This is a genomic window from Simplicispira piscis, assembly GCF_054783455.1.
In genome coordinates this window covers 55,900-111,466 of record NZ_BAAGQN010000015.1, presented here as the reverse complement: position 1 = coordinate 111,466, position 55,567 = coordinate 55,900, and the positions used below count along the sequence as shown (strand labels likewise).

Annotated in this window: 55 protein-coding genes and 1 tRNA gene (1 of these 56 cut by a window edge); 35 read left to right on the top strand and 21 right to left on the bottom strand. The window is 62.9% G+C overall.

Going from position 1 to position 55,567, the window contains the following annotated elements:
• Positions 1-24 precede the first annotated feature (24 nt).
• Entirely contained in the window at positions 25-2,610 is a 2,586-nt protein-coding gene (locus ACYVOC_RS10130; RefSeq protein ID WP_461161744.1) for a [protein-PII] uridylyltransferase, read from the bottom strand.
• A gap of 173 nt (positions 2,611-2,783) precedes the next feature.
• Positions 2,784-3,599, bottom strand: a complete 816-nt coding sequence (gene map / locus ACYVOC_RS10125; protein ID WP_461161743.1) for a type I methionyl aminopeptidase — start codon at positions 3,597-3,599, stop codon at positions 2,784-2,786.
• A 158-nt stretch (positions 3,600-3,757) separates the two neighbouring features.
• On the opposite strand from map, the gene purL reads away from it, so the two are divergent.
• Positions 3,758-7,798: a phosphoribosylformylglycinamidine synthase gene (gene purL / locus ACYVOC_RS10120; RefSeq protein ID WP_461161742.1), complete on the top strand. Its 4,041-nt coding sequence runs from the start codon at positions 3,758-3,760 to the stop codon at positions 7,796-7,798.
• A 51-nt stretch (positions 7,799-7,849) separates the two neighbouring features.
• Here purL and ACYVOC_RS10115 read toward each other — a convergent pair whose 3' ends face one another.
• Positions 7,850-8,362 (bottom strand): hypothetical protein, encoded by a 513-nt coding sequence (locus ACYVOC_RS10115; RefSeq protein ID WP_116004283.1) that lies wholly within the window; start codon positions 8,360-8,362, stop codon positions 7,850-7,852.
• Complete coding sequence (locus ACYVOC_RS10110) at positions 8,359-9,024, bottom strand: adenylate/guanylate cyclase domain-containing protein (RefSeq protein ID WP_461161741.1); 666 nt, start codon at positions 9,022-9,024, stop codon at positions 8,359-8,361. Before ACYVOC_RS10110 ends, ACYVOC_RS10115 begins: the two co-directional genes overlap by 4 nt.
• Positions 9,025-9,175: 151 nt before the next feature.
• Between ACYVOC_RS10110 and ACYVOC_RS10105 the strand changes: the two genes are divergently transcribed.
• Positions 9,176-9,547: a hypothetical protein gene (locus ACYVOC_RS10105; protein ID WP_461161740.1), complete on the top strand. Its 372-nt coding sequence runs from the start codon at positions 9,176-9,178 to the stop codon at positions 9,545-9,547.
• Positions 9,548-9,567: 20 nt separating this feature from the next.
• Here ACYVOC_RS10105 and ACYVOC_RS10100 read toward each other — a convergent pair whose 3' ends face one another.
• Positions 9,568-10,152, bottom strand: coding sequence for a C40 family peptidase (locus ACYVOC_RS10100; RefSeq protein WP_116004280.1), 585 nt, complete (start codon positions 10,150-10,152; stop codon positions 9,568-9,570).
• Between the two features lie 125 nt (positions 10,153-10,277).
• Between ACYVOC_RS10100 and ACYVOC_RS10095 the strand changes: the two genes are divergently transcribed.
• From ACYVOC_RS10095 to ACYVOC_RS10075, 5 genes are all read left to right on the top strand, one after another.
• The gene (locus ACYVOC_RS10095; protein ID WP_461161739.1) at positions 10,278-11,876 is read left to right on the top strand and encodes a thymidine phosphorylase family protein; all 1,599 of its coding nucleotides are present in this window, start codon (positions 10,278-10,280) and stop codon (positions 11,874-11,876) included.
• A gap of 2 nt (positions 11,877-11,878) precedes the next feature.
• A complete protein-coding gene (locus ACYVOC_RS10090; RefSeq protein ID WP_116004278.1) occupies positions 11,879-12,793 on the top strand; it encodes a ribose-phosphate diphosphokinase in 915 nt (304 codons plus the stop codon).
• Positions 12,794-12,858: 65 nt separating this feature from the next.
• Positions 12,859-13,461 (top strand): isochorismatase family protein, encoded by a 603-nt coding sequence (locus ACYVOC_RS10085; RefSeq protein WP_461161738.1) that lies wholly within the window; start codon positions 12,859-12,861, stop codon positions 13,459-13,461.
• Between the two features lie 384 nt (positions 13,462-13,845).
• Positions 13,846-14,652 (top strand): TatD family hydrolase, encoded by an 807-nt coding sequence (locus ACYVOC_RS10080; RefSeq protein ID WP_461161737.1) that lies wholly within the window; start codon positions 13,846-13,848, stop codon positions 14,650-14,652.
• The gene (locus ACYVOC_RS10075) at positions 14,649-15,317 is read left to right on the top strand and encodes an ankyrin repeat domain-containing protein (protein WP_461161736.1); all 669 of its coding nucleotides are present in this window, start codon (positions 14,649-14,651) and stop codon (positions 15,315-15,317) included. The genes ACYVOC_RS10080 and ACYVOC_RS10075 overlap by 4 nt, the downstream gene beginning before the upstream one ends.
• Here ACYVOC_RS10075 and msbA read toward each other — a convergent pair whose 3' ends face one another.
• Positions 15,318-17,111, bottom strand: coding sequence for a lipid A export permease/ATP-binding protein MsbA (gene msbA, locus ACYVOC_RS10070; RefSeq protein WP_461161735.1), 1,794 nt, complete (start codon positions 17,109-17,111; stop codon positions 15,318-15,320).
• A gap of 195 nt (positions 17,112-17,306) precedes the next feature.
• On the opposite strand from msbA, the gene tolB reads away from it, so the two are divergent.
• From tolB to ACYVOC_RS10045, 5 genes are all read left to right on the top strand, one after another.
• Complete coding sequence (gene tolB, locus ACYVOC_RS10065) at positions 17,307-18,548, top strand: Tol-Pal system beta propeller repeat protein TolB (RefSeq protein ID WP_461161734.1); 1,242 nt, start codon at positions 17,307-17,309, stop codon at positions 18,546-18,548.
• Between the two features lie 42 nt (positions 18,549-18,590).
• Positions 18,591-19,130 (top strand): peptidoglycan-associated lipoprotein Pal, encoded by a 540-nt coding sequence (gene pal, locus ACYVOC_RS10060; protein WP_116004272.1) that lies wholly within the window; start codon positions 18,591-18,593, stop codon positions 19,128-19,130.
• Positions 19,130-19,921 carry a tol-pal system protein YbgF gene (ybgF, locus tag ACYVOC_RS10055; protein ID WP_116004271.1) on the top strand — a complete coding sequence of 264 codons (792 nt, stop codon included), beginning with the start codon at positions 19,130-19,132 and terminating at the stop codon, positions 19,919-19,921. Before pal ends, ybgF begins: the two co-directional genes overlap by 1 nt.
• Positions 19,922-19,968: 47 nt before the next feature.
• Positions 19,969-20,739, top strand: a complete 771-nt coding sequence (locus ACYVOC_RS10050; protein WP_116006075.1) for a tRNA threonylcarbamoyladenosine dehydratase — start codon at positions 19,969-19,971, stop codon at positions 20,737-20,739.
• A gap of 42 nt (positions 20,740-20,781) precedes the next feature.
• Positions 20,782-20,857: transfer RNA gene (locus ACYVOC_RS10045), tRNA-Lys, on the top strand.
• Between the two features lie 68 nt (positions 20,858-20,925).
• Here ACYVOC_RS10045 and ACYVOC_RS10040 read toward each other — a convergent pair.
• From ACYVOC_RS10040 to ACYVOC_RS09995, 10 genes are all read right to left on the bottom strand, one after another.
• The gene (locus tag ACYVOC_RS10040; protein WP_461161733.1) at positions 20,926-21,969 is read right to left on the bottom strand and encodes a tyrosine-type recombinase/integrase; all 1,044 of its coding nucleotides are present in this window, start codon (positions 21,967-21,969) and stop codon (positions 20,926-20,928) included.
• Positions 21,970-22,195: 226 nt separating this feature from the next.
• Positions 22,196-22,480, bottom strand: coding sequence for a hypothetical protein (locus ACYVOC_RS10035; RefSeq protein WP_461161732.1), 285 nt, complete (start codon positions 22,478-22,480; stop codon positions 22,196-22,198).
• Positions 22,477-23,097 carry a hypothetical protein gene (locus ACYVOC_RS10030; RefSeq protein WP_461161731.1) on the bottom strand — a complete coding sequence of 207 codons (621 nt, stop codon included), beginning with the start codon at positions 23,095-23,097 and terminating at the stop codon, positions 22,477-22,479. Before ACYVOC_RS10030 ends, ACYVOC_RS10035 begins: the two co-directional genes overlap by 4 nt.
• The gene (locus ACYVOC_RS10025) at positions 23,090-23,551 is read right to left on the bottom strand and encodes a hypothetical protein (protein WP_461161730.1); all 462 of its coding nucleotides are present in this window, start codon (positions 23,549-23,551) and stop codon (positions 23,090-23,092) included. The genes ACYVOC_RS10030 and ACYVOC_RS10025 overlap by 8 nt, the downstream gene beginning before the upstream one ends.
• Positions 23,548-23,994 carry a hypothetical protein gene (locus ACYVOC_RS10020; RefSeq protein ID WP_461161729.1) on the bottom strand — a complete coding sequence of 149 codons (447 nt, stop codon included), beginning with the start codon at positions 23,992-23,994 and terminating at the stop codon, positions 23,548-23,550. The genes ACYVOC_RS10025 and ACYVOC_RS10020 overlap by 4 nt, the downstream gene beginning before the upstream one ends.
• Positions 23,991-24,767 (bottom strand): hypothetical protein, encoded by a 777-nt coding sequence (locus ACYVOC_RS10015; protein ID WP_461161728.1) that lies wholly within the window; start codon positions 24,765-24,767, stop codon positions 23,991-23,993. The genes ACYVOC_RS10020 and ACYVOC_RS10015 overlap by 4 nt, the downstream gene beginning before the upstream one ends.
• A gap of 481 nt (positions 24,768-25,248) precedes the next feature.
• A complete protein-coding gene (locus tag ACYVOC_RS10010; RefSeq protein ID WP_461161727.1) occupies positions 25,249-26,037 on the bottom strand; it encodes a hypothetical protein in 789 nt (262 codons plus the stop codon).
• A 64-nt stretch (positions 26,038-26,101) separates the two neighbouring features.
• A complete protein-coding gene (locus ACYVOC_RS10005; RefSeq protein WP_461161726.1) occupies positions 26,102-26,281 on the bottom strand; it encodes a hypothetical protein in 180 nt (59 codons plus the stop codon).
• On the bottom strand, positions 26,278-26,700 hold the full coding sequence (locus ACYVOC_RS10000) for a hypothetical protein (RefSeq protein ID WP_461161725.1): 423 nt from the start codon (positions 26,698-26,700) through the stop codon (positions 26,278-26,280). Before ACYVOC_RS10000 ends, ACYVOC_RS10005 begins: the two co-directional genes overlap by 4 nt.
• Before the next feature lie 125 nt (positions 26,701-26,825).
• Positions 26,826-27,572 carry a LexA family protein gene (locus tag ACYVOC_RS09995; protein ID WP_461161724.1) on the bottom strand — a complete coding sequence of 249 codons (747 nt, stop codon included), beginning with the start codon at positions 27,570-27,572 and terminating at the stop codon, positions 26,826-26,828.
• Positions 27,573-27,629: 57 nt separating this feature from the next.
• Between ACYVOC_RS09995 and ACYVOC_RS09990 the strand changes: the two genes are divergently transcribed.
• Positions 27,630-27,860 carry a hypothetical protein gene (locus ACYVOC_RS09990; protein ID WP_461161723.1) on the top strand — a complete coding sequence of 77 codons (231 nt, stop codon included), beginning with the start codon at positions 27,630-27,632 and terminating at the stop codon, positions 27,858-27,860.
• Between the two features lie 205 nt (positions 27,861-28,065).
• Here ACYVOC_RS09990 and ACYVOC_RS09985 read toward each other — a convergent pair whose 3' ends face one another.
• Together ACYVOC_RS09985 and ACYVOC_RS09980 are read right to left on the bottom strand one after the other, a co-directional pair.
• Positions 28,066-28,551 (bottom strand): hypothetical protein, encoded by a 486-nt coding sequence (locus tag ACYVOC_RS09985; protein WP_461161722.1) that lies wholly within the window; start codon positions 28,549-28,551, stop codon positions 28,066-28,068.
• A gap of 66 nt (positions 28,552-28,617) precedes the next feature.
• The gene (locus ACYVOC_RS09980) at positions 28,618-28,857 is read right to left on the bottom strand and encodes a hypothetical protein (RefSeq protein WP_461161721.1); all 240 of its coding nucleotides are present in this window, start codon (positions 28,855-28,857) and stop codon (positions 28,618-28,620) included.
• A 101-nt stretch (positions 28,858-28,958) separates the two neighbouring features.
• Between ACYVOC_RS09980 and ACYVOC_RS09975 the strand changes: the two genes are divergently transcribed.
• The 17 genes from ACYVOC_RS09975 to ACYVOC_RS09895 all read left to right on the top strand — a co-directional run bounded on the left by ACYVOC_RS09975 (position 28,959) and on the right by ACYVOC_RS09895 (position 44,650).
• A complete protein-coding gene (locus tag ACYVOC_RS09975; protein ID WP_461161720.1) occupies positions 28,959-29,345 on the top strand; it encodes a hypothetical protein in 387 nt (128 codons plus the stop codon).
• The gene (locus ACYVOC_RS09970; RefSeq protein WP_461161719.1) at positions 29,342-29,473 is read left to right on the top strand and encodes a hypothetical protein; all 132 of its coding nucleotides are present in this window, start codon (positions 29,342-29,344) and stop codon (positions 29,471-29,473) included. The genes ACYVOC_RS09975 and ACYVOC_RS09970 overlap by 4 nt, the downstream gene beginning before the upstream one ends.
• Positions 29,470-29,763 (top strand): hypothetical protein, encoded by a 294-nt coding sequence (locus ACYVOC_RS09965; protein WP_461161718.1) that lies wholly within the window; start codon positions 29,470-29,472, stop codon positions 29,761-29,763. Before ACYVOC_RS09970 ends, ACYVOC_RS09965 begins: the two co-directional genes overlap by 4 nt.
• The gene (locus tag ACYVOC_RS09960; protein WP_461161717.1) at positions 29,763-30,410 is read left to right on the top strand and encodes a helix-turn-helix domain-containing protein; all 648 of its coding nucleotides are present in this window, start codon (positions 29,763-29,765) and stop codon (positions 30,408-30,410) included. Before ACYVOC_RS09965 ends, ACYVOC_RS09960 begins: the two co-directional genes overlap by 1 nt.
• Positions 30,407-31,339, top strand: coding sequence for a helix-turn-helix domain-containing protein (locus ACYVOC_RS09955; protein ID WP_461161716.1), 933 nt, complete (start codon positions 30,407-30,409; stop codon positions 31,337-31,339). The genes ACYVOC_RS09960 and ACYVOC_RS09955 overlap by 4 nt, the downstream gene beginning before the upstream one ends.
• Positions 31,336-33,150 carry a toprim domain-containing protein gene (locus tag ACYVOC_RS09950; protein ID WP_461161715.1) on the top strand — a complete coding sequence of 605 codons (1,815 nt, stop codon included), beginning with the start codon at positions 31,336-31,338 and terminating at the stop codon, positions 33,148-33,150. The genes ACYVOC_RS09955 and ACYVOC_RS09950 overlap by 4 nt, the downstream gene beginning before the upstream one ends.
• Complete coding sequence (locus ACYVOC_RS09945) at positions 33,131-33,316, top strand: hypothetical protein (RefSeq protein ID WP_461161714.1); 186 nt, start codon at positions 33,131-33,133, stop codon at positions 33,314-33,316. The genes ACYVOC_RS09950 and ACYVOC_RS09945 overlap by 20 nt, the downstream gene beginning before the upstream one ends.
• On the top strand, positions 33,313-33,759 hold the full coding sequence (locus tag ACYVOC_RS09940) for a helix-turn-helix domain-containing protein (protein WP_461161713.1): 447 nt from the start codon (positions 33,313-33,315) through the stop codon (positions 33,757-33,759). Before ACYVOC_RS09945 ends, ACYVOC_RS09940 begins: the two co-directional genes overlap by 4 nt.
• Positions 33,760-33,924: 165 nt before the next feature.
• Positions 33,925-34,974 carry a terminase small subunit gene (locus ACYVOC_RS09935; protein WP_461161712.1) on the top strand — a complete coding sequence of 350 codons (1,050 nt, stop codon included), beginning with the start codon at positions 33,925-33,927 and terminating at the stop codon, positions 34,972-34,974.
• Positions 34,971-36,542, top strand: coding sequence for a terminase (locus tag ACYVOC_RS09930; protein WP_461161711.1), 1,572 nt, complete (start codon positions 34,971-34,973; stop codon positions 36,540-36,542). The genes ACYVOC_RS09935 and ACYVOC_RS09930 overlap by 4 nt, the downstream gene beginning before the upstream one ends.
• Complete coding sequence (locus ACYVOC_RS09925) at positions 36,539-38,638, top strand: portal protein (protein ID WP_461161710.1); 2,100 nt, start codon at positions 36,539-36,541, stop codon at positions 38,636-38,638. Before ACYVOC_RS09930 ends, ACYVOC_RS09925 begins: the two co-directional genes overlap by 4 nt.
• Positions 38,639-38,652: 14 nt before the next feature.
• Entirely contained in the window at positions 38,653-39,567 is a 915-nt protein-coding gene (locus tag ACYVOC_RS09920) for a hypothetical protein (RefSeq protein ID WP_461161709.1), read from the top strand.
• Between the two features lie 164 nt (positions 39,568-39,731).
• On the top strand, positions 39,732-40,835 hold the full coding sequence (locus tag ACYVOC_RS09915; RefSeq protein ID WP_461161708.1) for a N4-gp56 family major capsid protein: 1,104 nt from the start codon (positions 39,732-39,734) through the stop codon (positions 40,833-40,835).
• 70 nt (positions 40,836-40,905) lie between these two features.
• Positions 40,906-41,319, top strand: a complete 414-nt coding sequence (locus ACYVOC_RS09910; RefSeq protein WP_461161707.1) for a hypothetical protein — start codon at positions 40,906-40,908, stop codon at positions 41,317-41,319.
• A gap of 81 nt (positions 41,320-41,400) precedes the next feature.
• Positions 41,401-41,760, top strand: coding sequence for a hypothetical protein (locus ACYVOC_RS09905; RefSeq protein WP_461161706.1), 360 nt, complete (start codon positions 41,401-41,403; stop codon positions 41,758-41,760).
• A gap of 3 nt (positions 41,761-41,763) precedes the next feature.
• On the top strand, positions 41,764-42,435 hold the full coding sequence (locus ACYVOC_RS09900; RefSeq protein ID WP_461161705.1) for a phage adaptor protein: 672 nt from the start codon (positions 41,764-41,766) through the stop codon (positions 42,433-42,435).
• A 76-nt stretch (positions 42,436-42,511) separates the two neighbouring features.
• Positions 42,512-44,650, top strand: coding sequence for a DNA polymerase III subunit gamma/tau domain-containing protein (locus ACYVOC_RS09895; RefSeq protein ID WP_461161704.1), 2,139 nt, complete (start codon positions 42,512-42,514; stop codon positions 44,648-44,650).
• A 6-nt stretch (positions 44,651-44,656) separates the two neighbouring features.
• On the opposite strand, the gene ACYVOC_RS09890 is transcribed toward ACYVOC_RS09895, so the two are convergent.
• The 3 genes from ACYVOC_RS09890 to ACYVOC_RS09880 all read right to left on the bottom strand — a co-directional run bounded on the left by ACYVOC_RS09890 (position 44,657) and on the right by ACYVOC_RS09880 (position 46,063).
• Positions 44,657-44,992, bottom strand: a complete 336-nt coding sequence (locus ACYVOC_RS09890) for a hypothetical protein (protein WP_461161703.1) — start codon at positions 44,990-44,992, stop codon at positions 44,657-44,659.
• A 483-nt stretch (positions 44,993-45,475) separates the two neighbouring features.
• A complete protein-coding gene (locus ACYVOC_RS09885) occupies positions 45,476-45,772 on the bottom strand; it encodes a hypothetical protein (RefSeq protein ID WP_461161702.1) in 297 nt (98 codons plus the stop codon).
• Between the two features lie 141 nt (positions 45,773-45,913).
• Positions 45,914-46,063, bottom strand: coding sequence for a hypothetical protein (locus tag ACYVOC_RS09880; RefSeq protein ID WP_461161701.1), 150 nt, complete (start codon positions 46,061-46,063; stop codon positions 45,914-45,916).
• Positions 46,064-46,240: 177 nt separating this feature from the next.
• Here ACYVOC_RS09880 and ACYVOC_RS09875 point away from each other — a divergent pair, with 177 nt between their 5' ends.
• The 5 genes from ACYVOC_RS09875 to ACYVOC_RS09855 all read left to right on the top strand — a co-directional run.
• Complete coding sequence (locus ACYVOC_RS09875) at positions 46,241-46,684, top strand: hypothetical protein (protein ID WP_461161700.1); 444 nt, start codon at positions 46,241-46,243, stop codon at positions 46,682-46,684.
• Positions 46,599-47,132: a helix-turn-helix domain-containing protein gene (locus ACYVOC_RS09870; RefSeq protein WP_461161699.1), complete on the top strand. Its 534-nt coding sequence runs from the start codon at positions 46,599-46,601 to the stop codon at positions 47,130-47,132. The genes ACYVOC_RS09875 and ACYVOC_RS09870 overlap by 86 nt, the downstream gene beginning before the upstream one ends.
• Positions 47,129-47,593: a hypothetical protein gene (locus ACYVOC_RS09865; protein ID WP_461161698.1), complete on the top strand. Its 465-nt coding sequence runs from the start codon at positions 47,129-47,131 to the stop codon at positions 47,591-47,593. Before ACYVOC_RS09870 ends, ACYVOC_RS09865 begins: the two co-directional genes overlap by 4 nt.
• 138 nt (positions 47,594-47,731) lie before the next feature.
• Positions 47,732-48,091: a hypothetical protein gene (locus ACYVOC_RS09860; RefSeq protein ID WP_461161697.1), complete on the top strand. Its 360-nt coding sequence runs from the start codon at positions 47,732-47,734 to the stop codon at positions 48,089-48,091.
• A 38-nt stretch (positions 48,092-48,129) separates the two neighbouring features.
• On the top strand, positions 48,130-55,567 hold the 5' portion of the coding sequence (locus tag ACYVOC_RS09855; protein WP_461161696.1) for a PLxRFG domain-containing protein. 914 nt of this gene lie beyond the right edge of the window; only the first 7,438 of its 8,352 coding nucleotides appear in the window; its start codon is at positions 48,130-48,132; its stop codon lies beyond the right edge, outside the window.

The window sequence follows — 55,567 nt, the reverse complement described above, 5'->3', positions numbered from 1 at the left end:
CGGGCCCCGCGCAGCCCAAAAGAATCACTCCGACAGCGCGTGCAGCAGCTCCGTCTCGATCTCGATCTGCCGAAAATTGTTTTGCAACTCGCTGCCCTGCACCAGAAAGGTGTCTTCCACGCGCTCGCCCAGCGTGCTGACCTTGGCCAGTTGCACGCTCAGCCCGTGGCGGGCCAGCACCCGTGCCACCAGGTAGAGCAGACCGGCGCGGTCGCTGGCGGAGATGCCCAGTAGCCAGCGCTGCGCTTTTTCGTCGGGTCGCAGGGTGACACGGGGTGTGACTGGAAAGCTTTTTACCCGGCGCGAAACCCGCCTGCGTGCGGGTTCGGGCAGCGGGCCACCTTGTACGATGGCCTGCGCCAGGTCGTTCTCGACCATGTGGGTGAGTTCGCGGTAGTGTCCCTGCAGCTCTGCGCTGACCACCTGGAAGGTGTCGAGTGCGTAGCCATTGCTGGCGGTGTGCACGCGGGCATCCAGAATCGAGAATCCCGCCCGGTCGAAATACCCGCAAATGCGCGCGAACAGGTCGCTCTGGTCGGCGGCGTACACCAGCACCTGCAGGCCTTCACCCGCCAGCGACTGGCGCGCGCGCACCACGGGCTGCTGCGTGCCTACGTGGCGCGAGAGGTGGCGCGTGTGCCAGGCAATGTCGGCGGCCTCGTGGCGCATGAAGTAGCCCACGTCCAGCGTTTCCCAGAGCTTTTTGTGGGCCTCAAACGGCAGGGCGCTCAGGGCCAGCAGCACCAGGGCTTCGCGTTTGCGGGCCTCGATCAAGGCGGCGGCATCGGGGGCGCGCCCACCCAGCACGCGCAGCGTGGCGCGGTACAGGTCTTCGAGCAGCTTGCCCTTCCACGCATTCCACACCTTGGGGCTGGTGCCCCGGATGTCGGCCACGGTGAGCAGGTACAGCGCCGTGAGGTTGCGCTCGTTGCCCACGCGCTGGGCAAACGCGGTGATGACGTCGGGGTCAGAGAGGTCTTGCTTTTGCGCCACGTTGCTCATGGTCAGGTGCTCGCGCACCAGGAATTCGATGAGCTGCGTGTCGTCCCGCGCCACGCCATGCTGGCGGCAAAACCGCCGCGCCTCGATGGCGCCAATCTGCGAATGGTCGCCGCCGCGCCCCTTGCCGATGTCGTGGAACAACGCGGCCACAAACAGCACCCAGGGCTTGTCCCAGCCACCGGCCAGTTGCGAGCAGAAAGGGTATTCGTGCGCGTGCTCAGCAATGAAGAAGCGCCGCACGTTGCGCAGCACCATCAGGATGTGCTGGTCCACGGTATAGACGTGGAACAGGTCGTGCTGCATCTGCCCGACGATGCGGCGAAACGGCCACAGGTAGCGTCCGAGCACCGAGGTTTGGTTCATCAGCCGCAGGGCATGGGTGATGCCTGCGGGCTGCTGCAGGATGCGCACAAAGGCGGCGCGGTTGACCGGGTCGCGCCGGAAAGCGCTGTCCATCACGCCACGGGCGTTGTAGAGCGCGCGCAGCGTGCGCGCCGACAGGTTTTGCAGCCCGGTCGAGCTTTGGTAGAGCAAAAAGGTTTCGAGGATGGCGTGCGGGTCACGCTGGTACAGGTCGTCGCTGACCACGTCGATCATGCCGCCTTTGTCGAAAAACCGGTCGTTGATGGGCCGGGGTTGCTGTGTGGGCGGGTCCAGGCGCTCTTCGATGTTGAGCAGCAAAATCTGGCACAGCTGCGATACGGCCTTGGCGGCCCAGTAGTAGCGGCGCATCAGGGCTTCGCTGGCGCGCATGGGCAGGTGGGAGCCGTCCGGCGCCTGTGAGCGGTAGCCCAGCGATTCGGCCACTGCGGTCTGAAGGTCGAATACCAGCCGGTCTTCACGCCGCCCAGCCAGTGCGTGCAGGCGTGCGCGCACTAAAAACAGCACAGCTTCGTTGCGTTTGATCTGGCGCACCTCGAAAGGCGTGGCCAGGCCGCTGTCGGCCAGTTCTTCCCAGCTGCGGCCCAGACCGGCGGCGCGTGCCACCCACAGGATGAGGTGCAGGTCACGCAGGCCGCCGGGGGATTCCTTGCAGTTGGGCTCCAGTGCGTAGGGGGTGTTTTCGTAGCGGGTGTGGCGCTGGCGCATCTCCAGCGTCTTGGCGACCAGAAAGGCGTGGGGATTGAGTTGTGCACCAAACTGGTGCTGAAAATGCGTGAACAGGTCTGCATCGCCGCACACCCGGCGGGCTTCGAGCAGCGATGTCTGTACTGTGACGTCGCCTGCAGCCTCGCTCAGGCATTCCTGCACCGTGCGCACGCTGGAGCCAATCTCCAGCCCCGCGTCCCAGCAACTGCGGATGAATTCTTCCACCTGGCCGCGCAAGGTGTCTGCGCCTGCAAGCGCATTGGGCAGCAGCACCAGCACATCGACGTCGGAGTGCGGAAACAGCTGTTCACGGCCAAAACCGCCCACGGCCACCAAGGTCAGCGCGGGGGGCAGGGCGGCGCGTTGCCAGAGTGTGCACAGCAGTCCGTCGGCCAGGCGCGAGAACTTGCGCAGCAGCGCGTGAATGCCGCGTGTGGACGAGCCCGAGGCCTGCAGCGAGGCCAGGAGGGCGCTTTTTTGGAGCCGGTAAGCGTCGCGCAGTTTCTGGAGTTCGGTCATGGCTTTGCTAAGCAATAACCGTGCTCGTGCTTTGCTCCGACTGCGCTACCGCGCTGCATGCAGCCCCCGAAGTTTGACACTGGCGTGGTCCAGTGCCCCGTGCAAGGGCTGCCCCGCCGCACTGGGGGTGTCCCCCTGGGGATGACGCAAAGCGGCTCAGGGGGGGCATAATTTCAGGTGGCCGTGGCCTGCACGAAGGAAGGCAGGGGGGGGGAGCCGGCCGAGAGCGTCATCACCTCGTAACCCGTGGGCGTGACCAGCACGGTGTGCTCCCACTGTGCCGAGAGGCTGCGGTCCTTGGTGACGATGGTCCAGCCGTCGTTGCCAAACTCCTTGATCTCGCGCCGTCCGGCGTTGATCATGGGTTCGATGGTGAACACCATGCCGGGCTTGAGTTCTTCCAGCGTGCCGGGGCGGCCATAGTGCAGCACCTGGGGCTCTTCATGGAACACCTTGCCAATGCCGTGGCCGCAAAATTCGCGCACCACGGTAAAGCCATGTCCTTCGGCAAACTTCTGAATGGCGTGGCCGATGTCGCCCAGGTGCGCGCCGGGCTTGACCTGCAAAATGCCGTGCCACATCGCCTCAAACGTGATGGCCGACAGCCGTTTGGCGGCAATCGAGCACTCGCCAATCAGGTACATGCGGCTGTTGTCGCCATACCAGCCATCTTTGGTGATGACGGTGACGTCCACGTTCACGATGTCGCCTTTTTTGAGCGGCTTGTCGTTCGGGATGCCGTGGCACACCACATGGTTGACCGAGGTGCACAGCGAGGCCGGGTAGGCCGGGTAGCCCGGCGGCTGGTAGCCGACGGTGGCCGAGATGGTGCCCTGCTGGGCCATGCATTCGGCGCCGAGGCGGTCGATTTCTGCCGTGGTGATGCCCGGCCGGATATGGGGGGCGATGTAGTCCAGTACTTCCGAAGCAAGGCGGCATGCGACGCGCATGCCTTCAATGTCCGCAGCGTCTTTGATAGTGATGCTCATAGGGGCGGAATTATCCCATCGCCCTTCGGTTCGTGCAGGGCAAGGGCCTGGTGATGCCGGTGCCCGGTAAAATGGCGGGCTTCGGTCGTGCGGGCCAAGGCCATCTCGGGGCCGCCGCCCGGCACGTTCCTCCCTCACTACTCACCCAGGCCGCCAACGTGACCTTGCACCTGACCACGATCGCGGGCGGCAACGCCCTCAGCCCCTTTCGCGCGCAGCAACTCCAGCCCGCACTCCAAGCCATCCACCCAAAGATTGCCGGCATTGCGGCCCGCTTTGTGCACCTGGTGGCCACCGATGCACCCCCGACGCACGAGCAACAGCAGCGCCTGGCAGCGCTGCTGACCTACGGCGACCCCTACCAGGGCCCGATCGATGGTGTGGCCATCGTCGTCACGCCGCGCCTAGGCACGGTGTCGCCCTGGGCGTCCAAGGCCACCGACATTGCGCACAACTGTGGCCTGGCGCTGCGCCGCATCGAGCGCGCCACTGAATTCCGCATCCAGATGCAGTCAGGCCTGCTGGGCAAGCCCACGCTGAGCGCGGAGCAGCAGGCCCAGGTGGCCGCGCTGCTGCACGACCGTATGACCGAGTCGGTGCTGTTTGACCTGGCCGATGTGCAGTCGCTGTTCAGCGAACTGCCGCCCCAGCCCATGGCGCATGTGGATGTGCTGGCCGGTGGCCCTGAGCAGGGAAGGAAGGCGCTGGAGGCCGCCAACACCCAGTGGGGCCTGGCGCTGGCCGACGATGAAATCGACTACCTCGTCACCGCTTTTACGGACCTGGCGCGCAACCCCACCGACGTGGAGCTGATGATGTTCGCGCAGGCCAACAGCGAGCACTGCCGCCACAAGATCTTCAACGCGCAGTTCACCATCGACGGCGTGGCGCAGGACAAGAGCCTATTCGGCATGATCCGCCACACGCACCAGACCAGCCCGCAGCACACCGTGGTGGCCTATTCCGACAACGCCTCGGTGATGGAAGGCCACCAGGTCGAGCGTTTTGTGGCAAAAATGGCCTATAGCGCCCAAAAAACAAGCGCGAGCAGCTATGAAAAAGAGAGCGTTCTCCAGCATGTGCTGATGAAGGTGGAGACGCACAACCACCCCACGGCCATCTCGCCCTTCCCGGGCTCCTCCACCGGCGCGGGCGGCGAGATCCGCGACGAGGGCGCCACCGGGCGCGGCTCCGAGCCCAAGGCGGGCCTGACGGGCTTCACCGTCTCCAAGCTGTGGGGCGGCGCGTCGGACCAGGAAGGCGGCAAGCCGTCGCACATCGCCAGCCCGCTGCAGATCATGACCGAGGGGCCGCTGGGCGGCGCCGCGTTCAACAACGAGTTCGGCCGGCCCAACCTGGCAGGCTATTTCCGCGAGTACGAGCAGACCGTGGCGGGTGTGGCGCGCGGCTACCACAAGCCCATCATGATCGCGGGCGGCCTGGGCAGCATCGACGCCCGGCTCACGCAAAAGATCGAATTCCCCGCCGGCTCGCTGCTGGTGCAGTTGGGCGGCCCGGGCATGCGCATCGGCATGGGCGGCAGCGCGGCCAGCTCCATGGCCACGGGGCAGAACGCGGCCGAGCTGGACTTCGACTCTGTGCAACGCGGCAACCCCGAGATCGAGCGCCGTGCGCAGGAGGTCATCAACCACTGCTGGGCGCAGGGCGAGGCCAACCCCATCCTGGCCATCCACGACGTGGGCGCGGGCGGCCTGTCCAACGCCTTCCCCGAGCTGACGAACGACGCCGGCCGGGGCGCGCGCTTCGACCTGCGCGCCGTGCAGCTCGAAGAATCGGGCATGGCGCCCAAGGAAATCTGGTCCAACGAGAGCCAGGAGCGCTACGTGCTGGCCATCGCGCCCGAGTCGCTCGCGCAGTTCCGCGCGTTCTGCGAGCGCGAGCGTTGCCCGTTTGCCGTGATCGGCACCGCCACCGAGGCGCGCCAGCTCGTGCTGGAAGACACCGCCGCGCAGGCCGCCGATCAGAAGCTGCCCGTGGACATGCCCATGTCCGTGCTGCTGGGCAAGCCGCCCAAGATGCACCGCGACGTGACCACCGTGCAGCGCCAGTTCACGCCCATTCAGCTTACCGGCGTGCCGCTGCAGAAGGCCGTGATCGACGTGCTGAGCCACCCCACCGTGGCGTCCAAGCGCTTCCTTATCACCATTGGCGACCGCACCGTGGGCGGCCTCACGCACCGCGACCAGATGGTCGGCCCCTGGCAGGTGCCCGTGGCCGACTGCGCCGTCACGCTGGCCGATTACAAGGGCTTCGCCGGCGAGGCCATGGCCATGGGCGAGCGCACGCCGCTGGCCGCCATCAACGCCCCGGCCTCGGGCCGCATGGCGGTGGCCGAAGCCATCACCAACCTGCTGGCCGCGCCCATCGAACTGCCGCGCGTCAAACTCAGCGCCAACTGGATGGCGGCCTGCGGCGAGCCCGGCGAAGATGCCGCGCTGTATGCCACCGTCAAGGCCGTGGGCATGGAGCTGTGCCCGCAGCTGGGCGTGTCCATCCCCGTGGGCAAGGACAGCTTGTCGATGCGCACGCAGTGGAAGGATGGCGACGCGCAGAAAAAGGTCGTTTCGCCCGTGAGCCTGATCGTCACCAGCTTCGCCACGCTGCAGGACGTGCGCGGCACGCTCACGCCGCAGCTGGACGCCACCGAGGAAGACACCACGCTGGTGCTGGTGGACCTGGGCAAGGGCCAGTGCCGCATGGGCGGCAGCATCCTGGGCCAGGTGCTGGACCAGGCCGGTGACGAAGTGCCCGACCTGGACGACGCCCAGGACCTGGTCAACCTCGTCAACGCCGTGAACGCGCTGCGCGCGCAGGGCCGCATTCTGGCCTACCACGACCGCAGCGACGGCGGCCTGCTCGCCGCCGTGGCCGAAATGGCCTTTGCCGGCCACGTGGGTGTGGCGCTGAACGTGGACATGCTGGTCACCGAGGGTGACGGCATCCACGACAGCCGCATGGACGCTGGCGACGCCAAGAACTGGGCCGGCCAGGTCAGCGCACGCCGCGAGGAGCTCACGCTCAAGGCGCTGTTCAACGAAGAGCTGGGCGTGGTGCTGCAGGTGCGCACCGCCGAGCGCAACGACGTCATGCAGACGCTGCGCGCGCACGGCCTCTCCGCCTGCAGCCATTTCGTCGGCAAGACGCGCCCGCTGTCCAGCCCCATCGACGCGGGCAAGGGCGAGCTGCAGGTCTGGCGCGACGCCAAGAGCGTGTTCAGTGCCAAGCTCGAAGATCTGCACCAGGTCTGGGACAGCGTGAGCTGGCAGATCTGCCAGCGCCGCGACAACCCCGCCTGCGCCGACGCCGAGCACGCGGCAGCCGGTGCACCGGCCGACCCGGGCCTGCATGTGCACCTGACGTTCGACCCCGCGCAGAACGTGGCCGCGCCGTACCTCAATCTTTCCAAGCCCAAGGTGGCCGTGCTGCGCGAGCAGGGCGTGAACTCGCATGTGGAAATGGCCTACGCCTTCACCGAGGCGGGCTTCGAGGCCCACGACGTGCACATGACCGACCTGCAGAGCGGCCGCGCGCGCCTGGAGGACTTCCAGGGCATCGTGGCCTGCGGGGGCTTCAGCTACGGCGACACGCTGGGTGCGGGCATTGGCTGGGCGCGTTCCATCACCTTCAACCCGGTGCTGGCCGCGCAGTTCCAGGGCTTCTTCGCGCGCCAGGACACCTTTGGCCTGGGCGTGTGCAACGGCTGCCAGATGTTTGCCGAGCTGGCCGACATCATCCCCGGCGCGCAGGACTGGCCGCGCTTCACCACCAACCAGAGCGAGCGTTTCGAGGCCCGCCTGTCGCTGGTGGAGGTGCTCGAATCCCCCAGTCTGTTCTTGCAAGGCATGGCCGGCAGCCGCCTGCCGATCGCCGTGGCGCACGGCGAGGGCTACGCCAACTTCAAATACCGTGGCAACGCCGACAAGGCCATCGCGGCCATGCGCTTCGTGGACAACGCGGGTGCGGCCACCGAGCAATACCCGTTCAACCCCAACGGCAGCCCTGGCGGCTTGACGGCGGTGACCACGGCCGACGGGCGCTTTACAGCCATGATGCCGCACCCCGAGCGTGTGTTCCGCAACATCCAGATGAGCTGGATGGACCATGTCGCCGCGGGCGGCCAGGAGGCCTTCAGCCCCTGGATGCGCTTGTGGCGCAATGCCCGCCGCTGGGTGGGTTGATTTTGTAATTAAATGGGCTCTAGCGCTTTGTGTGTAAGCGCTAGCAGCTATTTATTTAATAGCATCCGGAGCAGGTAACTGCAATTGCGTTGCCTGTACCACCTGCAAGCAGTCGCGGATGTGCTGCTCGCCCAGGTAGCGCAGCGTGGCATAGCCCAGCGTGGCTGCCAGGGCCTGGCCTGCCAGCGGTACGTATTTACTGGCCTGGCGGGTGGTCATGCGCATGCCCATGGTTTTGGTGAGTTTGAGCACCAGGTCGCGGGTGATGAACTTGCCGATCAACACTGAGCCCACCATGGCTGCAGCCTTCTGCACCTGTTCGCGTTTGGCGGGGTTCAGCCGGTCCAGCTGTTCGGGTGTGAGCCCAAATTCTGCGTTGATGCGCGGCAGCAGCCGCGAAAGCAGGGCGGCATCCATGGCCCAGTCCAGGCCGGGCACGGGTATCACACCCGCCGCTGCTGCCACCAGGGCGCGCTTGTGCAGCAGGCGGCGCGCACGGTGCGCTGCGGCTTCCAGGGCCGTATCGTGGGGTGTCTGGGTCTCAGGGGGTGTTTTTTTCTTCATCGTGCAAGCGGACGTTCATACAGGCAGCCTTCCAGCCGAAAAGAGGGCAGGACGACGCCACCAACGGTGTACGGTACTTCGCTGAACACGTAGCGGCCCTCAGGCAGCGCGCGGCAGGCGTTTTCCGTGAGATAGATTTCACCTGGATCTGCAATGTCCTCGCCCAGTTTGCAGGCATGGTTCATCTCATGGCCGAACAGGTCCTTGTCGGCAATCACCAGGGTCGGGCCGTAGCCGATGCCTATGCTGACATGCAGGGCGGCCTCAGGGGTTTGTACGGCGTTCATGGCGTTCAGGGCGCGGCCAATGTCCAGTGCGGCTTCGAGCGCCTGTTCCGGGTGGCTGAAGACGGCAAACAGGTTGTCGGCTTCCTGCTTGACCACTTCGCCACCATTGCCAGCAATGGCGGGGCGGGCGGCTTGCTCCATCTGGTGCACCATGGCCAGGAAATGAATGATGCCGTGGCAGGCCGTGATGCGCGAGAAACCGCACATGTCCAGCACCAGCATGGAAACCGTGCGCACAAAGGCCTGCTCAATCGCCGCGTCGATCTCGGCGACGCGCCCCTCGGACTGGTTGCGCTGCGAAAGCAGCTGTCGCAGGTAGGCCCGGTCATGCGCAAAGGCGGCGCCGGGTTGGGCGGAAAGCGGCGTGTTGGGCATAGGCGGGGTGGTTGTCAGCGTGGGCCTTGTCCGACATCGTAGCGCGCAGCTGCCTGACTCTCTGTGCCCGGTGCCGCATTTATGCTGCAGTGGTAAGGCGCCTGGAACGTTTGTCGTTGTGGGATCGCCTCGCTTCTGAAAAGGAATCACCATGAAGAAACTATCGATGGCGCGATACGCGCTTTGTGCAGCGCTGTTGCCCGCCGTGGCCTTGGGTAGTATTGCCGTAGCCCAAACACAGCCCTACGCTGCGGCGCTGGAGCGCACGGAGGTGCCTGACGCCACACCGCAGCAACGCTACCAAAGCGCCATCCGCGAGGCCGGTGGCGGGCTGAAGGTGGGACTGGAGGAGTGTCGTGCGCAGGCGCAGGCACGCAAGTCGTGCGAAGCGCAGGCCCGTGCGCGCTACCAGGCTGACATGGCACAGGCGAAAGCCATGCTGCACGATCCGCAGGCGCGCCCTGTCAATGAAACGGGTGGTCCGATCCGCAGCACCGAAACAGTGACCGTGATCCGGCCCTGAGTGGATGTGCGGTAAGAGTTTTACTGTGGCGCCGCCTGGGCGGTCGTGGCGGTCGCTACCAGCGGCATCACACGGCGGGCGCCATCAAATCGGCGCTGCCAGTAGGACTGGTGCATGTCTTCCACCCGCACTTCGGAGCCGCTGCGTGGTGAGTGGATGAACTTGCCGTCACCCACATAAATGCCAACATGGCTGAACGCGCGGCGCATGGTGTTGAAAAACACCAGATCGCCCGGTTGCAGTTCTTTTTTGTCGATTTTTTCGGTCGAGGCGGCCTGCTGGTCGGCGCGGCGCGGCAGCAGCATGCCTGCCGTCTGCTGGTAAATGGCACGAACAAAGCCGCTGCAGTCAAAGCCCGTCTCGGCGCTGTTGCCCCCGCGGCGGTAGGGGACGCCCAGAAAACCCATGGCCGTGACCACGAGGTCGGACGTCCGGTCAACGACTTGATGGGCTTGCCCAGCGACGCTTTGGCGCATTTCAGCCAATTGGGCGAGGAGACCCTTGTCGTGCAGGAAGCTGTCGATGTCGTCGGTGGGTGCTGCGCCTGGTGCTGCCTGGGCGCTGGAGCAAGCCAGCAACGTGAGTATGTAAAACCAACGAAACATGGGGCGCAAGGGTACCACGATCGGAAAACGACTTGCCCGGTATGTCGGTGCGGGCTCAAACGGGTGCCTGTCGCGTGGGGGATTCCCGGGCAGGGGAGGCCCTGATTCCGGTGTAGCCTTGCAGTATGCAAGCACAGAATGCCCCCGAAGTACCCGCTGCCCAGAACGGCAACCATGGCGCTCTCATCTCTCAATTGGCTCTGCGCCGTGTCGCCATCGACACCTGGCGTGAAAACGTTGCCTACCTGCACCGCGACTGCGCCGTGTACCGCGCTGAGGGTTTTCAGGCGCTGTCCAAGATCGAGGTGCGCGCCAATGGGCGCCGAATTCTGGCCACGCTGAACGTGGTGGACGATCTGTCCATCGTCGGCTGCCGCGAGCTCGGGCTGTCGGAAGACGCCTTTGCCCAGCTGGGGGTGGAAAACGGCCATATGGTGGCGGTGGCCCAGGCGGAGCCACCCGAGTCCATGGGTGCGCTTTTTCGCAAAATCTCAGGCGAGCGTCTGGAGCGCGGGGATTTCCTGGCCATCGTTCGGGACATTGCCGACCACCGCTATTCCAAGATCGAACTCACCGCCTTTGTGGTGGCCTGCAACCGCGACGAGCTGGACCGTGAAGAAGTCTTTTTCCTGTCCGACGCCATGGTCGCCACGGGCCATAGGCTGGACTGGCATGAGCCTTTGGTGGTGGACAAGCATTGCATTGGCGGCATACCGGGCAACCGCACTTCGATGCTGATCGTTCCTATCGTGGCGGCCCATGGGATGCTGTGCCCCAAAACCTCCTCCCGCGCTATCACGTCTCCCGCTGGCACGGCCGACACCATGGAGGTGCTGGCCACTGTAGAGCTGCCCCTGGAACAACTGCGCGACATCGTGCGCGACCAACGGGGTTGTCTGGCCTGGGGTGGCACCGCCCATCTCTCGCCGGCTGACGATGTGCTGATTTCGGTCGAGCGCCCGCTGTCCATTGACTCTCCGGGGCAGATGGTGGCATCCATCCTGTCCAAAAAAATTGCTGCTGGCTCGACCCACCTGGTGCTCGATATTCCCATTGGTCCCACGGCCAAGGTGCGGTCCATGCCCGAAGCGCAGCGTTTACGACGTTTGTTTGAATATGTGGCGCAGCGTATGCGGCTGTCGCTGGATGTGGTCATCACCGATGGGCGCCAGCCCATTGGCAACGGTATCGGCCCCGTGCTGGAAGCCCGTGATGTGATGCGCGTGCTGGAAAACGACCCCCGGGCGCCCAACGATCTGCGCCAAAAGGCCCTGCGCCTGGCAGGCCGCTTGATCGAATGTGACCCTGATGTGCGCGGCGGCGACGGCTACGCAATCGCGCGCGATATTCTTGACTCGGGCCGTGCCCTGGCACGCATGCAGGCCATCATCACGGCCCAGGGAGGCAAAGATTTCGACCACAACAATCCCCAGCTGGGTGCGCTGACATTCGAGGTTTCGGCGCCCGATAGCGGAGTGGTGGCCGGCATCAATAACCTGCAGATTGCGCGCATTGCCCGCCTGGCGGGCGCGCCCAAAGTGCAGGGCGCAGGGGTGGATTTGCTGTGCAAGCTCGGTGACACCGTGATTGCAGGGCAAACGCTGTACCGGGTGCATGCCGGATTTCCGACCGACCTGGAGTTTGCGCGCCAGGCTTGCGCTAAAACCAGCGGTTATTACATCGGTACTGCGGACGATGTACCGCGTGTTTTCGTGGAGTTTTGAACATGATTGCGTCCGAACCGGCCAAGGGCTGCCTGCTGTATTTTGACGACGAGCAGGGTGCTGCCGAGCGCCTGGCGACGGCATCCGGTTTGGCACTGTGGCCCGTGCAGCGCCACCGATTTCCTGATGGCGAACTGCGGCTGACGCTGCCGGTCGATGTGGCTGGACGCATGCCCGAACGTGCCGTCTTGTTGCGCAGCTTGCACCAGCCGAACGAGAAACTCATTGAACTGCTGCTGGCGGCCCGTGCGGCCCGCGATCTGGGCGTGCGCCACCTCACCCTGGTAGCGCCGTACCTGGCCTACATGCGCCAGGATATTGCATTCCATCCAGGCGAAGCCGTCAGCCAGCGCATCGTGGGCCCTTTTCTGGCGAGCCTGTTCGATGCCGTGGTCAGCGTGGATCCCCACCTGCATCGCGTGGCCACTCTGGAGGAGGCCGTGCCCGCTGCGCAGACCCAGGTCATCAGCGGTGCGCTGCTGTTGGCTGACTGGATTGCGCAGCAAAGGCCTGGTGCGATGCTCATGGGCCCCGATGGTGAATCCGCCCAGTGGGTGGCCCAGGCGGCAGAGCGTCATGGTTTTGACTACGCCGTGTGCACCAAGGAGCGCCATGGCGACCGCAGCGTGACCGTTGCGCTGCCTCCGGTGAGTGTGCAAGGCCGCTGCGTGGTGCTGGTCGACGACATGGCCAGCACCGGGCACACGCTGGCCCAGGCCACGCGCCTGCTGCGTGCAGCCGGTGCGGCTTCGGTGGATGTGGCGGTGACGCACGCGCTGATCGACGCCGCTGCGCTCGACGCCTTGCATGCGGCAGGCGTCGGCCAGTTCTGGAGCACTGACTGCGTGGCCCACCCCACCAACGCCATTGCGATGGCGGGTGCGCTGGCCCAGGCCTTGCAGCATTTGAAGGCATGAAGTGCGGTGCAGACCGCGCAGGCGCTGCGACAATCACGGCATTGTTTTGACCGAAGGACCCCGCCATGCTGCTTGACGCCTCTGAATCCCAACTTGTACTGGTGGATTTCCAGGAAAGACTGATGCCTGTCATTCACGAGGGGGCCGCCGCGCTGGGCAATGCCCGCCGTCTGGCCCAGATTGCCCAAATGCTGGAAGTGCCGGTGTGGGGCACCGAGCAAAACCCCTCGCGCTTGGGCGCCAATGACGCGGCGCTGCGCGCCCTGTGCCGCAACACTTTGCCCAAGATGCATTTCAGCGCTGTGGAAGAAGGCCTGGGTGAATGGCTGCGCCCACCGGCCAAACCCCCTGCTGGCAACGCCCGTAGCCTGCCCAAGCACATGCAAAAAACCGCGCAAAGCGGCCCGGACCGCAGCACCATCGTCATTGCCGGGTGTGAGGCCCATGTATGCCTGCTGCAAACCGCGCTGGACTTGATCGAGGATGAATTTGACGTGTGGGTAGTGACAGACGCCTGCAGCTCGCGCACCGAGCGCAACCGTGATGCCGCTTATGACCGCCTGGCTGGTGCTGGCGCCGAACTGGTCACCACCGAGATGGTGGCGTTTGAATGGCTGCGCAGTTGCGAGCATCCGGCCTTCAAGGACATGCTGGCCTTGGTCAAGTGAGGTTTCAGCCGCTTGCGTGGAGGATGTCCCTTGCCTGTTGATTTCGGAGAGCCCCGGAAGGCCTTGCTCAAGGCAGATACCCCCCGCATGCTTGCGGGGGGCCAGCGGCTGGTGTATCTGTCTTTGGGCTTGAGTGCTGTCGCCCTGTGTGGGGCGGGTTTGTGGTTCTGGTTGCATCCACCGCGCTGGCTTGACGCAGGGACTGGGCCCTTTTTTGGGCTTGCGCTGATGGCAATGGCCGTTGCCGATGTGGTCGCCGTGTTCTTTCTTCGCTGGCATTGGGGCCGAGCCACATCGTGAATCTGGTCGGCTGACCGTGGAAAATCCAGAATTTTTTTATTTTTTTGTGCTCCGAACGTAAAAACCAGGAGCGCGCTGCACCACATGTTTACCGATTCCCACTGCCATCTCACTTTTCCTGAACTGCAACGCCAGTTGCCTGTCATTCGCCAGGCGATGCAGGCGGCGCAGGTTGACCGCGCTTTGTGCATTTGCACGACCATGGAAGAGTTTGGCGATGTACACGCCCTGGCTGTGGGCTATGACAACTTCTGGTGCTCCGTGGGCGTGCATCCTGATAACGAAGGTGTGACAGAGCCCAGTGTGCAGGATCTGCTCGACCGTGCCGCCTTGCCAAGGGTGGTGGCCATCGGTGAGACCGGGCTGGACTACTACGGCATGGAAGACCGCAAGGGCGGACGTAGCATTGCGGACCTGGAATGGCAGCGCGAGCGTTTTCGCACCCACATCCGCGCGGCCCGTCAGTGCGAAAAACCTTTGGTGATCCACACCCGCAGCGCATCACACGACACGCTGGCCATTTTGCGTGAGGAGGGCGAGGATGGAGCCCGTAACCGCGCAGGAGGCGTTTTTCACTGCTTTACTGAGACAGCCGAGGTGGCGCGCGCTGCACTCGATCTCGGGTATTACATTTCTTTCTCCGGCATCATCACTTTCAAGAGCGCCCAGGATCTGCGCGATGTGGCGGCTTTCGTGCCCCTTGACCGGATGCTGATTGAGACGGATAGCCCCTATCTGGCACCCGTGCCGTACCGGGGGAAAGTCAACAATCCGTCTTATGTGCCCCACGTGGCGCGCCAGATTGCAAGCATCCGCGGCATGGAGGTGGACGCTGTGGCGCAAGCCACCAGCCAGAATTTTGACCAGCTGTTCTCGGGAGTTCGGGCATGAAGATGCTGCGCCGCGATTTTTTGCTGCTGGGTGCTGCGGGTTGCATGCCTGCCCGGGCCGGGTCGTATGAGGATTTTTTTGTCGCCATTCAGCGCGATGACGCCGCCACGATCACGACACTATTGCAGCGAGGTTTTGATCCCAATACGCTCGACCTCCGAGGTCAGGCTGGGCTGATGCTGGCGCTGAAGGCCGATATGCTCAAGGCCTTCGCTGCCCTGATGCAGGCGCGCAATTTGCAGGTCGAGGTGCGTAATGCGCAGGATGAAAGCCCCCTCATGATGGCGGCCCTGCGCGGCCATCTGGAGGCCGTGCGTGCGCTCATCGCGCGCGATGCCGATGTCAACAAGCCCGGCTGGACGCCTTTGCACTACGCTGCCTCAGGGACGCAGCCCCAGCAGGCGGCCATCATCGCTCTGCTCCTTGAGAACCACGCCTTTATCGATGCGGCATCGCCCAACGGCACTACGCCGTTGATGATGGCCGCGCACTACGGCACAAGCGAGTCGGTGCAATTGCTGCTGAAAGAAGGGGCGGATCCTTCGCTTAAAAACCAGCTGGGGTTGACCGCCGCAGATTTTGCGCTGCGTGCCAGTCGCAAGGAGATCGCGGACCTGATTGCGCAGGCCATTCGCCGACGGCAACCCAATCGGGGGCGCTGGTAATCAGGCTGGCGCGGGGCGCGCCTGGAGTCGCGCATACAGCCCGTCTTGTGCCAGGAGTTCGGCATGGGTGCCTTGTTCGACAATGCACCCGCGCTCCATCACCACTACGCGGTTGGCATGTTCGATGGTGGAGAGCCGGTGTGCAATCACCAAAGTGGTGCGCCCCTGCATGAGGCGTTGCAAGGCCTCTTGCACCAGACGCTCAGACTCGGTGTCCAGAGCGGACGTTGCTTCGTCCAGGATCAGGATAGGGGCGTTTTTATAAAGCGCCCGTGCAATCGCCAGGCGCTGGCGCTGGCCACCAGACAACTGGGTGGCGTTATGCCCGACCATGGTGTGCATGCCTTGCGGCAGTGCTGCGATATGTTCAGCCAGATTGGCCGCCTGCAGGCACTCTTGCACCCGTTGCGTATCGATGGCCTGTCCCAGTGCGACGTTCGCGGCAATGGTGTCGTTGAACATGACCACGTCCTGGCTGACCAGTGCGAACTGTGCCCGCAGAGCAGCAAGGTTCCAGTCCTGCAGTGCATGTCCATCCAGAAAAATCTGGCCCGTATTGGGTTGCACAAAGCGCGGCAGCAGATTGACCAGGGTGGTTTTGCCCGCGCCCGAGGGGCCCACCAGCGCCACAATTTCACCGGGTTGGACTTCCAGCGTGACGCGGTCCAGCGCGGGTGCTTGGTCGGGAGCAAAGGCCACACTGACGTTCTGCAGCGCAATGACACCGCGCACCTGGCTGGGCGCATAGTTGCCACCGCTCTCCGCCGGTGTGTCTCCCAGCAGGTGCAGGCCGCGTTCCAGCGCAGCAACGCCCCGGGTGATGGGGCTGGCCACATCGGCCAGGCGGCGGATCGGTGCGATCAGCATCAACATGGCTGTGATGAATGCGACAAAGCCGCCCACGGTCACATCCTGCGTCGTACCGGCAGCGCGGCTTTGCCACAAAGCCACGCAAATGACGGTCGACAGGGCTGCTGCTGCCAACAGCTGTGTGAGGGGCGTCATGGCAGAAGCGGCAATGGTGGACTTGATGGCCAGGCTGCGCAAACGTCGACTCAGGGCGTCGAACCTCCGGGCTTGCCCGGGCTGTGCTGCGTGCAGGCGCACCATGCGGTGTGCGAGCACGTTTTCTTCGACCACGTAAGCCAGTTCATCCGTGGCCTGCTGCCCGCTTTTGGTGAGGTGGTAGAGCCGACGCGAAAGCGTCTTCATGATCCACGCCACGCCGGGCACGACCACGGCCACGATCAGTGTGAGCTGCCAGTTCAGGTAGAGCAGGTAACCCAGCAAGGCCACCAGGGTAAAGCCGTCGCGCGAAATTCCCAGCAAGGCCTGCACCAGCAGCGTCGCGCCGGTCTGCACCTCATAGACGACCGTATTTGACAGGGTGCTCGCACTTTGCCGGGCGAATAAACCCATTTCCGCTGCCAGAAGACGGTCAAACAGGGCTGCGCGCAGTGCCAGCATGCCTTCATTGGCAATGCGGGCCAGCGCATACTGCGCCACAAACTGGGCTACACCACGCACCAGAAAAACACCCATGATGGCCGCCGGAACGATCCAGAGGTGCAGGGTTCCTTTGGTGAAGCCCTGATCTAGCAAAGGTTGTAGCAATGCGGGAATCAGAGGTTCGGTGATGGCGCCCACCAGGGTGGCAACGATGGCAGCGATCCAGCCAAGCCGCTGGCCGCCAAAGTAAACGGAAAGCCGGGACAACCGGACTGTCAGTCGCTCGGAGGGGGGAGGGGGGGCGTTGCCGGGGGCGGGATTCGCGCCGTGATCTGGAGCTTGCATGAGCCTGGGATTCTACTTTTTGCGGCCATGCTCAACAGTTTGTGACACGGGGGCACTTCCCAGTGTGTAACATTCAGGGCTGACAATCGGCTTTTGTCCGGTTGCTCCTGACTGCGAATGAACAACGTACGAACACTCTTTTCTTCTCTTTCTTCGGCTCAGCCGCATCCCTCGCGTCGCCTCGCTATGGTATCCATGGCTTCGTTGGCCGCCACCCCGGCGCTGGCCCAGTTCCGGGTCGAAGTCTCGGGCGTTGGCATGACGCAGTTGCCCATCGCGATTGCCCCGTTTCGGGACGAGGCCCAGTCACCCCAGAAAATTGCCAGCATTGTGCAGGCCGATTTGGAGCGCAGCGGCCAATTCCGCAGCGTGGACACGGCCGGGGCGCGCCTGGATGAAACCTCTCGTCCGGACCTGGCCTTGTGGCGACAGAAGAGCGCCGACTCACTGGTCTCCGGCAGCATCACCCGTTTGGGTGATGGGCGTTTCGATGTTCGCTTTCGTCTATGGGATGTGGTGCGCGGGCAGGATCTGGGCGGACAAAGCTATATCGTCGTTCAGGGTGATTTGCGCTTGGTATCGCACCGCATTGCTGATTTTGTGTACGAAAAACTAACGGGTGATCGGGGCGTGTTCTCGACCCGCATTGCGTACGTGACCAAGGCGGGGCCGCGCTACAGCCTATGGGTGGCCGATGCCGATGGTGAAAATGCCCAGTCAGCCCTCTCCAGCCCCGAGTCCATCATTTCTCCAGCGTGGTCACCATCGGGTGGACAGATTGCCTATGTGTCGTTCGAATCGCGCAAGCCTGTGGTCTATGTGCACGATGTAGCCACCGGGCGCCGCCGCCTCGTCGCCAACTTCCGTGGCTCCAACAGCGCACCAGCCTGGTCGCCTGATGGACGCACCTTGGCTGTCACATTGAGCCGGGATGGTAATTCCCAGCTCTACACGATTGACGCTAATGGCGGTGAGCCGCGTCGGCTCATGCAAAGTGCCGGGATCGATACAGAGCCGGCTTTTTCACCGGACGGACGCAGCATTTATTTCGTCAGTGACCGGGGTGGCGCACCCCAAATCTACAAGGTTGCCAGTACGGGCGGCAATGCAGAGAGGGTCACGTTCAGCGGCAGTTACAACATATCGCCCAGCCTGAGTCCCGACGGTCGTTTCCTTGCGTACATCTCGCGTTTAGGGGGCGCCTTCAAGCTGCATGTGATGGAGCTAGGGACAGGAACCGCCACCGCGATCACCGAAACCACTGCAGACGAACGCCCCAGCTTCGCGCCCAATAGCCGCCTCATTGTCTACGCTACGCAGCACCAGGGGCGGGAGTCTCTGATGACCACCACGCTGGACGGCAAGATCAAGGCCCGCCTTGCGGGGCAGGGCGGTGATATCCGCGAGCCGGACTGGGGTCCGTTCCAGGCGCGTTGAACTTTTCGGCAGTTTTTGTTTCCGTCTTTCAGGAGTTTTCAAATGATTAAACGTATTTCTATCGCCATGGCCGTAGTGGCCCTTGTTGCAGGCTGCAGTTCTGGAGTGGATCTGGACAATGTGCCGGTTGAAGACAAGAACGGTGCGCCACTGTCCACCGGCGCCAATGGAGCCAATGCGGGCAACACTGGGCAGAGCGGTGTGCGCGGGGTTGACCTCTCGCAAACGGCCGGTGATGCAGCCGGCCCCGTGGGCGTGAGCCGCATTGTGTATTTTGACTACGACAGCTACGTCATCAAGCAGGACTATCAGTCGCTGATCGATGCCCATGCGCGCTTTCTGAAATCCAGTAATGCGCGCAAGGTGGTCGTCGAAGGCCATACCGATGAGCGTGGCGGCCGTGAATACAACCTGGCTCTGGGACAGAAACGTGCAGAAGCTGTGCGCCGTTCGCTGGGCCTGCTGGGCGTGCCCGATGGCCAAATTGAAGCGGTCAGTTTTGGCAAAGAGAAACCAGCTGCCCAAGGCAGTGGTGAAGACGTTTACGCGCAAAATCGCCGCGCCGAACTGTCTTACCGCTAATGAGCGCCGCGGATTCCTTGCGTCTGGGGCGCGCGTTGGTTGCTTTGGCGCTGTCCTGCTCCTTCCTGTCAGCGGGGCATGCGGCAATTTTTGAAGATGGCGAGGCTCGACGCGCCATTCTTGAAATGCGCCAGCGCGTGGATGCCATGCAGCAAAACAGCCAACGCTCGGCAGAGGACGCCCGCCGCGCCACCGAAGACAGCGGTCAATTGCGCCGCAGTTTGCTCGATCTGCAAACACAGATTGAAACTCTGCGTGTGGAAATGGCCAAGCTGCGTGGACAAAACGAGCAGCTGACGCGCGATGTCTCGGAGTTGCAGCGCCACCAGAAGGAGATCACCACTGGTGTGGATGAGCGTTTGCGTCAGTTTGAGCCGCTCAAAGTGACGGTGGATGGACTGGAGTTCCAGGCGGAGCCGTCTGAGAAAAAAGACTTTGAGTCGGCGCTGGCCAAATTCCGTGAGGGGCGTTTTGCCGATGCGGAAACAGCCTACACGACCTTCCTCCGCCAGTATCCCCGCAGTGGCTATGGGCCTTCGGCGCGCTTCTGGCTGGGCAATGCCCAGTACGCGAACCGCAATTACAAAGAGGCCATTGTCAACTTTAAGGGTTTGCTGGCCACCTCTCCCAACCACGCACGCGCGCCTGAAGCCGCTCTGTCTATCGCCAATTGCCAGATCGAACTGAAGGAAACACGTGGTGCGCGCAAGACGCTAGAAGACCTGCTACGCGCCTACCCGCAATCTGAGGCCGCAGTGGCTGCTAAAGAGCGGCTCTCGCACCTCAAATAGTGGTGAATTCTTTGGTTGCTCCGCCTGGATTGCTGCCGGGTGCGCCCATGTCGCCGCTGCAGCAGCGCCGGTTTGGCGGTCTTGAGCGCCTCTACGGAGTGCAGGGATCTGCGCAGATTCGTGCTGCCCACATAGTGGTAGTGGGCATTGGCGGCGTTGGTTCCTGGGCGACAGAGGCCCTGGCCCGCAGTGGCGTGGGCCAGCTGACACTGATCGACCTGGACCATGTGGCTGAGTCCAACATCAACCGCCAGATTCATGCTCTGGAAGGAACTGTGGGGCAGGCCAAGGTGCTGGCCATGCGTGACCGAGTGGCGCAGATCAATCCAGATTGCGTTGTGCACTGTATCGAGGAGTTTGTCGAGCCTGCCAACTGGCCTGCTTTGTTGCCACGCAATGTCGATGCCGTCATCGATGCGTGTGACCAGGTACAGGCCAAGACGGCCATGTCAGCCTGGGCGCGCACCGCCCGTAACCTGTTCATCAGCGTCGGCGCAGCTGGTGGCAAGCGACAAGCGCACCTGGTGGACATTGCAGATTTGGCCAGTGTGACGCACGATCCTTTGCTGGCCCAACTGCGCTATCGCCTGCGCAAGCACCATGGTGCACCGAAAGACGGCAAGAAAATGTCTGTGCCCTGCGTTTTCAGCCGTGAGTCTGTTGCACCACCCGACGCTTCTTGCGGCCTCGAAGGCGATGGCAGTCTTAATTGCCACGGATACGGCTCAGTGGTTGCGGTGACTGCCACCTTTGGGCAATGCGCCGCAGGCTGGATTCTGGATGGATTGGCCAGCAGGACGAAGAAGGAAGAAAAATAACGCTATAATGCGAGGCTATTCTGGTTTAATCAATCAGGATATGGGACGTTAGCTCAGTTGGTAGAGCAGCGGACTTTTAATCCGTTTGTCGTGGGTTCGACCCCCGCACGTCCCACCAAGATACATAAGCCGCTACAGCTATTAAAGTTGTAGCGGCTTTTCTGTTTTATTCCCATGATGGGAATATCAGCCTAAGCCCTTACGCACAGAAACCCGGGATCGGTCGTATACCTTCGCCGTCGTCTTTGCGTCTGAGTGCAGCTCCGGGAGGGCTCCATACTGGGCCTTGTGCTGGGTTGTGTAGTACGCACGCAGATCATGGAAGGTGAAGCGGCGAGTGACCACCTTGGCCTCTATCGCTTGCGCCATGGCGCGCTGCCAAGTGGACAAAAACCCACTGTCGGAATACGGGTTGCCATCTCTGGTGGTGAAGACGTGGAGACAGTTATCCGGACGTGGCAGCGCGCGCAGACGGCGCACCAAATCCTCCATGGCTGGCGAGATCGTTACGCTCTCCGCCCGCTTGGTGCCGCCGTGCTGTTTGGCTCGCATCAGGCGTATCACGCTGCCTTCACTGTCAATCTGTGGCAGGGTTAGGTGCAGAAACTCCGCCCGGCGTGATCCGGCCAGCGCGGCGAACTCGGCCATCAGGGCAATCACCAGGCGCTGCTGTCCTTGGTTTCCGAGCCACGATATGAAGCGCGCGAAGTCTTCCGGCTCTGGTGCCTCGGTTCGTGGCCGTTCCTGATTGCGCTTCACCTGCTTGCACGGATTCACGTCGATGTCGCCGCGCTCGACCGCTACGTTCATGAGGTTCGACAGCAGTGCGATTTCCCTGTTCCCACGCACAGGGGCTTCGGCGCGCTCGACCCGTAGGTAGCGTGCAATATCGGTGGGGCGAATCAATCGGGCGGAGACCTTGCCCATGACCTCCAGCAGCTTCACGCTGTAGGTAGCGTAATCGCTCTTGGTGCGGTCGCCCAGGCGCACCCACTGCGGCATCTCTTGGTAGGCCCGCCAAAGCTCGTTGAGCGTGCCTGTGTCATTGCTGGCCCCGTTCATGTCCAGCACCTTTTGAATAGCGACCCGCTTGTCCTGCCCCAGGTTCACGGGCTTACCGCCCACCGGATGGTAGCGGTAGGTCACCTTGTCGCTGCCCGCGTGGGGGCGGGCCTCCATGCGGGGCAGCAGGCCAAAGCCAGAGGCTCGATCTCGTTTGCGCCCCATCATTTGCTCCAGTTGAAGCCAGCCGGTGCTTTATAGCTACCCGTGGTGTTCAGGCGTTCTTCGATTAGCTTGCGGCCCACAAGGGGCAGACCATCTGGGCGACGAGGCAGAGACTCCACGCCAAGCAGGGCGCAGAGACGGCGGTTTTGGGCGTGACGTTGGGTCAGCGGGGCGCATAGTTCATCGACTTCGGACGCCGTCAGGAATGGGGTTACTACGGCCACGGCATTCATGGTCCTGCACCTCCTGCAGTTTCGCTCTCGACCTGCCGCACCTGCAATCTGGCGGTCAGGCCGTCGCGATCCTGAAGATTCAAAATTTCCGCCTGGCCCTTCCGGATGGCGTTGACTTTGCGTAGCGCCCGTTTTGCGGCAGCCAGGACTTGCAGCTCTTTGTCGATTACGTCCGGGGCCACTGGAGATGGAAGCCCGTTCATGGCCTTTACCATTGATGCATAGGCATCGACGGCATACCAAAGGGAGACCGTGTAGGCCTTGGTGAGTGTCGGGATCACAAGTGATCCTCCCGGCTGGTGATGCTGTCAGCGCGCTCTGCCTCATAGAGTGCCTGGGCCATTTCTAGCAGGCGCACCTGATCGGGCAACCGGCCTGGTGCACCGCGCGGGCCGGCGATCTCCTGGCAGAACTGCAGGGCCAATTCCTCTTGGCGCGGGCTTATGGCATCGAACTCGGGGCGCCAGCCTTCGACCTTCACGGCGGCCAGCTCATCGCGGGTCTGGGTGATCTCAGCCGTCAGCACCTGCACCTTCGCGCGGGCCTCGGCCAGGCGCTCGAAGGGGATTGGGTATTTGCCGTCGCGCGACAGAACCACAGGGATGGCATCGCCTGCGATCTTGCGGGTGTGCAGCGTGAGCTCTGCGTGTGCTGTGCCAATGAGCTTGACCAGTTTGGTGTTGCGCTTGCTGGGTGTGTTCGCGACGACCTTCAGCGCCCGGTGCAGGAACTGGTGAAGCATGGCGATGTGCTGCTCGTACCAAGCTGAAAGGTCGATGACCTCGGGAACTGCGGCCAGCGCGGCGCTGGCGGTCTTCGGCTGCTGCGGGGCCAGCTGCTGGCGCAGGAGAGCGCCCAGGCTGGCGGGCTTGGGGGAGGTTTCGGTGTGGTCAGTCATGGCCCTGCGCTCCATGACCCGCGTCTAAGATGTCCTTTGCGAGAACCATGAGGGAGAGTCCAGCATCAAGAAGCTGTTCGCCTGGCAAGCCATTGACTTCGCTGCAAAGAAGGCTGGCGACGTCAATGGCTTGGGCCAGATAATTGCTCGCGTTTTGAAGGCCCGAGCAAGTCGGGGCCTCGTTGATGCGAGAAAGCAGGTCTGTGCACGCCCCAAGAATGGTCGAGACGCCCCACACGCAATCCCGACTGTCATAGTTCTCAGCACAGGCGCGGATGACCGCCTCGGCTTCACTGGCGCGATACCACGCAATGGAGGCAAAAGTATCCTTGCCAAGTTCCGATGCCGGAATTCCGACATCGGGTGCATCTGGCTCTGCCGCCCCCTTTTCAGGGGGTGGAGGCGCGGGAGCTTTAGACGCCTTCGGTCGGGTTGGGGTGACTACGGCGCTCATGCGGCTGCCCTCCGAAGCTTGCTGACGGGCTTGAAGACCTTGCGCACTTCGCCATGAACAGTAATGCGTGATTGCATAGCTGGGGAAACCGCTGCCCAGTTCTCTGCGCCGATGTCGAATCCCCACAGCTCGCAACCAGCGGCCGCAGGGCGGAATTGGAAGCGCCGGGCGCCGTGCCACTCCGCACCGTCGTCATGGCGGATGGTGATCATGTAAAGGCCGTCATGGCGAATCTCGCGGCGGTCGAAATCGACCTCGACGCAGTCGCCTGCCTCGATCTCAGGGTGGCATAGCGCTGCATGGGTCTGGACCATCTGCAGGCCGAAGAAGTGGCCAAGATCGGCTGGTGTGGTGACCCGCTCAACGGCGTGAGCAGGAATGCCGCGGGCAGCAGGTGGCGCGGCGCATGGTCGCGCGCGGCGTTCAAGAACGGCGGTGCTCATTGCTGACCATCCCTCGCTGCGGCGCGCAGAGCCTTACGCTCAGCGAGATACTCGATCCATGCATCAATCGATGCACAGTCTTCTGAAGACATGCGCTCAAGCACCTTATGCCCAGCGATTTGGTCGGGGGTCAGCAGCAACTGGCGCCCGGTTTCGTCCTGAATGCTGAAAAACCCGTCGTCGTTGGTCAGGCCGACAGAGCTTCCAGCAAGGTGCACGCGACCAACCAGCGTGTCCAACAAGGCAGGATCTGAGGACCAAGCGCCACCCAGCCGAGACACGCGAACGATTGCGGCCTGCGGGTACTTGCCAGAGGCTTTAAAGCTATCCAGTGTTGGCATTGCGTCCGCGACGCACTCATGGCCGATTGACAAGCGCGTGGCGCGATCACCCCACACTTCGAAAACGGTTCTTGCAGGCCGACCTTCCTGCAAGCGCAGCAGATCACGCAATGCCTCACCCTGGCTGCGCATCTCTTCGTGAGTGAGGTCGTGCCGACCTTGATCCTTCAGCCATTCCAGCGCCCACTCAGGAACTGGGGCAGCCTTCGCTTTGTCGGTGTGCAATTGCTCGAAAATCCCGTCGATCAGCGCCCACCAGTGCAGGCCGATGTCTTGCATCCGCTGTGCAAAGTCCAGGGCGGTCAGTGGCTCTGGCAGCGCTGGTGCAACCCTGCGCATGGGCGGATTCTGGCGGCGGGTCGGTGTGCCCGAGTTTGGCTTTGTTCCGGCAAGGGTTTCCCCTGCCGCGTCTTGCGTGGCATCATTGGTCATAGATCTGGTTCCTGGCTAAGGGGTCTGGGTCAAGAAGCCTTGAAGCGCTCTCACCTGCTTCTTGGCTTCGGGCGAAGGGCTGGCAGTCTTACTGCTGGCCCTTTGTTTTTTGGGTGGTGGATGTGCGAAGTTCATCTATTGATCCTATGTGGCCGACCCCATAAAAAGGGGTGCGAAAAGCGCTCAAAAACGTGACTTTTCAAAGAAAAATGCGCGATGGATTTCACTGCTGCTGTCCTCTATGCTGGGCGGAGGAGTGCATCAATGGAGAGGTCCGAGATCACCAATTGGCCATTGCTAGGCTTGAATCCTTGATGTCTCAAAAGTCCGCTATCGAAGATGGCTTGGACGGCGTAGCTCCACAAGATCAAAGGTCTGTTCTTGAGCGAGTTGCCGATGGTGCAACGGGCAGTAAGCGCAAAACTACCCGTAAGCCCAAGCCCTGACCCCACCGCAAGGGGGTGACCAAAGTGATGCACCCTCATGCCCAGCCACCGCCGATCAGGTTGCGCAGGATGACAGGGCTTTCTTCGCGATCCTCTGCGTCGCGTTCTTCCATGTGCACCAGAACGGCCAGTGATTCGTCCTTGGAGCGAGGCGCGATCTTGGCCAGCATGGCGAAACAGTGATCGTCATGCGCCTGGGCATAGACTGGGGAGTCGCCATTGCCAAACGGCGCGCGTAGCCAGTACAGCTGATTCCAGTAGTCCCGCCCATGCAGGCAATCGGCGAGGGTGTTGGGCTGTAGATCGGGCCTCTTCGCAAAGCGCTCGGCGACCTGCTCCAGGTCGTAGTCGTTGAAGATCCCGTCCTTGATGCGCTTGACGCCCCGCAGGGCTTTCTTGCACGCGGCCTCGGCGGGTGTGTCGGAGAACAGGGCTTCAACCGTGCCGAAGTGCGACAGTGCGGCATGTTGTTTCCTTCGGCGCTCGATGGCGTTCTCTGCCTGGTTCTCCAGTTCGCCGAACCCCATGGAGCCCATTGCGGCGATCATCATCGAGTTGTTGTGCTTGCGCATCAGGTATTGGCCGTAGCGCAGGCCTAGGTCCTTCATCGGCGTGGCGATCTTCTTTGCCGCCTCCAGGGCCTTGTCGATCAGCACTTGGTCGCCGGTGCGCACGCACTCCTGCAGCCACAGCACGGCGTCTACCTCTCGGTCGCCTGTGACCACCTTTGGTGCAGGCATTTCAGGCACCGTCAGCGCAGTGCTTGCACTGGGCTGGATCGGCGGGAGGGCGAAGAGGGCGCGGAGCGCTTGGTTGTCTTGCATGGGCTCAGTGTGTTGTTGGGATGAATCCGGTGGCAATCCGAAGGTGCTGGATTGACATGGAGCGTCAGAAGTGCTGGCGCGCGGCGCGCTCGATCTCGGTCCGGCGCTCCAGATGGCGTCGGCGGCGGGCGGTGAGGTGGTTGCGCCAGAGCAGGCCGATGGCCCAACGCAGCGACGTAGGCAGGCCGGAGCCAGCGCGGCGGCGCATGGCGGTGAGGCGGAAGAGGGTGGCGATCTGCTTCATGCCGCGGCCTCGGCAGGGGAGGGTTGCTCCTGCTGCTGGGCACGCAGGACACCGTTCATTGTGCGGCGAACACGCACGGCATGACCATGACCGAGGGACTGAGCCAGGCTCAGCAAACCGGCTTCAATGGCCTCGGTAGTTGGGGCTCCGGCCGCTGCCATGTCGTCGGCTGGATGATCGCCGTCGTGCTCGATGGCGACATTTGGCGGCACGGTGCCGTTTTTGGCCTGAGCGTCGCACCAGTCAGCTAGCTCACGGGCGCGGCTCGCCCAGACCTGGGCCAGAGCCGCTGCGTGGCGCAAACCGCAAGCGGCGGCTGGCCAGCGTTGGTAGTCGAGGGCGCTCTTGGCAAGAGCACAGCGGCGACTGTGTTCTTCGGGGGACGCTTGCAGCAGGGCGGCGTTGTTATTGGCTTGCATAGACTTCACTAATTAGTCATTAATGGCTAGCCATTTTGGACTAAAAATTGAAGTTGTCAAGCCATAAACGGCTCATTCAGTGCGTGGGAAGTCTGTGAATGGTGTTAAGCCGTTCGACTGCAGAGCTAATTGAAGGTCTGCACCTTGGCGATTACGGTGCCCAGGATCGCGTCCTCTTTTGTGAGAGGGGCCACTCGATTTGGCCAACTAGGGTTCAGTTGCAGCAAAAGCCATTGCCCCCCGTCCTCAATGAGTTGTCGGAGGGTGGCTTCTTCGCAATTCCCTATGCGGACCACAATGATTGACTTGTGCGCTGGCTGGATTTTTTGGTCAACAAAGATACGATCACCTTCCCGAAATGACACTTGGCCTGCTGGGTCAAACATGCCCAGTCCTCTGACCTCGATGGCATAGGTGTGCTCGCTGTGATGTGAGGGGCAAACGACCCATTCTGCTGTCTCTGGCACTTCGCCCGCTGCAGCCAGCCTCCAGTCCAGCAAAGGGACTAGCCCCTTTGCTTGCCGATTGGCTGTGGCAGTAATTTTGTCAATGGCTCCAGTGAATGCCTGTAAGTCCCGTGTGCGTGGACTCATGTGTTTTTCGGCAAACACGTCGTGCTCAAGGTAGAGATCACCCACATCGACCTCGAACTCTTCTGCAATCCGGTTGAGCGCGGCAGCTGACGGGTTCACCTCGCCTCGCAAGATGCGACCAACTGAGCTCTGGGACATCCCAGTCCTCTGGGCGACTTGCGTCTGGCTACGGAGGTTGTGGTTTTCCTTCATTAAGAAATGAAGGTTTTTGCCCAAATTTTTGTCAGCGGGAATTTTTGATTTAGCCATCTTTGGATAGTGCCATTGTTGTCTAGCCATGTGTGGTTGATTGAGAAGCCATAAATGGCTATCATCCGGGCATTCTTGGAGATACCGATGAGCAATGTCGAATCAATCCTTGTTGCCGTGCGTCGGCAGCTTGGCGAAACCAAGGGTAAGTGGTCCAGTGTCGCGGAGCAGAGTGGCGTCCCGTATCACACCCTCACAAAGATCGCACAGGGGAAAGTGGATCCTCGGTTGAGCACAGTTCAGCGGTTGGTGGATCACTTCGCCATTTCGAGTGCAGCTACAAGTGTGAGCACCTCCAAAGAGGCCGTCCATGCCTGACCAGCAACCCCAGCCGCGCTCCAGCGAGCCCGATCCAGACTTGGTGCTGCCGGCGCCGTCAACGTCTGATAGCGCAGAGGCGCCAGGGCCGGGAACTGCCGCAGGGCAGGCCAGTGCCTGTGCAGCTCGCGTCTTGTCGATCTTTGAGGCTGTTGTCCGGGCGGCAGAGTCTGAGGAGGTCCGCGTGGTAGAGCGAGCCTGCCGATTAGTCGATGCCGGCGCTGATTCGCTCTCGTCCTTTTCCGGGTTGCAGCGCAACTCTGAGCTTGCAGGAGGGACAGAAGGCTTCCCCCGTGCCGACGAGAAGAATGGACTTCCGGCCGTTGTCGAAGCACGGCTGGCACAGGTAGTGCAGCGGAACGGGACTGCCATCGCGGGCGCGCTCATCCCCTTGGTAACGGTAGGCAAAGAATGCGGCTGTCCCCTGGGCGAGGTTGTGGGGAACGTAGAGCTCGCGCTCGACCGCTTTCGCCTTGAACTGATCGAGCTCTGCAACCAGTGCGTGGATTTTCGCATGCGCAGCGTGGAGCTGCTCAACGGCTTGCAGGTTGGCGCTTTGAACGTCGAAAAGCCGCTCTTTGAGGTTTGAGATGGCGTCATTGATTTTCCCCTCATCTCGTGCCGCTACCGCAGCTTTCAGCGCTTGCACGGTAGCCGACAAGCCGCTGATGGCGCCTGAAATTTCGATCATGTCTGCCCCTCTCGGTGATGGTTGTGTAGGAGCTTCCATCGTAGCCCGGGAGAGGGCGGGCACCCATCACAGACTCCCCCGCGTGCCGCGCGCATCAGTCCGCGGCCTGTCCTGCAACGCATCCATTTGCACCCGGCTCGCCCTGCAGTCGATGCGCAGCTCACCGGCAACCCAACACAACTCCAGCCGCGAGGTGGTCATCACCTGCATGCGCTGTCCCGAATCGATGTCGGTGTTCAGCGATACCGCAGTGCGGCTGCTGCAGTGGAAGGGCGTCAGCGTGGTTGCTGGGCGTGTTGAGCTCATACCTCTTCTCCGGTTGCGCTGGGGATCAGCGATGACTACATCTTCTTTTTTTTGGTCAGCAGACGCACCCCTTTTGACCCATAACTTTTATGGAGGCTTGGATGAAGTTGTTCTATGACGACGAGTTCGATGCCATTGCCACGGCGATCGGCAACAGCGGAAAGGCTTTCAAGGACGTGGCTACGCACATGTTTCCGGACATGAAGGTGGAGAGTGCGTACGCCCGGCTGAAAGCCTGCTGCAACCCGACCGGGGACCAGCGGCTGACCTTCGGCCAGGTGCTGCGCCTGATGGCTTTCTGCGAGTGCTACGACCCGCTGTATCACGCCTGCGATGACACCCTGCACGCCCGGCCTGACCGCAAGGCGCCTGAGGACGAGGCGGTGAAGTTGGCGGAGGTGATGAACTCTGCTGCCCAGACGATGGAGCGCGCAATGCGTGCCATGGAGCAACTCAAGGCCCGCGGCGGCATAAGGGGTGTGGCATGACCGAGCCAACCGTCGAGGAACTGCGCAAGCAGCTCGCGGCCGCTCAGGCTGAAGTCGCGCGGCTCAAGGAGGCATTGCAGACTGCCGAGTGGCTGCAGGACTATGAGCAGGGGAGTCCTACAGCATGACAGCCCCCACTTGGGCACAACTGCGTGAAGCTCGCTGGATGGTCGTGGACCAAGACAGCCTGCTCCTGGCCGTCTATCCCACAGAGGGCGGTGCGGTGGCGGTCGCGTTAGGTTCCCATGAACACGACAAGGTCGACGGCTTTCAGATCGACCCGGCCGACATTCCGTTGTTCCAAAGGCAGCTCCAGTGCGCGTGCGAGTTCGTACAGCAGCAGCGGCCGATCAGCTTGGAGTTTGCGTCTGCCCAGATGACGTTCGACATGCTCAAGCGGCTGAAGGGAGGTGCGTGATGGCAACCCATCATCTGGTGCCCTTGGTGCAGGCCGCAGCGATCACTCCGGCCGGGAGCCGGCGCGTGGCGCTTGTGTTGGCCCAGGCTCATGACGCGGGGGCAGGGGGCGAAATCGTCGCGATGACGATGGTGCAGATTGCCTCAGCTGCCGGCCTGTCGAAGGCTCAAGCGCGCAAGCATGTGCATGCGCTGGTAGAGGAAGGTGTGCTGCGCGTGCTTGCCAATGCCCACGGCGGGGCACCAGGCGAGGCGCCCCAGTATGCCTTTGATCGCCAGCGCATTGCACAACGCCTGGCATTGGTGCCGGACCTATTCCAGGAGCCGCCCCAGATTTGCGGGCCAACTCACTACTTTGTCTCTGAGGGAAACGCCCGCATGGTGGCGGAGTTGGTGGGCAGACCAGGGCAGCGTTGTGTGCAGTTTTACCGAGACGCGGAAGGCGAGCTCCGGGACTATGGCCGTGTACCGCTGTCCCAGGTGTTGAGCCCATGGCGCCTCAAAGGTGGCTGGGATGCTGTGACATACCCGGTGGTGGAGCGCGAAGACGACTACCCCGAAGAGATCTATCCGGGAGCGTTCGAGAAGTTGCAACAGTGGGCCCAGGCAGCAGCGCTGGGTCGAACAGAAAGCGTGGTTGAAGCATGAGTCTTGATGCAGTTTCCTGGGCGATGGATCAGTCTGTGGGGCGATCAGCGGCAAAGCTGTTGCTCGTGACGCTGGCCCATTGCGTCAACGGGAAGGGCACCGACAACATGGTCTGCTTCCCCTCCAATGCCTACCTCGCCGAGCGGTCCGAGCTGGACAAGAAATCCGTCACGAAGAACATGCGGTGGTTGCAGGATCAAGGGTTCCTGGAGAAGACTGGTACTCGCCACGGTCGGACCGGGCAAGTGCTGGAGTACCGCCTAAAGGAACCCAATTCAGGTGCGGTTGAGCTTGTCGCAGAGGCACGGAAAGCACACCAAATTTCCCCCGAAAGCGACCCAAAAACGGACCAATTGCAAGAGGGCGAAAGCACACCACTTTTCCCTGCAAAGGACACCACATTTCCCCCGAAAGCACACCACATTTCCCCCGAAAGCGACCCAAATGTGGTGCACGGAACAAGTAAGGAACAAGTAAAAGAACAAGTAAAGGAACAAAGGCGTGCGCGCGCAAAGTCTTCGGACTTGCCTGAAGGCTTTGCGGAGTTCTGGACGGAGTATCCGAGGAAGGAGGGGCGGACGAAGGCGCTGGAGTCATGGGTGAAGCGTGGTCTTGATTCGGACCTGGCTCTTCGGGAGCGCGTGATGGCTGCTCTGGCGAGGCATCGCACACAGCAGCAATGGACGAAGGACAACGGGCAGTTCATTCCGCACGCATCGACCTGGCTGAACCAGGAGCGCTACCTCGACGACGTTGGGCCCGGCGTACAAGCCGGTCGTGGGCAGCAGGCTGCACCCGCCGGAGACTGGTGGACGGCCGCCGGATTCCTCAACCACTGGGAAGCCGAAAACCACCGCTGCTACCCCCACAACGCCCACACCTTCCGGGACGGCAAGAAGCTGGCCAGCCAGGCGGAGGTGCCTGCATGAACGCAGCTGAACTCAAGGACCTGCTGGCCAAAAACGCGGCAGACATCGCCGCGTACCTGCTGCCAGATGGAAAAAAGGTCGGCCGGGAGTGGAAGGTCGGCAGCATCAATGGCGAGCCCGGAGACAGCCTGTCGATCTGCACTGCTGGTGCCAAGGCCGGGATCTGGAGCGACTTTGCCACTGGTGCGGCAGGCGACTTGCTGGACCTGTGGATGGCGCGCCGAGGTTGCACCCTGGTCGAGGCGATGGACGAGGCAAAGCAGCGGCTCGGCATCCGAGACACCATGCCCGAACGGCCACAGAAAAGCTACACCTTGCCCGAGAAGCCGAGGGGAAAGCTGGCTACTGCTGGCCAGGGTCGGGCGCTGCAGTGGCTCACTGCCCGCGGATTGAAGCCCGAGACCATCGAGGCCTTCAAGGTGGTGGAGAAGGTGCGCGGCGAAGCGGTGTATGCCGTGTTCCCGTACTTCAGCGAGTCGGGCGAGTACCTGAACGGGAAGTTTCGGAACATCGACAACAAGCGCGACATGCGCCAGGAGGCGGGCGCTATGCCCTGCCTGTTCGGTTGGCACCTGATCGATTCGCGTGCCCGGACCATCGCGATTGCTGAGGGCGAGATCGACGCCATGAGCCTGCATCAGGTGGGCATCCCAGCGCTGTCGGTGAACGCCGGTGCGGGCAACCACCAATGGATCGAGAACGACTGGGAGCGCCTGGAGCGCTTCAGCGAGATCCTAGTTTTCTTCGACTGCGACGAGGCGGGCGAGAAGGGCGCGCGCGAGATCATCCAGCGCTTGGGCCCAGAGCGTTGCCGTCGGGTGCGGTTCGAGGGGCCCGTGAAGGATGCGAACGAGTACCTGCAGCAGGGCGCCGAGCATGCCGACTTCGACTACCTCATCCAGCAGGCCCAGCCGCTTGACCCCGAGGAACTGCGCACTGCCGCTTACTACATTCCACAGGTGGTGTCCCTGTTTTTCCCAGATTCAGGCGCGCCCAGAGATCCGTATCTGCGAATCGACAGAAACTTGGAGTGGTTCGAATTCCGCGGGGGCGAGGTCAGCGTGTGGACCGGCATCAACGGGCATGGCAAGAGTCTGCTGCTCGGACAGGTGCAACTTGGCCTCATGGCACAGGGCGAACACTTCATGGTCTTCTCCGGCGAGATGAAGCCGGTCCGGCTACTGAAGCGAGCAGTGAAGCAGTCCACCGGCGTCGATCGGCCCACCCGGGCGCTGATTGAAGCGGCCGGCGAGTGGATGCGAGAGCGGTTCTGGCTGTTTGACCTGCAGGGAACCGCCAAGCTGGACCGGTTGATCGAGGTTTTCACCTACGCCCATCGCCGCTACGGCTGCACGCATTTCGTCATCGACAGCTTGATGATGACCGACGTGCCAGAGGACGGTCCCGGTGCGATGACCGCCCAGAAGGACGCCATGCGCAAGATGACGTCGTTCGCCCGCCGGCTCAATGTGCACCTGCATCTGGTGGCTCATCCGCGCAAGCAGCGGGACGAGAGTGCCGCACCCAACAAGATGGATGTGGCTGGCTCCGGGAAGATCACCGACGGCGCCGACAACGTCTTTTCGGTGTGGGCGGCCCAGAAGGATGAGGCGACGGCAACCCAAGGCGACAGCGAGCCCGACGGCAAGCTGGAGTTGCAAAAGCAGCGCAACGGGGAGACGCAGCGCATCACTCAGTGGCTGTGGTTCGACAAGGCCACGATGCAGTACCGCACTCAGCCACGCAAATACCCGCTGTCCTTTTTCAAATTCACCCAGGAGGGAGCCCCCCATGGCGGCATTGGCTACTGAACCCCAGGCGGCTTCGCTGCGTGACCTTTTCGACGCCGCCAAGCGGGCATGCGACCACTGGAACGACAGCCCGGCCGCCCGTCAGGCGATGGAGCGGGAGTGCCGAGATGTGCCGCCCCACCAGCGCACCGACCTGATCAAGCATTTTGAGGAGACCTACCCATGACAGATGCAACTGAGACCGACCATATTAGCAGCCGCGTGCGGGTGCTCGAGGCCGTGCGGGACCTCTATGACCAAGAGATTCCGGTGACAACCGCCTCTCTCATGCGTGCGACTGGCTTGAAGCCGGTCACAGTGACCGATTGCATCAAAGATCTAAAAGACCGTGGCGAAATCTGGTCTCCATCGCGCGGTGTCTGTCTCCCCACGGTGAAGCACCCTCCTGCAAGGGCTGTAAGCCGCACATCCTTGCCTGATGGCACTGTCAAACTGGAGGTTGGCGACGATATCCTGACTCTGACCCCACGCGAGAGTCGCATGGTGGGCGAGGTAATGGGTGGCTCGGCCGCGATGCTGGTGGCAATCGAGTCGTCCAACCAGATGTCCGAAGTCCTGGGGCTTGTCCGCCGCATTGTTGCCAGCGATGAAGGTCGGGCGGTGCGCTGAAGTGGCGGCTGAACTGTGGGCCGATGGGGAGGCCTCATGCCAAGAGGGTGAACTGGACACCCGAGGCGATTGCGCTGCAGGGGATCATGAGAGGGATCGGGCAATGCTACATCGCCCCCTGTAGGGTTGGCGCTTTCCACGCGCGCACGGAATCATTCCGTGTAAATGGAAACCGGCAACCGCAAGAACTCTAAATCAGCACCCAGCGCCAAGAAGGGCAGCACAGCTGCGCCCGTGAAGGTCATAGACTGGGCTGGAGTTGAACGGGCCTACTGCGGCACCCGCCAGTCCACGCGGGAGATTGGCAAGGCATTCGGTATCTCGCACACCATGGTGGTCAAGCACTGCGGCGGCAAAGGCTTGGAGAGACCACCCAAGGAAGACAAGCCCCAGGCCATCCCGAAGCCGCGAACCCGGAAGGTCGCCACAAAGCCAGCCCCAGCTGCACCTGTCGTCTCGCCCGGCCTTGAGCCTCGCCAGCAGCGCTTCGTCGATGAGTACCTGCTTGACCTGAACGGAACGCAGGCGGCCATTCGTGCCGGATACAGCGCCAAGACGGCGGCCGAGCAGTCCTACGACCTCCTCAGAAGACCTCATATTGCAGCTGCTATCGCCGAGGCGCGGGCAGCTCAGCAGGAACGCACCGGGATCAACGCTGATGCACTGCTGCTGCAGGCCTGGCAGATCGCCTTTGCAGACCCACGGGAACTGGTCGAAACCCGCGTGAGCTGCTGCCGCCACTGCTGGGGCGAGAATTTCAAGCGCCAGCGCACGGTGGGCCAGCGCAATGCCGACTTCGAGAAGTGGCGCAAGGATGGCAAGCCAGCCGATGAGTTCGACGAGGAGGGCGGCATCGGCTTCAACCCCCACCGGCCACCGCACCCTGATTGCACCGAATGCTGCGGCGATGGCATCTCGCGCGATGTGATCAAGGACACCCGCTACCTGAGCCCGGCCGCTGCCCAGCTCTATGCCGGCGTAAAGCGCACCAAGGACGGCATCCAGGTGCTAATGCATGACAAAGCCACCTTCGCTGAGAAGTTGTGGAAGCACCTGGGCCTGTATGAGAAGGACAACGGCCAGAAGAACGACCCACTGGCGCTGCGCAATCTGACCGATGCGGAGCGGGCTGTGCGCATGTCGGCTGTCCTGCAGGCGAACCCCGGGCTGGCGGTGCTTTTCGGCCAACTGATCGCAGGAGGTGGCCAGCAATGAAGTTGGCCCTGCCTACCACCGAGCAGATTCTGGCGGCCTTCAAGGGCATGACGCCCGAGATGCGCACGGCCGTGGATTCCTTCCTGATGACGGCAGACCCCGCCATCTGGGTGCCACAGGCCGGGCCCCAGTCAGCCGCATACCACTCCAAGGCCGACATCATCTTCTACGGTGGGTCTGCTGGCGGTGGGAAGACCGAGCTGCTGCTGGGCCTGAGCCTGACCGAGCAGGAACACAGCATCATCTTCCGGCGCGAGGCCGTGCAGCTCATCGGCATCGAAGAGCGCATGACCAAGATACTGGGCTCACGCGCGGGATACAACTCCCAGGACGGTATCTGGCGCCTGCCTGATGGCCGCGTGCTGGAGCTGGGCAGTGTGAAGGAGCCCGGTGACTGGGTGAAGTACCAGGGCCGCCCGCACGATGCCAAGCTGTTCGATGAAATCTGCCACTTCACGGAGATGCAGTTCCGCACCCTGATTGGCTGGCTGCGCACGGACAACCCCAACATTCGCCAGCGGGTGGTTGCAGCAGGCAATCCACCCACCACGGCTGAAGGTGAATGGGTGAAACGGTACTGGGCCGCCTGGCTGGACCCGCAGCACCCCAACCCTGCCAAGCCCGGTGAGCTTCGTTGGTACGTCACGAACGAAGAGGGCGAAGACCAGGAGGTGCCCGACAGCACCCCGGTCATGGTGGGTGGCGAGCTGATGACGCCCAAGAGTCGCACGTTCATTCCGTCCAGCGTGGATGACAACCTGTTCTACAGCACCACCGGCTACAAGGCAACGTTGCAGGCGCTGCCCGAGCCACTGCGCAGCCAGATGCTGCGTGGCGACTTCAATGCGGGCGTGACTGACCCGGTGTGGCAGCTCATCCCCACCGAGTGGGTGAATGCCGCCCAGGCACGCTGGAAGGACCGCGACGCCAAGGGACTCATGACCGCCATCGGCTTCGATCCTTCCCGTGGTGGCCAGGACAAGTCGTCGGCCGCCCGCCGGCATGGCCAGTGGTTCGACAAGATCGTGACGGCACCTGGCGTGGTGACCAAGGACGGCCCCACTGCTGCAGGTTTCATCGCTCCTTTGATCCGCGACGGCGCGGTGGTGTGCATCGACTCCATCGGCATCGGCTCCAGCGCCCTGGACTTCGTCAAGGGCTTGGGCCTTCATGTCCACTCGGTGGTGGGCTCCGAGGGCAGCGCCATGATGGACAAGTCCGGCCAGATGAAATTCCGCAACAAGCGGGCCGAGATGTACTGGCTGCTGCGCGAAGCCCTGGACCCAACGAACCCTGACCCCATCGCGCTCCCGCCCGACCAGGAACTGCTGGGCGACCTCACAGCTCCCCGCTACAAGGTCGTGACCATGGGCAAGGGCGCCGCCATCCAGATCAGCAGCAAGGACGACATCCGCCTGGTGCTGGGCCGTAGCCCGGACAAGGGCGACTCCGTGGCCATGACCTTCGCGGCCGACATTCCCAAACCCGAGCCCAAGCCCCGGGCCAAGAGATGGCGAGACGGTCTCGCCATCTCTGGTACCGACCACTGGGACCAAGCGACTGCATGACCATGATCAGCACTTACCCCACCAGCATTGCAGACAACGCCGCCAGCGAGAACTGGGCTCGCTACCTCTACGGCAAGGACCGTGGCCACACCGATTACCTGCTGCACGCGGCGCGATGCGAGGACATGTACCTCGGTGGTGGACGCCAGCTCACGCCAGAGCAGCGCGCTGCGTTGATCATGGCCCGCCGGCCGGGCTATGAGTTCAACCAGATCATGCCCAGCGTGAACAGCGCCATCGGCTATCAGATTCACAACCGCATGGACATCGCGTTCAAGCCGCGCGGCGGGGACTCGGACCTCTTCAAGGCCACGATCCTGTCCAAGGCTGTGATGCAGGTTGCCGACCTCTGCGCCTTGCACTGGCACGAAACCCAGATGTTCAGCGACGGGCTGATCCAGCAGCGGGGCTACTACGACGTGCGCATGTCCTTCGATGAGAACATCAAGGGCGAGATCGTGGTGGGCACTCTGGACCCGCTGGATGTGATCCCGGACCCAGACTCCAAGAGCTATGACCCCGACAAATGGGGCGACGTGATAATCACGCGCTGGCTCACCTTGGACGAGATCGAACAGATCTACGGCAAGGAGGCCAGGAAGCGCGCGGAGCTCAGCAATGATGCTGGGCACGACTTCGGCGACCTTGAAGACGGCGTCGAACGCAACAAGTTCGCTACCCGCAAGGACTGGGGCTACACCGATGCGTGCGTCAACAAGGAAGATGGCCTTGAGCGATACCGCATCATCGACCGCCAACGGTTCGTCTACGAGCTGACACCGTGCCTGGTGTGGCCGGGCACAGGTGATGTGCAGGTGGAAGCCACCATGGCCGCTGACTCCGTGGCCGATGCGCTGGCCAATGGTGCAGTGCGCGCCAAACGCATGCGCCGTCGGGTGAAGTGGGTAGTCACCACGTTCACCGCCACGCTTCACGACCAATACAGCCCCTATGAGAGCTTCACCGTGGTGCCGTACTTTGCCTACTTCCGCCGGGGCAAGACGGTCGGGATGGTGGACAACGCCATCGGGCCGCAAGAGGTACTGAACAAGGCGGTATCCCAGGTAGTGCACATCGTCAATTCCAGCGCGAACAGCGGCTGGGTGGTGGAAGAGAACTCCGTTACCAACATGACGATGAAGGAGTTGGAGTTGCGGGGGGCGCAGAACGGACTGGTCATTGAGTACAAGAAGGGTGCCAAACCTCCTCAGAAGATCCAGCCCAACCAGGTGCCCACCGGTGTAACGCACCTCATCGACCGCGCGGACAAGGCCCTCAAGGATGTGACGGTGCCCGAAGCCATGCGCGGCGTTCAGGGCCCGGAGACCTCCGGTATCGCCATTCAGGCCAAGCAGTTCGCCAGCCAGCAGCAGCTGTCCGTGCCACTGGACAACCTAGCCTACACGCGCCAGCTGCTGGCCAAGCGCATCCTGAAGTTGATGCAGCGGTACTACGACACACACCGCATTTTCCGAATCACCGAGACGGACCCTATGACCGGCAAGCCCAAGGAGGAGGTGCTGGAGATCAACAAGTATGACCCGGCCACGGGCGGCTACATCAATGACGTGACCATCGGCACCTATGACGTGGTGATCACCGAGCAGCCTATGCAGGTCACCTTCCAGAACTCGCAGTTCCAGCAAGCGCTGGAGATGCGCAAGGCCGGTGTACGGATCAACGACGCGACGATGGTGCGCTACTCCAATCTGTCGGACAAGCAGGAGATTTTGGAATCCCTGCCAGGCGACAAACCGCCCGCCGACCCCACGGTCGAGGCCCGAGTGCAGTTGCTGAATGCCCAGACCCGCAAGACCGACGCTCAGGCCACCGACGTGAAGGTGAAGACTCAGTACAGCGGCGTGCAGACCGCGCAGGTGGTGGCGCAGATCCCGGCCACGGCGGCGCTGGCAGACGGCCTGCTGAAGTCAGCGGGTTACGTGGACCAAGACGCTGGGCCCATCGTGCCTCCAGCACCAGGCGGGCTGCCCACCTTGGACATGCCGCGCAGCACAGACCCCATGAATCCCGCCAGCCCCGCCGTGGGCGCGAGCGATGGAATTGAAACCCTGGCCGCTGATGGCCTGCAACCTTGAAGGAGAACCACGAGATGACGACACAAGACCAAGCACAAGCGCCAGGGGCTACTGGCGCCACCACCGAGGATGAGGCACTGGACCTGGGCAATGATGATCTGCCCAGCACCGGTGGGAGCGAGACAGCAGCACCTGCGCTCGCTCCTGCACAGGCCGCAGCGCCAGCCAGCGATGCCAGCTCAGGTGAAGGCACCGGCAGCACTCAGAACGTGCCCTATGCGCGCTTCCGCGAAGTGAACGAAAACAAGCGCCTGCTGGAAGAGCAACTGGCGGCCATGCAACAGGAGCTCCAGGCGATCAAGGCAGGGCAACAGCTAGCTGCGGCCCCATCCCCGGCCGCAGCTCCAGCCCCAGCCCCAGCCGCCTTCGATGTGGACGCTGCCGAGGAACAGTACGCTCAGGCGCTGCTCGACGGTGACGCCAAGGCCGCCAGCGCTATCCGGCGTGAGATCAACCAGCACATCGAGAACTCGGTGATGCAACGCTTCGAGCAGACATCCTTGCAGCAACAGGTGGTGGTCAAGTCCCAGGACGTGGTGGCGCGTGCTCTGGAGGCTTATCCCTGGCTGGATCAAGACGAGGGTGCAATTGCACTGGAGCTGATCGAGGCGAGCGTGAAGGCCAAGACTGCCACGGGCATGCCTCGGCACTTGGCCTTGGCCGATGCTATCCAGACCATTGCCCCGCGCTTCGCTCCGGACGGCACCCCCAGTAGGGCCTTGCCGAATGGTGGTGCGCCGGTTGACACTCGCCTGGAGCGCGCGGACAAGCGCGGTGCAGCAGATTCCCTGTTGCAACCCGCTGCGGTGCAGGCTGGCATGGGCAACCGTGCCACGGCACCCAAGATCGACGACTCCACGAAGCTGACCGACGACCAGATCACCAACTTGTCGAAGGACGAGATGGCCAAAGCACTGGGCATCGGATAACGGCTCAAGGCTGGCAAGGACTCACCCACCTTGCCAGCATCACCCAGGGTGCAGCCGTGGACCGGCGTTAAAAGGTCTGGCGTCTTGACCGCCACAACAGTCATGTTTTCCGCAGATGGGCGGCGTCATGTCCCGAGAAGTAACCCTACTTATTGGAGATAGACATGGCATTCACTGCGTTCGGCGAACTGACGCCGGTTCAAAAAATCAACTGGTCCCGCGTCGTCTGGAAGGCAGCACGCGACCAGATGTTCCTCAAGAACTTCATGAGCGACACGGGCAACAGCGTCGTGCACCGCATCACTGAACTCACCGAAACCGAAAAGGGCACTCAGTGCCTGTTCCAGCTGGTTGCCGACCTGATTGGTGACGGCGTGCGCGGAGACGATGAGCGCGAGGGCAACGAAGAGGCGATGGACGCCCACAGCCAGATCATCCAGATCGACCAGATCAGCCACAGCGTTGGGAACAAAGGCCGATACGATGATCAGAAGAACATCATCAACTTCCGTCAAACGGGTAAGGACAAGCTCTCGTTCTGGCTGGCCAACCGTGCCGATCAGCTGGCCTTCCTCACAATGTCGGGCATCAGCTACGCCTTCGAGAACAACGGCGCACTCCGCGTTGGCTCTGTTTTCCCCGAGCTGACGTTTGCTTCTGACGTTACCGCGCCATCGGCCAAGCGCTCGCTGATGTGGGATGGCACCAGCCTGGCTGTGTCGAACACGGGCAGTATCACCACGGGTTACGTGCCGAAGTACAACATGATCGTGGACGCCATCGCGTATGCGAAGGAGCACCGCATCAAGCCACTGATGTCCGGTGGCAAGCCGTACTACGTGATTTTCCTGGCGCCTGGCTCTCTGGCTGCTCTGAAGAAAGACGAGGCTTACCAGCGCGCTGTGGTGGCCGTGGCTACCAAGGGCGGGACCGATTCGCCCTGGTTCACCGGTGCGACCGTGACCGTGGACGGTGCCGTGCTGCACGAGCACACGCTGGTCTACAACACCAAGGGCGCCGCCTCGGGCTCGAAGTGGGGTTCTGGTGGCACGGTCAACGGCACCCGCACGCTCCTGTGCGGCTCGCAGGCACTGGCTTTCGCTGACATCGGCGACGGCCACTGGGTCGAGAAGCTGTTCCAGTACGACAGCAAGATCGGTCTGAACATCGACCGGATGATCGGCTTCAAGAAGCCTGTCTTCCCCTCGATCTACGACGGCAGCGAGGAAGACTTCGGCCTGCTGACCATCGACCACTACCTGCAGTAATGCGGGCCCCGGGGACGGGGCCCGCGGGCTCCGTTCTTCCATCTTCCCCTGATGTTGAAGGAATCTCATCATGACAATCACCAAGAAATCCGGCCGCCAGGAAGTCATTGCGGCCACCGCCGACTTCACCTTCGCAGACGTGACCAGCGGCACCTACGCGGAAGCTGTTGACCTCCCTGGCGGCGCCATCGTCGTGGGTGGCCATCTGGCCATCACCACGCCGTTCAACTCCGGCACCGACGACAAGTTCTCCATCGGCGACAAGGTGGGCGCTGCAAGTGCTGCAAACACGACCTACGCGGCCCAGTCTGCCGACATCACGGCTGCAGGCGCTGTGCCCATCGTGGCAACGGGCAAGAAGTACACCGAGCCCAGCACTGTGGGCATCGTGTGGACGGGCACGGGCGCCGCGCCATCCGCTGGTGCTGGCCGCCTGACGGTGCTCTACATCGTGGACGGCCGCGCAGCCTTCAGCCAGGGCTAAACCCTTTCTCAGTGGTTGGGTCACTCGTGACCCTTTGCCCGGCGGCATCACAACTGCCGGGCTCTTTTCAAGGAAACCATCATGATTATGAAATTCCGCTCTCCTTTTGACCAGCCCATCCACGTCGCCCTCACCACGGGCCACACCGCCTGCATCACACCCGAGGGCGTGGATCTGGACCCTATGTTTCACCGCGAGGCCAGCGCGCGCGGTGCGGTGTGCTTCGACGAAAGCGCCCCCGCCATCGCGTCGACCATGACCCCAGAAGTGCGCAAGGCCGCCATCTCCGCAGCGCTTAAGGGCATGCTGGACGGCGCCTCTGAAGGCGACTTCACGGCCGAGGGAAAGCCGAATCTGCTGCGCCTGAAAGCCGCCGTTGGCTTCTCCGTCACTCGCGACGAGGCCGATGCGGTCTTCGTCGAGCTGACTGCCAAGGTATAAGCCATGAAGGTAGAGGACTTCATCACCGAGTTCCGGGCGACAGTCGGCGATGTCGAGCTGCCGCACTTTTGGTCTTCGGAGCTGATCGTCCGCTACCTCAATGAGGCGGTGCAGGAGGCGTGCGAACGGGCCAAGCTGATTGAGGACCGCCTGACGCCTGCCGTGTGCACCGTCACTTTGGAGCCCGACGTTTCGACGTACCAGCTGCACCCCAGCGTCTTCGAGATCAAGCGCGCCACGCTGCGAGGCCGCCCACTGGATGAAACCAGCGTGGAAGAGATGGACGCGGATTGCTCGGGTTGGGAGAGCCTCAAAGGCTTGCCCCGGGCATTCATCTTCGAACAGGCCAGCGGCATCCGGCCAGCGAGCATCCGTCTTGTGCGCACCCCCACCCAGGCCGATACCCTGGCGCTGACCGTCTACCGTGGCGCACTCAAACCGCTTAGCGCAGACCTCGACACAGCGAAGCCCGAGATTCCCGAGCGATTCCACGAGCGTCTCATGGACTGGGTTTTGCACCGTGCCTACCTCAAGCAGGACGCCGACACATTCGACCGCAACAAGGCAGCGGAATCCCTTAGCCTTTTCGTGCAGGCATTCGGCGAACGCCCTGAAGCCAACGTGCAGCGCAAGCAGCGCGACCGCCGACCGCCCATCGTCGCCATCAACTGGTGAGGGCTGCGCCCCTGTAGGGGTTGGCGCATCAGCCCTGGGCCAGAAGAATTCCCCCAGATTTTCCAAAGGTTCAACCATGCGCAGAACACTCGCACAGATCGCCGGCATTGCTGCCCCCCAACGTTACCGCGAAGGTGGTCATGTGCGAGGGCCCGGTACCGGCACCAGCGACTCGATCAACGCCAAGCTCTCCGACGGGGAATTCGTCATGCCCGCCGACACGGTGCGCAAGGTGGGTGTGCGTCGCCTACAGGAATTGGTGAACATGACGCACATGCCCAGCGGCAAGGCTCCCCATCCTGCTCAGTACGCCGATGGTGGCCTGGCGCGCCGTCCTAGCAGCTTCGACGTGGACACCTGGGCCCAGCAGCAGGAGCAGCAGCGCGCCACAGACACCCAAGCCTCTTTGGCGGCGGGGCAGGCGGCTATGAACCAGGCGCAGGCTGATGCTGATAAACAGGCTGCTGCCAGCCGTACCGCCGTGCCACCGGAAGCCGCAGCCACATCAGTTGATGGCGCCCCATCTCCCACTGCAACTACCTCAAGCGGCCAGTCGCTTGAACAGCGCGTCGCTCAGATACCCACCGGGGGCCTGACAGCTCCTGCCCCCGATGGATCTCAGGACTCATGGCGGAATACCGAGGTGGGCCGCAACCTCACGAACGCGGCTGCCGCGCTCCCTGGCGTAGCTGGTGCCTTGCCGGCCGTCGTCAAGACTGGTGGCGCGATCAGCTCGAGCCTCGATGCCGCGGCACGTCTCATGAACATCGGGGTTGGCGCCGTTGGTGCCTCGGTCGTGCCGACGCTCGCAGCTGCAGCACCTGCAAAGGACCCTGGCGCAGGAGCTACGCCCACCGCCGGTGCTGGGCGCGGCTACACCAATCCACCCAGTGCGGATCCCTCGGCACCGCCGCCTTCGCTGGACAAGCCGGCAACCACTCCGGCGGAGACGGACTGGAACCGCAATGGCATGACCAACGCGCAGGTGGCACAAGCCAATCCGCAGGGCGCAGTGACGGCGCGCCGCAATGCCAACGGCACGATGGAGTTCTCGGGGGGCAATGTGTCGGGCCCAGTGTCCTATGCTGATTCCAACGGCAAGCCCATGGCAGGTAGCGGCATTGAGGGCCGCGGCTGGGGAGGCTTCACCGTGGCACCGGCAGGGGCCAATGTGGCCATGGGGCCCAATGGCAGCTACGCCTTTGCCAGCAAGGCGTCTGAGCCGCAGGCGCAGAGTTCCGAGCGCTCGCCAGTCGGCATGTCGGTGCAGCAGGCGCAGCAAGCGGGCCTGGTCGGCGAGCGCGTCGGCTACGACCCAAGGTATGACCAGCGTCTGACGGGGGCGCGCGGACAGCCGACGGCGCAGAACACGGCTGCCGCTGATGCTTTGGCTGGCCGCCAGGAAGCCGGGGCCCGCGCGCGCCTCATGGCTGCTGCAGGTATTGGCGGCCCAGGCTCCGGCCCCGTCGAGCCCGGCAGTTTCACCGGCGGATTCTCGGGCGTGATCGGATCGAGCAGCACCTACGGGAACATGCTTGGCCGCTCGCCGGAGCAGCGTTTGCGTGATGCCGAGGTTTCCGCTGGAAGCATCATGAACACCCGCAAATGGGGTGGGTCTGGCGCGGAAAACAATCCATCCATGCTGGCGTACGGTGCTCTGCTCAAGCAGGACAGCAATATGGTGCAGAACCAGGCTGCGGCGGAGATCGAAGCGCAACGGCAGGCCACTGCGCTCCTTCGTGAGGGCATGCATCAGGCCGGCGAAAACCGGCGTGCCGCGATGACAGGCCAGCGCTACGCGGATGCGAACCAGATCGACCGCGGCCGCCTCACGCTGGAGCAGATCGCCGCTGGCTACACGAACCGGTCGGCAGATCGCATCGACCGTGCCCAGGCGGAGCTCGAGAATGCCAAAACCCCGGAAGCCCAGAAGTCGGCGCGCGAACGGCTGATGGCCCTGGCAGGGAAAGCACCGCAGAACGAGTGGGGCCTTTCGGTCACGCCCACTACCAAGAACGCCGACGGCAGCACTACCCAGGGCAGTGTCTACCGATACAACAAGACCACGGGGGATACGGCGCGGGTGGACGGCGGGCTGGGAGCTGCGGCGTCCCCTGTTCCTTCATCCCGGGAGAGCCTGGTGCAGGGACAGGTGTACCAGACAGCGCGCGGGCCTGCGCGATGGGATGGCGCCAGATTCCAGCCGACCCAGTGACGCGGATCAGCGTTTTGGTGGAGGAAGTCCTATCGCTTCCTCGTACGAGAAGGATTTGTCCTCTTGCACGCCCGGCTTAGGCTGCTGGGCGTGCTGCACCGTGAACTGTGGAAGCACGGCCGCGCTGTAGACCACGGCCACCAGCACGCCGACAACTGCGGCTATGACAAAAGCCTTCCCTGTTCCGCGCTTCGGTTGGAGCCAGAGAAACAAGATCCCGGCGACGAACGTGCCAAGGATGCCGATCAGCTTGACGGACAGCACCGTGACAGTTGCCACTGCCAGCACTCGCCAGCCGCTGTACCAGTTGCCGGGTTTCTTTGCTGGGCTGTTTTGTTCCATGGTGCCTCCTTGGACGGGATGTAGCAGGGCGTGTGGCGTTCCACCACACCAACCAGATGAAAGTGTGGAAGTGTGATGTAAGGCACTGCTTGTAACATGAAGACACAAGTGAGGGTGCGTCATGTACAAGTTTTCCATCATTGTGTTTGCCTTGGTCGCGCCAATTTGCGTGCAGGCCAGTCCGCCCGAGATCCTGTTAGAGGCCTGCAATCTGTTCGATGCGGCTCCAAAGCGCTTGGAATGCTTGCGTGCGGCGACACGGTTGAATCAAACGGAGCCGCATTTCAACGCCCAACCGTCGACGTCGGCGCCTCTAGCCGCTTACTCAGCGCCGCCAGCGACCAAGGCCGCCAAGTCAAGCACTCGGCCAGCAACTTCCAGCGGAGCCACCTGCTATGTTGGACCCAGGGGTGGCACGTACACCATTACTGCCAGTGGGCGGAAAAACTATGGTGGATGTTGATGGCGCCAAGAAATGATGCGTCAGACTGGTTTGTGCGCGAGGGCTGCGCGTAACCCGGCAACAACCAAGGCTGAGATCATTCCGATCTGTGCCCAGGCCACCAGGAGCAGGAAGTCGAGCATCTGGCCGCCACGTTTCAGGTCATCCGGCACCACGGGCTCAACCAGCGTCGCTGCGAGATTGAAGGGTGGCATCGTCATCTTCAGCAGCAGGTTGACTGCCGGGGCTGAGCCCATGACGGCCGAGACGTAGATGGCTGCCATGATGGCCGTGCCAACGACTAGGCCGAGCAGGATGGGCTTGAGGATGCTTCGCATGGTCGGAATGTAGCAGGGCGCCAGAATGGAAAAAGCCCGCACGGGGCGGGTATCACAAGACTTCCGAGACGAACCAGGGTACGAATGGGCCAACCACGGGCACCCGCATCAGCAAGGTCCAGAGCCGTTCAAGCCTGCGCGCTACAGGATGCGCCAGGTGGACACGATCAGCAGCGCGAACTTCTCGGGGCGCCCAGTGGCCGCGACTTCTTCGATTTGAAATCGAAGAACTCCGAGTTCGCGAAATTTGGCGGCGTACCGCTTGAGCAGCGCCATCAGGGGCGTGATCATCAGCAAGATGATGAACCAATGTGCAGGGCTGAATGTTCGCGATAACGAGCCTCCCGAGAGCACTCTAGCAACGCTCGGCACCGAGCGTCCAGGAGGCTGCTGCAGCGCTGTTACAGTTGTGTATGAAGAGCAACAACAACCGATCGAGTATGTCGGACCACAAGAGTTATTAACACTGTGTATAATCCTGTAGTTATAAAGCACTCGATCAGCTGGTCACCTGCGGTGCAGGGAGATCTCGATGATGTTTACGATCAGGATGATGCAGATGGCTTGTTCATTGATGAGTTGTTTGAACTTCTTGAAGAGAGTCAGCAGATTCTGGAGTGTCTTGCACTGGGGCGCTTCCAAAGAATTCCTGACCCTCGGTTCAATGCTGCTCCAGTGCAGAGCGCCAAGGACGCCGGTTTCAACATCTACTACTTAAAAGCTTGGCGTCGTGATGGCGCCTTGGTGCCGTGGCGCGTGATCTACGGAATCCATCACGCTCTGAACCACACGAAGGTTCGAATTTTGGGATTGATGCCTAGGAGTGATGACTATGAACCAACCAGCGATTTTGGCCAGCGTGTGCATGCTGACTATGACAATTTCGGCATCCCTCGCGTCCCCCGTTGCTAGTGCCAATGCGGAAGCTCTCAAGGCTTTATCTAAGCCAATTCGGGCATCCGGAGTGGAAGCTGAACTTGAGAGGGTTGTTCGCGGTACCGTTGGTATGCGGGAGACAAAAAGCCAGGTGGTAAAGGAAGGGCGACCTGTTTCTGCGCGTCGTGCTGAGTTATTGAAGACTGAGCTTGGACAAAAAATGGTCCGAGATGCGAGAAAGGATCTCGGCAACGCTCTGCAAGCGCACGCGGTATCGAACGTAGCTGGGCTTAGATTGGCTGCAGGGATGTCGCAAAAGGAGCTCTGCGCAGCCACTGGCATACCTCAGCCTCACTTGTCTCGCTTGGAGAATGGAAAGGTTAAGACGCCCGAGCTCCCCACATTGGTGACTCTTTCCAAGGCGTTGGGAGTTAGCCTCGAAGTGCTGGTGGAAGCTTTCGTTGAAGACACGTCGGTAGCATGACTCAAGATAACAAGCCGATCGCGTATACCTTGTTTTGTGACGACATCCGTTATGAACGCGATCACAAGTATTCAGCACTTGGGGTGTATCAGACTGCTCTTGTCTTGAATTGCGATGAATTGGAGTTGCCGAAGTTTGTTGCGCTCACTGTCGTGGAGGTTCCGTCAAGTGCAATTGGACGGGCTGGTTCCATACGTTTGATGGATGGTGAAGAGGTGCTCATCGAGGGAGGTTTTACCGTTCCGGGACCGCCAGAAGGCAACAATGTCCCGCACCAATTTTTGGCCTCAATGCCTATCGAGGCGGTTCCTTTTGCAGCTAAGGTTGGGATGAGTTTGCAGGTTCAATTCTCTGTGGGCGAGTTTAAATATGTCAGCCCGATATTGCGAGTAGTGCGATCAGAAGAAGTAGCCTCCGTAGAGATGGAGGGGACATCTGTAGGTCAGCCGCCCAAGGTATGACCGTAAGAAGCCCACGCTCGAGCCCGCCCTGTGCGGGCTTTTTTACGACTGGATTCCTGGCCCGGCCGCGAAATTGAGCTGCAGGCGCGGCAAGCACCGGAGCGGCATGATTCGGTATCCCAACTCAGGAGACTACCGATGACCCCACAACAGTGGCCGCCCGAAGCCAAGGCGCGCGCCGAGAAGGCTATGGCAGAGCTGGAAGCCTTCTACGACGATTTCTGCAACAGCACTACCTACGGTCGCCAGCTTGAGCTCCCCAAGCTGCCGTTGATTCGACGGGAACTCGTGTCCGTCACTGAGGCCGACGGCTACGCGATGGAGCACCTTACTAGGCTCGACGACGTGTGCCGCCAGTTGACCCGCTCACGACAGCCGAGCAATTTTGACGAGTCACGGGTGCTGGTGTACGGACTGGGCGATGTTTCGAACATGCGCAGTTGGATGGCACAGCTCGGACTTTTGAGGGATGATGTGCGCCCGCACCAGCCCCAGTAGGGTTTGCCCACCACCCCCGGGGCCGGAAGACTTGGTGGATGGCAAACGAGTCTTTCTCCTTCGAAGAGGCCGCCGGCCTCACACCAAAACCCCAGCCAAGCGGCGCTGCTGATCCTGGCGGCTTCAGCTTGGAGGAGGCGCTTGGCAAGCCGGCCCAGGCCAGCCCGGGATTCATCCCCACCATCAAACGCACCGGCGGCCAGATGCTCACCACGGCGGCCACGGCGGCCGAGGACGTGGTGGGCCCCAACGCCGTCACGCGCGCTGTGCACGAAACCGGCCAGGGCATCATCGACCGCAACCCGGCTGGTATTCGCAGCCTGCGTGACCTAGTGGACAGCCCATGGCTCGCCGTCAAGGAATCGGTGGGGCAGTTCGCGCCGCAGATTGCTGCAGCCGCTGCTGGTGGTGCCGTAGGTGCGAGGGCTGGTGCAGCGCTGGGCAGTGTTGCTGGCCCTGCAGGTGCTGCAACTGGCGGTGCCATCGGCGGTGTGGCGGGTAGCCTGCTGCCGATCTTCACCCAGGAATACGGTGGTATCCGCCAGGAGCAGAAGGAATCCGGCCAGGAGGACAAGACCCGTGCGCTGGCCGCAGCCATCCCTGCAACCGCCCTGGAGCGCGTGGGTATGGGCAAGGCACTCAACGTGCTCAAGGGCGTGCCTGGTGGTGCTGCCGGAACCGTCCTCAAGGAAGTTGGGAAAGGCGTGCTGAAGGAGGGTGCGACCGAAGGCGCTCAGAACGTCATCGAGCAGTGGGGCGCGTTCAAGGACCCCACCAAGGCGGAGAACCTGGAGGACACTGCGCTGTCGGCTGCCATGGGCGGTATCGGTGGTGGCGTCATGGGTGCGGGCGCCGGTGCCATGGATGGTGCGCGCCGCCGAGCTCAGGAGCGCGCGGAGGTTCAGGTCCGTCAGAGTGCGGAGGCGGCCGCAGCAGATGCACAGGCCAAGGCGGACGCAACTCGCGAGGAGCAGCGTGCCGCTGCAGGCCAGGTTGCAACAGATGCCGCCGCGGTGCGATCGGGTGTGCTGGCAGACGAAGAGGGTGTTCAACCCGAGGTGCCTCAGACCACACCTCCAGATGGTCGAGCCGTATTGGAATCGCGCCGAGCGGCTGATCGCGCGCAGGCCAGCCCGGATGACGAAATTTACCAGTCCACCGGTGCTGATGTCAGGACAGCGCCCCCCGTGGCTGCCGAACCATTGCAGCAGGCTGCGGAACCGGTGGAATCAGACCCACGAACACCCAGCCAGCGCATGGGCATCAACCCGGATGCAGGCCCGCTGTCACGCAACGTGGCCACAGCCATCGACAGCGCGGCAGTGCAGGATGCACAGTTCCTCGGTGCCACGGACCGTGACCTGCAGGTGCGTCGCACGGGTCCGGGCGTCGCCGACGAGAGCAACGTGATCGACGTTGAGGGCCGCGTGGTGGAAGACCGTGCCCTCGGCATGCCGCGCCGCCTGACCACCGACACCCCAGAAGGCCTGCCGGTGGCAGCAGGTGTGGCCGAGCCCATCAATCGCACTGGCCAGCCGCTGCAGTTGAACATGGCGCACGCATTGCGCGCCCAGGCTGATCAGGCAGGCATGCAAGCTGCGGTGGTGCGCCATGCCAGCGGACGGGGCTATGACGTGGTGCCGCGCCTGCCCGCTCCGGCCGTAGTGGCGGCACCTGGTGGCGCGCCGTTCAGTACGCCAGCCGCCGCCCAGGCTGAGCTGCAGCGTCAGCAGTTGGGTGCCACGCACGAGCTGGCGCCTGCAGGCGGTGATTCCAGCCTGGGTTTTGTGCTGCAGAAAAAAGGCCAAAATACCGCTTCGTCGCTTGAAGGACAAGCGCAAGTAGCTATTAATTCGGGAGCAAATCGGGCAGGCAACTGGCGCGCCAACGCGCTCCAGGCCAACCGCGTTGCGCGCGAGTTGGGCATCGACCCCAAGGGCAAGCGCCTGGCCCAGGTGGTGGCGGAGATTGACGCGGCCGATGCGCAGCGCGCCGGTGTGCGACAGGACGGAGCCGACCTGGCTGCAGGGCAGATCGACCGTGAGTGGAGTGCCTTCGCCCCGGAGACCGGCACCCTGGGCGTGCCACGCGCCGAGATGCCGCAGATCAAGGCCGAGCACCGCGGCGCCCTGGTGAACTTCCTCAAGGCCCGGGGCATCGACAGCCGACCCGGCGAGGTGCCGGCGAACGACCTCAAGCCAACGCAAGCGGAGTTCGCGCCGGGCAAGGTGGAGAAGGCCCGCGCCTTCCAGGGGGGCGATCGCTCCATCCTGGTGTCGTCGGACGGCTACGTGGTGGATGGCCATCACCAGTGGCTGGCAAAGCGTGCCAACGGCGAGCCGGTGAAGGTGATCCGGCTGCAGGCGCCGATCCGCGAGGTCCTGGCGCAAACTGCAGAGTTCCCCAGCACGGCCAGCGGGCGCGGCGCGGCCCAGCCCAATAGCACAAGTCTGGCTGCTCTGCACGAGGCCAACGGCCCGTATCTTCCAAGCGCAGCCACCCGCACGCCGGAGGGTCGCTGGCAACCGGCCGTGAAGGTTGGGCAGGGCGGTGGCCGCCCCATTGATGGTGCACCGACGTTCAGCGATGCTGGAAGTGCCGCAGCCTGGGCCGGATACGAGCAGGCCAAGGGCCGAGACGGCGCGGATGTGCAGGCCCTGCAGCGGTTGCAGGATTCCATCCCCAGCAGGATTGGCAGCGTGGGGGTGGCCACCCCCACGGTGAACACCACCCAAAACGCTCCTGAATTGGTAGCTGCGGGCGCTTATGAACCAAGCGCTGGCAGTGCATCGGGGCCGAGTCAGGGGGGTGGCCAGCAGCAGGATCGCCCCCCAAGGTCTGGCCCACGGTCAGAAGCTGATTCAAATCGCGTTTCAAACGCGATTAACAAAGCGCCAGCAGCTATCAATTCAGGAGCGAATCCCGGGGCGGTGGGCTCAGGTGCAGCACCACGGTCCACCACCAGGATCGAGGACTTCGGCGAGACCCTGCAGGGCGCCCGCAAGATGCTCTACGCGGAGGCTTATGCCGACGGCATGGCCAAGGCCAAGGAGCTGGACATCAAGGCGCATCCGCTGTCCAAGACATGGCCCGAGCCGGACTACCAGAAGCTGTTGGAGGGCGGGGCACCGCTGCAGGCTGTCTCTCTGGCGCGCGCAATGCGCGAGGCCGTGCCCAACAAACCCCAGTCGTCCTGGAAGCTCAAGGGTTGGTCCGCGCGCGTGGAGTCGCTGCGCGATTTTGCCGAAGACATCCTGTCCGGGGCCGCCGATGCCCAGACCGTGATGCGGGACGCGCAAGACGCTGGGGTTCGGGAGGTGACAAACAAGGCTGCCCTGTATGAAGCCATGGGCCACGAGCGCTCCCTGAAAGGCATCGATCTTTCTGCGGGGCGCTACTCGATGTACGACCGCGTGGAATACAACCCGCCGCGCACCATCTGGAGCGTGTCACGCGAAGCCAAGGGCGGTGCCTTCGGCAACTGGCCGCGCGAGCTGGCCAAAGGCGACACCCGCGAGGCAGCGATTGCCGCCTTCAAGAAGCGCGCTGAGGAACTGCTGGCCGAGGAGCGGGCGCCTGCCAAGGGCGCGGCCTTCGAGATCTACGGCAAGCGCGCTGGCGGCGCCCGAGAGTTCTTCATCGGCAAGAAGATCGGCCGCAACGTCGCCGAGCTCAAGGCGGGCTTTGCCGATATCAAGGCAGCGCGGCAGTACCTGGCCGACAACCAGACCGGGTTGGAAAACCTGCTGGACAAGTACAAGGCCATCCCGCCGGTGCGCTCGGGCACCAATGCACCCCGCATCGGCGAGGACTACCGCAAGGGCGCCGATGTGACGCCTGAGCAGTTCCAGGAGGAATTCGGCTTTCGGGGAGTTCAGTTCGGCAACTACGTGGAAGGCGGGCGGCGCCAGCAGGATCTGAATCAGGCATACGACGCACTGATGGACCTGGCCGCTGTGCTGAACCTGCCGCCCCGGGCGCTGTCGTTGGGTGGCCGTCTTGGCCTGGCCTTCGGCGCGCGCGGCACCGGCGGCACGGATGCCGCAGCTGCCCACTATGAGAGTGGGAACGTGGTCATCAACCTGACCAAGCGCGAGGGCGCGGGCAGCCTGGCGCACGAGTGGTGGCACGGCCTCGACAACTACTTCTCACGCGAGCGTGGCGACGGCGGCACCTACATGACCGAGCGGGACCAGGGCGGGGAGGGCGTGCGCGAGGAAATGCGAGCTGCCTTCCGCGAGGTAAACGGTGCCATCAACCGCACGCGCATGCAGGAGCGCAGCCGCAAGCTGGACGACCGTCGCACCAAGGACTACTGGACCACCAAGCCCGAGATGTCGGCGCGGGCCTTCGAGAGCTACGTGATCGCCAAGCTGCAGGACCAGAACGCCGGCAACGACTATCTGGCCAACGTGGTGGGAGCGAGCGCCTTCGCGCTGGAGGGGGGCTATCCATATCCCACTGCGGGTGAACTGCCGGTGATCCGTGGTGCCTTCGATGGGTTCTTCGAGACCGTGGAGACGCGCCAAGGAGAGGGCGGGGCGACCGTGCTTTACAACACCAGCGACAGCAAGCCGCCCGCGCGCGGCCTATCGCTTGAAGAAGCTCAGCAGGCGGTGCAGCAGGCCCTTGCGGGTATGAGCAACCCGCCACCAATCGACATCGTGACCCGGAGCCAGGAGCTTGGGGTCGATGCGCCTGACGGCGTAATGGGGGCGGCGATACCAGGCGAGGGCCGCATCGTCATCGTTGCCTCCGCTCACGGGAGTGCTGACGCTGTCATCGAGACGGTTTTCCATGAGATGTTCCACCTGGGGGTGCGCAATGTGTTGCCGGCCCCCGATTATGTGCAGACCATGCTGGACTTGGCAAAGCGCGACGCCCGCATTCAGGCATACGCGAATCAGTGGAAGAAAGAGGCCGCCGATGCACCCCAGCAACTGCAGGCCCTGCGCGACCGTGGGCACACAGGAAGCGAACTGAGAGCCCAATACGAGGCGCTGGCCATAGAGGAAGGCCTTGCGGTGATGGCCCAGGAACTGAAGGCGAAGAAGCAAGCCGGTACCGGCCTTGGCCTGCGGGTGCGCGCCCTGGCCGGCTGGTTCGCCAGCGTTGCCGACCGCATGGGCATGACTGGCCTTGCTGACCGAATCCGCAAGATGACCTACAACGAGGCCGAACGCTTTGTGCTGAAGGCCATCGAGCACGCCGGGCGGGCGCCACTCAGCCAGGACCGCCCGGATGGTGCGCGGTTCCGTGCTGCCGGGCAGACCGACACACCCACGTTCCAGAACTGGTTCGGAAGCAGCAAGGCTGTGGACGATGCTGGCCAGCCGCTTCGGGTCTTCCACGGCACTGGCGGTGACTTCAGTGCCTTCAGCCGCGACCGGGCAGGAGCCGCGACGGGGGCCGCCAACACCGGCATGGGTTTCTTCTTCACCGACAACGCCGAGGTGGCGGGGAACTACGCCCGCATGTCACGGGACGCCCAGGCCATCATGCCGGTGTACCTGTCGCTGCAGAACCCAGTGCGGCTGGAAGCCAAGAACATGATGGAGGCCGACAAGCTCCTGATGTCTGGGCTGAAGCCAGAGAACGACGGGGCGATCATCCGGGTGGCGATGCGGGACGGTGGCACCCAGACTGTCTACATGGCCCGCCAGCCCGGCCAGATCAAGTCCGCCACCGGCAACCAGGGAACATTCGACGCCAGCAATCCCGATATCCGGTACCGCTCCCCCGGCGAGAACTCGACGGCCGGGCGAGTGGGCGATGTGTTGAAGTCGGTGACGGTGGCCAACCTCAAACAGCAGGCCGGCTACAAGGCCGCCGACTACCGTGGCCTGGGCCTGCAACTGCTCGGGCGCCGCCAGCTGGTGGACGTGTACGGCAACACGATCCCCGAGCTGCGCAGCTACAGCGACCTGATGGCGCGCATGGACGCCGACAAGAACGAGGCGGGCTCCGGCGCAGACCAACTGGCGCAGGACTGGGCCCAACTACCCGACGAGCGCGCTCTGGCCGAGCTGATGCACGATGCCACCCTGGCGCAGATCGACCCATCCAAGGATTTCGTGGAGGGTGACAACAAGACCGACTGGATCCGGCTGCGCGCCAAGCACCAGGCCCTCACGCCTGCGGCCAAGGAGGTCTACGCCCGGGCCCGCGACACCTACCGCCAGCACATGCGCGACGTGCGCAGCGCCATCAAGGAGCGCATCGAGCGCACCGAGATCAGCTCCGAACGCAAGGCCGCCATGCTCAAGCGCATGGACGACGAGTTCTTCGGCCACATCAAGGGCGTGTACTTCCCTCTGGCGCGCTTTGGCCAGTACGTGGTGGTGGTCAAAGACGCCGAGGGCAAGGTGGCCAACGTCAGCCGGGCCGAGACCATGGCCGAGGCAGACGCCACGCGGCGCCAACTGGTGACGGCGTTCCCCGCCGGGAAGGGCTTCGCCGTGGGCAAGGTGCTCAAGGCCAAGGACTTCGTGGCCGAGCGCGACAGCGTGGGCCGTGGCTTCATGGAGCAGCTGTACGGCGTGCTGGACAAGCAGGGCATGGACACCAAGCAGCGCGCGGAGCTGGAGGACGCCCTGGGCCAGCTGTACCTATCCTCGCTGCCCGACCTGTCCTGGGCCAAGCATGGCATCCACCGCAAGGGCACGGCCGGCTTCAGCCAGGACGCGCGCCGGGCCTTCGCCCAGAACGTGTTCCACGGCGCCAGCTACTTGGCCAAGCTGCGCTACGGCGACCGCCTGCAGGACGAACTGGGCGAGATGCAGCGCCGCGTGGACGCCGGATCTACCGACAGCGGCTTCGACTCCGTGAAGGCCCAGCAGGTGGTGGACGAGATGGTCAAGCGCCACGATGCGGCCATGAACCCCAAGACGAATGGGCTTTCCACCATGCTCACCAGCCTGGGTTTCATCTTCCACCTGGGCCTGTCGCCAGCATCGGCCATGGTCAACCTGACGCAGACGGCACTGGTGGCCTATCCGGTGATGGGTGCGAAGTGGGGTTTCAAGAAGGCCAGCACCGCGCTGCTCAAGGCCTCGGGCGAAGCGGCCCGGGGAAAGAACGACATCACGGGCAGCCTGAGCGCTGAGGAGAAGGCCGCTTTCGACGAGGCGGTCCGCTCGGGCGTGATCGATGTGACGATGGCCCACGACCTGGCTGGCATCGCCCAGGGGGAGGACCAGAACGTGTCGTACAAGCTGCGGCCCGTCATGCGCGCGGCCAGCTGGATGTTCCACCACGCCGAGAAATTCAACCGGCAGGTGACCTTCGTGGCCGCCTACCGCCTGGCGCGCGAGGCCGGTGCGGGCGACAAGGCTGCCTACGAGCAGGCCGTGCAGGCCACCTACGACGGCCATTTCGACTACAGCTCCAACAACCGCCCCCGGGCGATGCAAGGGAACGTGGCGAGGGTGGTGCTGCTGTTCAAGCAGTATGGCCAGAACATGGTCTACACGCTGA

Bases quoted from the DNA above. Each gene is read 5' to 3' on its own strand.
- ACYVOC_RS09975 (WP_461161720.1), top strand. From the start codon at position 28,959: ATGAAGTTGTTCTATGACGACGAGTTCGATGCCATTGCCACGGCGATC.
- ACYVOC_RS09985 (WP_461161722.1), bottom strand. From the start codon at position 28,551: ATGATCGAAATTTCAGGCGCCATCAGCGGCTTGTCGGCTACCGTGCAA.
- ACYVOC_RS10025 (WP_461161730.1), bottom strand. From the start codon at position 23,551: ATGAGCGCCGTAGTCACCCCAACCCGACCGAAGGCGTCTAAAGCTCCC.
- ACYVOC_RS09930 (WP_461161711.1), top strand. From the start codon at position 34,971: ATGAAGTTGGCCCTGCCTACCACCGAGCAGATTCTGGCGGCCTTCAAG.
- ACYVOC_RS10105 (WP_461161740.1), top strand. From the start codon at position 9,176: ATGAAGAAACTATCGATGGCGCGATACGCGCTTTGTGCAGCGCTGTTG.
- ACYVOC_RS10075 (WP_461161736.1), top strand. From the start codon at position 14,649: ATGAAGATGCTGCGCCGCGATTTTTTGCTGCTGGGTGCTGCGGGTTGC.
- ybgF (WP_116004271.1), top strand. From the start codon at position 19,130: ATGAGCGCCGCGGATTCCTTGCGTCTGGGGCGCGCGTTGGTTGCTTTG.
- ACYVOC_RS10080 (WP_461161737.1), top strand. From the start codon at position 13,846: ATGTTTACCGATTCCCACTGCCATCTCACTTTTCCTGAACTGCAACGC.
- ACYVOC_RS09995 (WP_461161724.1), bottom strand. From the start codon at position 27,572: ATGGCTAGACAACAATGGCACTATCCAAAGATGGCTAAATCAAAAATT.
- ACYVOC_RS09945 (WP_461161714.1), top strand. From the start codon at position 33,131: ATGGCGGCATTGGCTACTGAACCCCAGGCGGCTTCGCTGCGTGACCTT.
- map (WP_461161743.1), bottom strand. From the start codon at position 3,599: ATGAGCATCACTATCAAAGACGCTGCGGACATTGAAGGCATGCGCGTC.
- ACYVOC_RS09990 (WP_461161723.1), top strand. From the start codon at position 27,630: ATGAGCAATGTCGAATCAATCCTTGTTGCCGTGCGTCGGCAGCTTGGC.
- ACYVOC_RS10095 (WP_461161739.1), top strand. From the start codon at position 10,278: ATGCAAGCACAGAATGCCCCCGAAGTACCCGCTGCCCAGAACGGCAAC.
- ACYVOC_RS09970 (WP_461161719.1), top strand. From the start codon at position 29,342: ATGACCGAGCCAACCGTCGAGGAACTGCGCAAGCAGCTCGCGGCCGCT.
- ACYVOC_RS09915 (WP_461161708.1), top strand. From the start codon at position 39,732: ATGGCATTCACTGCGTTCGGCGAACTGACGCCGGTTCAAAAAATCAAC.
- ACYVOC_RS09955 (WP_461161716.1), top strand. From the start codon at position 30,407: ATGAGTCTTGATGCAGTTTCCTGGGCGATGGATCAGTCTGTGGGGCGA.
- msbA (WP_461161735.1), bottom strand. From the start codon at position 17,111: ATGCAAGCTCCAGATCACGGCGCGAATCCCGCCCCCGGCAACGCCCCC.
- ACYVOC_RS09920 (WP_461161709.1), top strand. From the start codon at position 38,653: ATGACGACACAAGACCAAGCACAAGCGCCAGGGGCTACTGGCGCCACC.
- ACYVOC_RS09905 (WP_461161706.1), top strand. From the start codon at position 41,401: ATGATTATGAAATTCCGCTCTCCTTTTGACCAGCCCATCCACGTCGCC.
- ACYVOC_RS09865 (WP_461161698.1), top strand. From the start codon at position 47,129: ATGACTCAAGATAACAAGCCGATCGCGTATACCTTGTTTTGTGACGAC.
- ACYVOC_RS10005 (WP_461161726.1), bottom strand. From the start codon at position 26,281: ATGAAGCAGATCGCCACCCTCTTCCGCCTCACCGCCATGCGCCGCCGC.
- ACYVOC_RS10110 (WP_461161741.1), bottom strand. From the start codon at position 9,024: ATGCCCAACACGCCGCTTTCCGCCCAACCCGGCGCCGCCTTTGCGCAT.
- ACYVOC_RS10050 (WP_116006075.1), top strand. From the start codon at position 19,969: ATGTCGCCGCTGCAGCAGCGCCGGTTTGGCGGTCTTGAGCGCCTCTAC.
- ACYVOC_RS10130 (WP_461161744.1), bottom strand. From the start codon at position 2,610: ATGACCGAACTCCAGAAACTGCGCGACGCTTACCGGCTCCAAAAAAGC.
- ACYVOC_RS09900 (WP_461161705.1), top strand. From the start codon at position 41,764: ATGAAGGTAGAGGACTTCATCACCGAGTTCCGGGCGACAGTCGGCGAT.
- ACYVOC_RS09960 (WP_461161717.1), top strand. From the start codon at position 29,763: ATGGCAACCCATCATCTGGTGCCCTTGGTGCAGGCCGCAGCGATCACT.
- ACYVOC_RS10015 (WP_461161728.1), bottom strand. From the start codon at position 24,767: ATGACCAATGATGCCACGCAAGACGCGGCAGGGGAAACCCTTGCCGGA.
- ACYVOC_RS09925 (WP_461161710.1), top strand. From the start codon at position 36,539: ATGACCATGATCAGCACTTACCCCACCAGCATTGCAGACAACGCCGCC.
- ACYVOC_RS09935 (WP_461161712.1), top strand. From the start codon at position 33,925: ATGGAAACCGGCAACCGCAAGAACTCTAAATCAGCACCCAGCGCCAAG.
- ACYVOC_RS09895 (WP_461161704.1), top strand. From the start codon at position 42,512: ATGCGCAGAACACTCGCACAGATCGCCGGCATTGCTGCCCCCCAACGT.
- ACYVOC_RS10100 (WP_116004280.1), bottom strand. From the start codon at position 10,152: ATGTTTCGTTGGTTTTACATACTCACGTTGCTGGCTTGCTCCAGCGCC.
- ACYVOC_RS09890 (WP_461161703.1), bottom strand. From the start codon at position 44,992: ATGGAACAAAACAGCCCAGCAAAGAAACCCGGCAACTGGTACAGCGGC.
- ACYVOC_RS10090 (WP_116004278.1), top strand. From the start codon at position 11,879: ATGATTGCGTCCGAACCGGCCAAGGGCTGCCTGCTGTATTTTGACGAC.
- tolB (WP_461161734.1), top strand. From the start codon at position 17,307: ATGGCTTCGTTGGCCGCCACCCCGGCGCTGGCCCAGTTCCGGGTCGAA.
- ACYVOC_RS10010 (WP_461161727.1), bottom strand. From the start codon at position 26,037: ATGCAAGACAACCAAGCGCTCCGCGCCCTCTTCGCCCTCCCGCCGATC.
- ACYVOC_RS09950 (WP_461161715.1), top strand. From the start codon at position 31,336: ATGAACGCAGCTGAACTCAAGGACCTGCTGGCCAAAAACGCGGCAGAC.
- ACYVOC_RS09910 (WP_461161707.1), top strand. From the start codon at position 40,906: ATGACAATCACCAAGAAATCCGGCCGCCAGGAAGTCATTGCGGCCACC.
- ACYVOC_RS09980 (WP_461161721.1), bottom strand. From the start codon at position 28,857: ATGAGCTCAACACGCCCAGCAACCACGCTGACGCCCTTCCACTGCAGC.
- ACYVOC_RS09885 (WP_461161702.1), bottom strand. From the start codon at position 45,772: ATGCGAAGCATCCTCAAGCCCATCCTGCTCGGCCTAGTCGTTGGCACG.
- ACYVOC_RS09940 (WP_461161713.1), top strand. From the start codon at position 33,313: ATGACAGATGCAACTGAGACCGACCATATTAGCAGCCGCGTGCGGGTG.
- ACYVOC_RS10040 (WP_461161733.1), bottom strand. From the start codon at position 21,969: ATGATGGGGCGCAAACGAGATCGAGCCTCTGGCTTTGGCCTGCTGCCC.
- ACYVOC_RS10000 (WP_461161725.1), bottom strand. From the start codon at position 26,700: ATGCAAGCCAATAACAACGCCGCCCTGCTGCAAGCGTCCCCCGAAGAA.
- pal (WP_116004272.1), top strand. From the start codon at position 18,591: ATGATTAAACGTATTTCTATCGCCATGGCCGTAGTGGCCCTTGTTGCA.
- ACYVOC_RS10115 (WP_116004283.1), bottom strand. From the start codon at position 8,362: ATGAAGAAAAAAACACCCCCTGAGACCCAGACACCCCACGATACGGCC.
- ACYVOC_RS10030 (WP_461161731.1), bottom strand. From the start codon at position 23,097: ATGACTGACCACACCGAAACCTCCCCCAAGCCCGCCAGCCTGGGCGCT.
- ACYVOC_RS10085 (WP_461161738.1), top strand. From the start codon at position 12,859: ATGCTGCTTGACGCCTCTGAATCCCAACTTGTACTGGTGGATTTCCAG.
- ACYVOC_RS09860 (WP_461161697.1), top strand. From the start codon at position 47,732: ATGACCCCACAACAGTGGCCGCCCGAAGCCAAGGCGCGCGCCGAGAAG.
- ACYVOC_RS09965 (WP_461161718.1), top strand. From the start codon at position 29,470: ATGACAGCCCCCACTTGGGCACAACTGCGTGAAGCTCGCTGGATGGTC.
- ACYVOC_RS09870 (WP_461161699.1), top strand. From the start codon at position 46,599: ATGACTATGAACCAACCAGCGATTTTGGCCAGCGTGTGCATGCTGACT.
- ACYVOC_RS10020 (WP_461161729.1), bottom strand. From the start codon at position 23,994: ATGAGCACCGCCGTTCTTGAACGCCGCGCGCGACCATGCGCCGCGCCA.
- ACYVOC_RS09880 (WP_461161701.1), bottom strand. From the start codon at position 46,063: ATGATCACGCCCCTGATGGCGCTGCTCAAGCGGTACGCCGCCAAATTT.